The organism is uncultured Roseovarius sp. (assembly GCF_947259555.1).
In the GTDB taxonomy this organism is placed as follows: Bacteria; Pseudomonadota; Alphaproteobacteria; order Rhodobacterales; family Rhodobacteraceae; genus Roseovarius.
Window position 1 is genome coordinate 1 of the sequence record NZ_CAMYMD010000105.1, and the last position, 55,915, is coordinate 55,915.

The window sequence follows — 55,915 nt, forward strand, 5'->3', positions numbered from 1 at the left end:
GTGAGGACCGTGCCCCGCGTGACAAGGACGCCCCGCGCCCCGCGCCCAAACCCCGCGCGCGCCCTGCGCCCAAGCCCGACCGGATGGAACAGGCGGTCGAGAGCGGCGCGGTGACGCCCGCGCGCAAGCCCCGGTCTGACGCGCCAAAACCGGCGGACAAGAAACCATGGGCCGATAAAAAGCCGGGCAAACCCGCTTATGACAAGAAGCCCGGCAAGCCGGGGGCCAAGCCGTTTGACAAGCCCAAGGCCAAACCCGCGCCGCGCCCCGAGGCCCCTGCCGCGCCCGCCAAGCCCAAACCCAATCTGGCCGCTGACACCTCCAAACGCTTCACGCCGCCGGGCACGCCCGGAAAACCCGGCAAACCCGGCAAGCCGGGAAAACCCAAACCCAAGGGCGCACCGGCCAAATCCCGCGCCGGATTCGGCGGCAGCACACCACCGAAACGGCGCAAGCCATAGCGCATAGGGCAGGATGAACTTTGGCGTTGGGCGGATATCTGATTGAACCACCCTGCGCGAAACGCGGCCCTAAGGCCGCCGCGCCATCGTCATGCCAGAGTCATGCCTCCGGCATGACGCCACACCGCGGCACGACGATGCGCGGCCCAGAGCCCCTACCCCCGCAATTTCTCCACCAAGCGCCGCATGAAATCATGCCCGGCCTCGAACTGCGCCACGGTGATGAACTCGTCCGGCTGATGCGCCTGCGCGATATCGCCCGGCCCGCAGATCACCGCCGAATAGCCGCGCTCCTGAAACTGCCCCGCCTCGGTGCCGTAGCTGACCACGTGGCGGCCATTGTCGCCGGTAATCTGCCGCGCCAACCCTTCCGCCGCGCCGCCCTCTTCCGGCTGCAACCCCGGCACGCGAAACTTGCGCCGCAATTCGATCCGCGTATCCGGATGCACTGCCTGCATCTCGGCCTCGGCCTCCGCGACCCGCGCCTCAAAGAGCGCGCCCCACTCCTCGGGGTCTTCGCCCGGCACGACGCGGAAATCCATGCCGAAACGGCAGTCCTTGGCGGTGATGTTATGCGCCGTCCCGCCCGTGATCTGACCGACATGCAGCGTCGTCCAGGGCGGCTCGAACATTGACCCAAGCTCCGACGGCGTGCGCGCGCGGTTCTCGGCGTTTTGCTGATTGGCCCAGTCGATCAGCGGCGCGGCAGCCATGATCGCGTTGACCCCGCGATGCATGATCGAGCTGTGCACCTCAAAGCCCACCACATGCACGTCGTAGCCCAGCCCCCCCTTGTGGCCCGTCACCGCCTGCAGGGTCGACGGCTCTCCGATGATCGCCAGCTCCGCGCGCGGCAACACCTCCAGCATCCGCTCGATCATCGGCGGCGCGCCAACGCAGCCCACCTCCTCGTCATAGCTCAGCGCCAGTTGCAGGGGCCGCGCCACACCCAGCAGATGCGCCTCGACCAGCGCCCAGATCGCGAGCGCGTCAAAGCCCTTCATATCGACGCAACCGCGCCCGAAATACTTGCCGTCCCGCTCCTCCACGGTAAACGGATCGGTCGTCCAGGGCTGGCCATCCACCGGCACCACGTCGGTATGCCCCGAGAGCACCACACCACCTTCGACCTCCGGCCCGACATGGGCGAACAGCGCGGCCTTCTCCCCGGTCTCGTCATAAAGGCGATGCGCGGTGATGCCGTTCTCCCGCAGATAGTCCTCGACCCAATCCACCAGCGGCAGATTGCTGTCACGGCTCACGGTGGGAAAGCTCACGAGCTGCGTCATCAGCTCGACCGGCGTCAGTCTTTGGGTCATGATCAATAGCCGCTATCAGAGGTCAGCACGAAATGGCCCGGTTCCACCTCTTTGTATTCTGACGGTCCCGGCTCGTATCCGACTGGGTGGATCGGCGACGGGATCGGCTTGAAATTGAGGTCCTTCTCGGATTTGCGGCGGCGCGGATCGGCCACCGGCACCGCCTTCATCAGCGCCTGCGTATAGGGGTGCTGCGGGTTCTCGAAGACGGCGGCGCGCGGGCCGCGTTCGACGATCCGGCCAAGGTACATCACGCCGACATCATGGCTCACGCGCTCGACCACCGCCATGTCATGGCTGATGAAGAGATAACTCAGACCAAGTTCTGCCTGCAATTCCATCATCAGGTTCAGCACCTGCGCCTGCACGCTCACGTCAAGCGCGCTCACCGCCTCATCGGCCACGATCAGCTTGGGGTTCAGCGCAAGCGCGCGGGCGATCGCCACGCGCTGCCGCTGCCCGCCCGAGAGTTCATGCGGAAAGCGCCGCAGGAACGAGCGCGGCAATTCCACCCGGTCAAACAGCATCGCCACCCGGTCATCCATTTCCGAGCGGCTGACAAGGCCATAATTGCGCATCGGCTCGGCCACCTGATCGGCCAGCTTCATCTGCGGATTGAGGCTCGCGAACGGGTCCTGAAAGACCATCTGCATATCGACCCGAGCCTTGCGCAAATTACCGGGGGCGAGCGCGATGATATCGGTGCCATCCAGCACCACCTCGCCCGCCATCGGCTCCACCAGCCGCAGGATCGAGCGCCCGGCGGTGGATTTCCCGCACCCGCTCTCGCCCACAAGGCTCAGCGTGCGGCCCTTGGCGAGCGAAAAGGACAGATCCTCGACCGCATGCACATTGGCGACCGTCCGGCGAAAGAACCCGCCCTTGACGGCGAACCGCGTGGTCAGGCCCTTGACGTGCAACAGCTCCTCGTCTTGGCCCTTGATCGGCTTGATATCCTGCGCATCCGCGCCCACCAGCTTCATCGGTTCGGGATAGGCCTTGCCGCGCATCTCGCCCAGCTTGGGCACGGCAGCCAGCAGCGCACGGGTATAATCATGCTGAGGCGCCTCAAAGATCTGCTCGACCGGCCCCTCCTCGACCTTGTTGCCGCGGAACATCACGACCACCCGGTCGGCCATCTGCGCCACCACCGCCATGTCATGGGTGATAAAGATCACCGCCGTCCCGGTGTCGCGCTTCAGCCGGTCCATCAACGCCAGAATTTCGGCCTGAATCGTCACGTCGAGCGCCGTCGTCGGCTCATCCGCGATCAAGAGGCGCGGCTTGCAGGCCAGCGCCATGGCGATGACCACGCGCTGCCGCATGCCGCCCGACAGCTCATGCGGATACTGGTCAAGACGGCGCTCCGGCTCCGGGATACGCACCTCCTTCAAGAGGTCCAGCGCCCGCGCACGGGCCTGCCGCTTGTCCATCCCGCGATGCACGCGCAAGCCTTCGGACAGCTGCCGCCCCACGGTAAAGACCGGGTTGAGCGCGGTCATCGGCTCCTGAAAGATCATCCCGATCTCGTTGCCCCGGATCGTGCGCATCAGCCCCTGTTCGGTCGTGGCAAGGTCGACCTCGCCGCCCTCGCGGCGGTCAAACAGCATCCGCCCGCCCGCGATCGTGCCGCCGCCATACTCAATAAGCCGCATCAGCGACAGTGACGACACCGACTTGCCCGATCCCGATTCGCCCACGATGCAGACGGTCTCACCGGGATTGACCTCGAAAGAGACATCCTCGACCCCCACCACGGGGCCGTCCTTGGTCTCGAAGGTGACCCGAAGGTTCTCGATCCGGGCAATCGGAGTGTCCAGCATGACGCGCCTCGTTTTGCATATCGTCCAAGCCTGAACGCTACGCATAACCGCCGCAGCCTGTCAAACGTCGAACGAAAGCGAACCCTTCTCGCGTTCCATTGATGCTCGCACCCTTGCTTTTTGACGAAATCCAGTCTGTGATGGTCAGACCGGTTGGGGCCGGGGCGGGCACCACCCCCCCGGCTGCCCCGACAAAACGGAACCACAGATGGCCGCAGAGCCATCGCAACAGCGGAGGATATACACCGTTATGACCCTCAGACCGATTCTCTTGGGCGCCACCGCGCTCGCCGGTCTCGCCTCGATGGCGATGGCCGAGCGTGGCGCGGATGGCCATGTTAACGTGATCTACTGGCAGGCGCCGTCGATCATGAACCCATATCTGACCGGCGGCACCAAGGAGCGCGAGGCCGCCAGCCTCGTGATCGAGCCGCTCGCGCGCTATAACGAGAAGGGCGCGTTGGTGCCCTATCTCGCCGAGGACATTCCCACCGTCGAAAACGGCGGCGTATCCGAAGACCTCAAGTCGATCACCTGGAAGATCAAGCCGGGACTGACATGGTCGGACGGCACGCCCTTCACCGCGACGGACGTGAAATTCACCGCCGATTACTGCATGAACCCCGAAGGCGGCTGCGCCCAGCTCGCCAAGTTCGAAGGCGTGGCCGACGTCGAGGTGGTCGACGATCTGACCGTGACCGTGCATTTCGACGGGCCGCAGCCCAACCCGTACGGTCCGTTCACCGGCGGGACATCGCCGATCATCCAGGCCGCGCAATATGCCGACTGCACCGGCGCGCGGGCCTCGGAATGCGCCGATGAAAATTTCCACCCCATCGGCACCGGGCCCTTCGTGGTCGATGAGTTCCGCCCGAATGACGTGATCTCCCTGTCGGCCAACGAGAACTATCGCGATCCCGACAAGCCGCATTTCGCCACCATGACCTTCAAGGGCGGCGGCGATGCCACCTCGGCAGGCCGTGCGGTGCTGGAGACCGGCGAATTCGACTACGCCTGGAACCTGCAGCTTGCCCCCGACGTGATCGCCAACATGGAAGAGGCCGGCCAGGGCGAGGCGCTCGCCGCCTTCGGCACTCTGGTCGAGAGGCTGGAAATGAACCTCACCGATCCCTCGCCGGACCTGCCCGATGGCGAACGCGCGACCGCCGACCATCCGCACCCGTTCCTGACCGATCCGGCGGTGCGCAAGGCGCTGTCGATGGCCATCGACCGCGTGTTGCTGACCGAGATCGGCTATGGCAAGGCGGGCAAGCCGACCTGTGACTGGGTGCCCGCCCCCGAGATCTATGCCGCGAATAACACCCATTGCCTCGAACAGGACATCGACGGCGCCAAGGCGCTTCTGGATGAGGCCGGCTGGACCGACAGCGATGGAGACGGCGTGCGCGAAAAGGACGGCGTGAAACTCTCGATCCTCTACCAGACCTCGACCAACGCCGTGCGCCAGGACTTCCAGGCGCTGATCAAGCAGTGGTGGGCGGAAATCGGCGTCGAGACCGAGCTGCGCAATATCAATGCGAGCGTCTTTTTCGGCGGCGATCCGGGCAGTCCCGACACCTTCGTCAAGTTCTACGCCGATGTCGAGATGTATGCCAACAACTTCGACGGCACCGACCCGCAGAGCTATCTGGCGTCGCGCACCTGCGAGAAAATCCCGCGGCCCGCAACGCAGTGGCAGGGCGAGAACATCAACCGGTATTGCAACCCGGACTATGATGCGCTGATCAAGGAGCTGGGCGGCACCGCGGAACTGTCGAAGCGCGGTGAGATCGCCATCGAGCTCAACAACATGGTCACCAGAGACAGCAACGTGATCATCCCGCTGGTCCACCGTGGCCGGGTTTCGGCCAAATCCAACACGCTCGGCGGTGTGGTGATGAACACCTGGGATACCGAGCTGTGGAACGCGGCCGACTGGTACCGCATCAAGGAGTGATCCGGCCCGCGCCGGATAAGGGCCGGGCGCATGCCCGGCCCCTCTTTTCATTGAATACCCCGCAGAGGCGCCGCGCATGCTGACCTATACGATCCGACGGCTCGTGCTCTCGATTCCGACGCTGCTGTTCATCAGCCTCGTGATCTTCCTGCTGCTCGAACTCGCCCCCGGCGACCCGATGGCGCAAGTACCATTGACCGTGCCGCCCGAGGTCAAGGAACGCATGCGCGAGGCATTGGGCCTCGGCGAGCCGACGCATGTGCGGTTTTTCAAGTGGATGTACCAGTTTTTCGTGGTCGAGCCGATGCTGCTCTTCGACCACATCTTCGGCACCGCGCTGGCCGAGGGCCAGCAGCGCGTGCTCAGCTGGCAGTTCCGCTCGCCGGTCATGGACGTGATCGTGCAGCGCATGCCGCAGACCCTGTGGGTGGTGGCGATGTCCTACGTGGTGGGCATCCTGATTGCGCTCCCCATCGGCATCTATTCCGCCTACCGGCAATATTCGCTCTTCGATCAGGCGGGCACCTTCATCACCATGGTGGGCTATTCGGTGCCGCCGTTCTTCTCGGGCGTGCTGGTGATCGTGATCTTCTCGGTGCAACTGGGCTGGCTGCCCTCGATCTACGACACCACGCTCGAGGTGGTCGACTGGGCGACCTTCAAGAAACAGATCCTGCAAATGGTGATGCCGGTGATGGTGCTGGCGCTGCAGACCACCGCGCAGATCAGCCGCTTCATGCGCGCCTCGATGCTCGACAATCTCAACCAGGATTACGTGCGCACCGCCCGCGCCAAGGGCCTGTCGGAATGGGCGGTCGTCATGGTGCATGTGCTGCGCAACTCGATGATCCCGGTGGTCACCGTCATCGCGCTCGGGGTGCCTTACATCTTCGGCGGCGCGATCATCACCGAGCAGATCTTCAAGGTGAACGGCCTTGGCCAGCTTCTGATCACCGCCATTCAGGCCAATGACCTGCCGATGGTGCAGACCGTGACCTTCATGATCGCGGTGCTCATCGTCATGTTCAATATCGTCGCAGACGTGCTCTATGGCGTGCTCGACCCGAGGATCCGCTATGACTGAGTCCCCCGATCCCAAACCGATCACCGCGCTGGCCGACGAGGGCCCGACAGCCCCGCCGCGCAGCCATTGGCGCGATGTCTGGGACCAGTTCAAATCGCATCGCGGCGCGCTCGCGGGCGGTATCGTGCTCCTGTTCATCATCCTCGCGGTGTTCCTGGGGCCGTACATCTGGCCCTATGACGCCACCTATATCGACATCCGCTCGCGCAATCAGGGGCCCACTTTCGCGCATCCCTTCGGCACCGACCAGTTGGGCCGCGATACGCTGGCGCGGATGCTGGAAGGCGGGCGCACCTCGATTGCCGTGGGGCTGACGGCGATGCTGCTAGCGCTGGTGCTAGGCTCGCTGATCGGGGTTCTGGCCGGGTTCTTCCGCCGTCTCGACGGCCCGCTCATGCGCTTTACCGACCTTTTCCTGTCACTGCCGCTGCTGCCACTGCTCTTGGTGATGGTGCTTCTGTTCCGTGAGGCGCTGAACGGCATGTTCGGCCCGGAAATGGGCATCTTCATCCTGATCGTGGTGGCCATCGGCGTGACCAGCTGGATGCCCACGGCGCGGATCGTGCGCGGTGACGTGCTGGCCCTGAAAGAGCGCGAATTCATCCTTGCCGCCCGCTCCATCGGCACCACGAATTTCAACCTCATCACCCGGCATATCCTGCCCAACGTGATGTCGCCGATCATGGTCTCGGCGACGCTTGGCATCGCCAATGCGATCATCACCGAAAGCGCGCTGTCGTTCTTGGGCCTCGGCTTTCCACCCGATTTCCCCACTTGGGGCCGGCTCTTGAACGACGCGACGCAATACCTGCAGGACTACCCCGAGCGGGTGTTCTGGCCCGGCCTCGCGATCTCGCTGACGGTGCTCTCGATCAACTACATGGGCGACGGCCTGCGCGACGCGCTCGATCCGCGCATCCGGGGGCGTTAAAGCAATTTCAGAAAAAGTTGATAGACTTTTTCGGTTCGAAATTGCGCAAAAACAATGAACTACAGCGTTACGACTGTTTCAACGAAAAGTCGTAACGCTGTAAGACGAGCGGGACGGCCGGGCGCTGCGCGCTCAGTTATTGGCCCGCTCAGCCTCGATTTCACGCCAACGGGCCACGTTGCGGTTATGCTCGTCCAGGGTCTCGGCAAAGACGTGGCCGCCCGTGCCGTCGGCCACAAAGAACACGTAGTCGGTTGTCGCAGGATCGACCGCCGCCTCGATGCTCGCCCGGCCCGGGTTGGCGATCGGCGTGGGCGGCAGCCCCTCGATCACATAGGTGTTCCACGGTGTGACGCCGCGCAACTCGCTCTGTCGAAGGCCACGGCCCAGCGTGCCGCGCCCCTCGGTGACACCGTAGATCACCGTCGGATCGGTCTGGAGCCGCATGCCGCGATTGAGCCGGTTGACAAAGACGCTGGCCACCTGCCTGCGTTCCTCGGGTTCGCCGGTTTCCTTTTCGATGATCGAGGCAAGGATCAGCGCCTCCTGCGCGCTCTCCAGAGGCAGCCCCTCGGCACGCCCCTCCCACGCGGCGGCGAGAAAGACCGCTTGCGCCTCGGCCATCCGCGTCAGAACGCTCTCGCGGCTGTCACCCGCGCGCACCTCATAGCTGTCAGGCGCGAGCGTGCCTTCGTCGGGCACCTCTGCCACCTCACCCTCCAGCACATCGACGGCTTTCAGCCCCTCGACCACCTGCCAGCTGGTGATGCCCTCGGCAAAGGCGATGCGATAGCGCGTATCGGCCTGATCCCGCACGGTGTCGAAGATCTCGGGCGCGCTGACCTCCTCGGCCATCGGATCAAAGGCGGCGCGCTCCTCGTAGCGGCCCGTGCCGGTATCAAGCTCACGCACCACCACCTCGGCCGAGGTCACGCCGATGCGATACACCACCTCGGTGCCACAGCTGCTCGCGCCGCCCCGGGTGATGATGTCGGTGATCTCCGACATGCTTGCGCCCTGCGGAATGAGCCAGCTACCGGCCTTCAGATCATCGGCTTTCTCGGCATAATCCGCGCCGATGCGAAAGATCGCGCCGCTGGTGACAGCCCCCTCGCCTTCCAGCTTGCGCGACACGATGCGCATGTTGCTGCCCGGCTCCACCCGCAGGCAGATCGGGTCGCCATGCGGCCCCTGCGCGGTGTATTCGCTCTGCCCCCAGAGGATGACCCCCCCGAGCAAGAACACCACAACCACCAGAAGCGTCAGGAAATTAGACGCGATATGCCGCCACATCAGCGCGGTTTCCCCAGCACCAGCGCGGCATTGGTGCCGCCAAAGCCAAAGCTGTTCGACAGCGTCACGTCGATCTTGCGCGCGCGCTTGGCGTTGGGTGCCAGATCGAGCGGCGTCTCGACCGCCGGGTTGTCGAGGTTGATCGTCGGCGGCGCCACCTGATCGCGGATCGCCAGGATCGAGAAAATCGCCTCGACCGCGCCCGCCGCGCCCAGCAAATGCCCGACCGAGGATTTCGTCGAACTCATCGTGGCCTTGCCCGCCGCATCTCCCAGCAGGGTCTCCACCGCCTTCAGCTCGATCGTGTCTGCCATGGTCGAGGTGCCATGCGCGTTGATATAGTCGATATCCGACGGCTCCATCCCGGCATTGCGCAGCGCCGACCGCATCGCGCGCAGCCCGCCATCGCCATCCTCGGACGGCGCGGTGATGTGATAGGCATCCCCCGACAGACCGTAGCCCAGCACCTCGGCATAGATCTTGGCGCCGCGCGCCTTGGCGTGCTCGTATTCCTCAAGCACCACGACACCCGCGCCCTCGCCCATGACAAAGCCGTCGCGATCCACGTCATAGGGGCGGCTGGCACCCTGCGGGTCATCGGCGCGCTTGGTCGACAGCGCCTTGCAGGCGTTGAACCCGGCGATCCCGATCTCGCAGATCGAGGCCTCGGCCCCGCCCGCGACCATGACGTCGGCATCGCCGAACATGATCAGCCGGGCGGCGTCACCAATCGCATGCGCGCCCGTCGCACAGGCGGTCACCACCGAATGGTTCGGGCCCTTAAAGCCGTAGCGAATGCTCACCTGCCCGCTGATCAGGTTGATCAGCGCACCGGGAATAAAGAACGGTGATACCCGCCGCACGCCCTTGTCGCGGATGATATTCGTGGTCTCTTCGATCGAGCGCAGACCGCCGATGCCTGACCCCATCATCACGCCGGTGCGCTCGCGGCCCTCGTCATCCTCCGGCGTCCAGCCCGCATCCTCGACCGCCTGCTGCGCGGCGGCCAGACCGAACAGGATGAAGTGATCCACCTTGCGGCGTTCCTTGGGCTCCATGTAGTGGTCAGGATCAAAGGTCCCGTCACTGCCGTCGCCATAGGGCACTTCGCAGGCGTATTTCGTGATCACGTTCGCCGGATCGAACCGGGTGATCGGCCCGGCCCCGGACTGCCCGTCCAATAGACGGCTCCAGCTTTTCTCGACCCCATCGGCCAAAGGGGTCACCAGACCCAGACCCGTGACAACGACACGCCGCATGATGGTGCCCTTTCCTTTCTTGTTCTTCCGCTGCTCATACCGCGCCTTGACCCTCAGGGGCAAGGGCATCGCACCGTTACACACATGCCTGTGACGCTGAAAAGGCGACACTCTGCTCATAGTGTAGCATGCGCGAAAAGGATGTGCGCGATTTGCCTGCCCTCGGCCCCGAGGCGCAGGACAGAGGCCACATGCCGCCCGGGTTCCGCGCCAGATCAACCCGCGATCCGGTCTCCAGATCGCGACGGCCGGTCAGAAACGACGGGGCAAGGCACCGTCTCTCTTATCCTAGATAAACTCCGCCTTCGGCTCCGGGGCCGCGCGCGCCACGGCAAGCGCCTCGGCCAGATCGACATCCTTGGCCAAGAGCGCGCGGCCGATGAGTGTGCCCGAGATGTTGGGGATGTAACGCAGCCGCGCAACATCATCGACACTGCGCACGGTGCCCCGCGCGATCACCGGCAGGCGGGTCTGCGCCGCAAGCCCCGAGATCACCCCGAGGCTGCCATCGCTGTCTTCGATGTCGGCGTCGATATCGGTGACCAGAACTCCGGCCAGCGGCACGCCCTCGAAGGCGGCCAGAAAATCTTCGGGACCAAAGGCCGACGGGTTCCGCCACCCATCTGTCATCAGCTTGCCCTGAAAGATATCCAGCGCAACAACGATCTGGTCCGGGTGGTATTTTGCCAGTTCCTTGACGCCCTCGGGATCATGCACCGCCATCGTTCCCAGCACGATCCGCCCCGCGCCCTTGTCGATCCACTGCGTCACCGTCTCGCGCGAGCGAAATCCGCCACCCAGCTGCACCGGAATGCCGACCGCGCGGATGATCTCCGTGACCAGATCGACGTTGGCGCCGTCGCCACGAACTCCGTTCATGTCCGTGAGGTGCATCCAGCTTGCACCCGCCGCTGCAAAACCGCGCGCGGTCTCGACCGGATCGACATGCCAGATCATCGGCTCGTCAAGCCGCCCCCGCGTGAGGCTCACGCATTTGCCATCGAGAATTTCCAGAGTCGGATACAGGTTCATCGCCGCGCCCTTGTCAGGTGAATCACCCGGTGCCATTACCGGGACGGCGCGATTGTGCCCCGGCATCGTAGACCAGACTGTTCCGAAATCGGCATCATGGACCACTTTCGCGCCCCGGTTGGGCGGTTCAAGCCAAACTCTCGGGCGCACGGCGAACACGCACGCCGTTGATCAGCCAGCCACCCTCGCTCTCGATCATCTCGTAATCGACAATCCAGCCCTTGCCGGACACGTCCCGGATGCTCACGCTTTGCCAGAGCGATCCGCCGATTTCCTCGGCCTCGAGAAACACCACATCAGACGGCTGCCACACCATCGGATAGCCCTCGCGCACCATGTCGCCAAAGCGTTCCGGTGAGCCGAACTTGTCTTGAATGAACGGGCTCGCATAATTGTAGGCCCGGTCGACATCTTCCGCGAGAAACGCTTCGATCTGCGCCGAAATCACGGCGCGCGCGCCGTCATTGGCATGAAGCGGCCCGACCAGACCGAGCACGACTGCAAAGGACAGTATCAGATATCGCATGATGCACCTCCGTAGGTAGGAGGTAGCACAGCAACGGTCCAGGTCAATTTCACGGCTGTTGCAGGCTCTGCAAATAGGCCACGAGGTCGATCACGGGCTGGCTCGTCAACATGATTTCGCCCGTCTCGGTCTTGATCGCCACACCCCGCCCCTCGAAAAATCCACCATAGATCGGCATCGGGCTGCCATGGGCGACAAGCGGATCACGCCCGTCGATCCTGCGAATGACACGCTCCAGCGGGAAATAGCCGCCGGTGTTCAGCCGCAACGCCGTAAGGTCTGTGGGATGCAGGGTCAGCACGGCGCGCATCGGCCCGTGCCCGGTGCCGCCCGGCCCGTGACAGGCGGCGCAGTACCGCTCATACGTTTCCTCTCCAGCCCGCACATCCTGCGCAAAGGCCGGTTGAATCATGGTCAATGCAGCGAGTGTCAGCGTGGTGATCGTCTTGCGCATCGGGACCTCCTCACAACGGGCAATTCACCCGCTTTCGGATACTGTACCACGTTTCGGCAGCGTCACCTTGATCCCCGTCAATCCGTGGCCTCAATACGTCCCCGCCACGTATTTCGCGATCGCCCCGCCACGCGAATTCACGTCGAGTTTCTGATAAATCGCCTTGAGGTAATATTTCACCGTATTTTCCGACAGCCCCAGCCGCGCGGAAATCTGGAAATTCGTCAGACCATCGACCAGCAGCCCGAGGATCTCATGCTCGCGCCGGGTCAGGCTATCCCCCTGCTCGCCCATCAGCCGCTTGAGGATCTCCACCGGCAGCAGGCTGTGCCCCTCGACCAGATGCCCGAGGATGCGCGGCAGGCTGGTCAGCACCTGCCCCATCATGCAGACTGAGTGCGCCCCCGCCTTCACCGCCGTGCGGATGAAGGCAAACTCGGTCTCTTCGGCGACAACCACCACCATGACGCGGGGATGATCGCGGCGCAGGGTCTCCAGCACCCGGCCCAGATCGGCATCGGCCAGCCGCACGCCCAAGACAACGATGGCAGGCCCTTTGCGCGCGCCCAGCGCCTTGCGCAAGCTCGCCTGATCGGTCGCGAACGGCCCCAGCCGCACCTGCGCCATCTGCGCCACCAGTGACCCCAGACCCTGACAGACAATCAGTTGCCGGTCGGCCACGATCACCTCGGGCACACCCTGTTCCGCGTCCTGAGCGGTCGCTTCTGTCATGTCTCGCACGGTCTCCTCCTCCGTAGAGGCCAAATAGAACCAATGAACACCCTGAAATCAAACGATTTTTCGGCATGCAACCGCATGCCGTGGATACCTACCCGGGTAGGCCACCCCTACCCGGCAGGGCAAATGCCCGCCCGCATGGCCGCGCTTTTCCATGCACGCGGGCATTACCCGATGGCCTCATGCCGCCGATAAACGGGGCAACCTGAGAGGAGGATCCCATGAACGGCAACACCCATCTATTCATCCCCGGCCCCACCAATATCCCCGAGGAGGTGCGTCGCGCGATGAACGTCCCCATGGAGGACATGCGCGCACCTGACTTCGGCGATTTCATCTCGCCGCTGCTTGCGGATCTGAAAAAGGTGTTCCGCACCGAGACCGGCCGCGTCTTCATCTTCCCCGGCTCCGGCACCGGCGCATGGGAATCCGCGATCACCAACACGCTCCGCACCGGCGACCGCGTGCTGATGTCGCGTTTCGGCCAGTTTTCAATGCTTTGGGTCGATATGGCCGAGCGTCTCGGCCTCGAGGTCGACGTGATCGACGTCGAGTGGGGCAAGGGTGTGCCGGTCGAGGATTATGCCGCTCGCCTCGCCGCCGACACCGGCCACGAGATCAAGGCCGTCTTCGCCACCCATAACGAGACCGCCACCGGCGTCTCCTCCAACATCGCCGCCGTGCGCGCCGCGCTCGACGCCACCGGGCATCCAGCGCTGCTTTTCGTCGATGGCGTCAGCTCCATCGGCTCGATCGAATTCGAGATGGAGGATTGGGGCGTCGACCTCGCCGTTGCGGGCTCGCAAAAGGGGCTGATGCTGCCCGCCGGTCTCGGCCTGCTCGCGGTCAGCGAAAAGGCCCTCGCCGCCCATGAGCGCGCCAATATGCCGCGCTGCTACTTCAGCTTTTCGGACATGATCCGCCTCAACGACACCGGCTATTTCCCCTACACGCCCCCCACCCAACTGCTGCGGGGCCTGCGCGTCTCGCTCGACATGCTGCTCGATGCCGGGATGGAAAGCGTATGGGACCGGCATCACCGCCTCGCCTCCGGCGTGCGCGCCGCCGTGGCCGAATGGCAGGGCTGCCGCCTCGTGGCCGACGCGCCCGAATGGCATTCCGACACCGTGTCGGCGATCTACGCCCCCGACGGCATCGACGCCCGCACCGTGATCGAGACCGCCTATCACAAATACCAGACCTCGCTCGGCTCCGGCCTCGCCAAGCTCGCCGGCCGCGCCTTCCGCATCGGCCATCTCGGGTCCCTCAACCCGGTGATGCTCTGCGGTGCGCTCTCGGCGGCTGAAATGGCACTCTGCGATGCCGGCGCGGTTATCACCCCCGGTCAGGGCGTCGCCGCAGCGCAAGAGGCGTTTCGCATGTCCACCCCCCCGGTGCAGTCCCGCGCCGCCATTCGCGCCGCGTGAAAGGCCAAACCCGATGAGCTACACCCTGCACCCGCTGAAAAAGCAACGCCTGCAACGCTCGGAGCTGGCCGTGCCCGGCTCCAACCCGTCGATGATCGAAAAGGCGGCGGAGTCGGAGGTCGATGTCATCTTCTTCGATCTCGAAGACGCCGTCGCTCCGCCCGACAAGATCCAGGCCCGCGCCAATATCATTCAGGCGCTCAATGACATCGACTGGAAGGCCAAGGGCAAGACCACCTCGATCCGCATCAACGGGCTCGACACCCATTACATGTATCGCGACGTGGTCGAGATCGTCGAACAGGCGGGCCAGCACCTCGACACCATCCTCGTGCCCAAGGTGGGCGTGCCCGCCGATCTCTACACCGTCGAAACCATGGTCAGCCAGATCGAAGAGGCGATGGGTTTCACCCACCAGATCGGGCTTGAGGCGCTCATCGAGACCGCCCTCGGCATGGCCAATGTCGAGGCCATCGCCTCGGCCCCCGGCCGCCTTGAGGCGCTGCATTTCGGCGTCGCCGACTATGCCGCCTCGAACCGCGCGCGCACCGTGGTCATTGGCGGGCTCAACCCCGACTATCCGGGCGATCAGTGGCATTTCGCGCTCAGCCGCATGACCGTCGCCTGCCGTGCCTACGGGCTGCGCGCCATTGACGGCCCGTTCGGCGACTTCTCCGACCCCGAGGGCTACACGCTCAGCGCCAAACGCGCCGCCGCCTTGGGTATCGAGGGCAAATGGGCCATCCACCCCAGCCAGATCGCGCTTGCCAACGAGGTTTTCTCGCCCCCCGAAGCCGAAGTGACCCGCGCCCGCCGCATCATCGAGGAGATGCGCAAGGCCGAAGCCGAGGGCAAGGGCGCCGCCAGCCTCGACGGCAAGATGATCGACGCGGCGAGCGAGCGCATGGCCAACAACGTGCTCAGCGTGGCCGACGCCATCGACGCCAAGGGATAACGAGACACAAAGGGAGGAATATCACATGGATATCCATGAATTTCAGGCCAAGGACCTGCTCAAGCGCTTCGGCGTGCAGGTGCCGCGCGGCGGCATCGCCTACAGCCCCGAACAGGCGGTCTACCGCGCCTCCGAGTTGTCGGGCGACAAATGGGTGGTCAAGGCCCAGATCCATTCCGGCGCCCGCGGCAAGGCGGGCGGCGTCAAGATCTGCAAATCCGAAAAGGAAATCAGCGAGGCCGCATCCTGGATGCTGGGCCGCACGCTGGTCACCCACCAGACCGGCCCGCAGGGCAAGATGGTCAGCCGCCTCTATGTCGAAGAGGCCACCGACATCGCGCAGGAAATCTATCTCGGCTTCGTGATGGACCGCAAGGAAGAGCGCGTCGTCGTCGTGGCCTCCGGTCAGGGCGGCATGGAGATCGAGGAAATCTCCTCACAGGAGCCCGACTCGATCATTCGCTCGGTGGTCGACCCGGCGGTCGGCATGCAGAGCTTTCAGGCCCGCGAGATCGCCTTTTCGCTGGGGCTCGACGCGGCCCTCATCCCGCAGGCGGTCAAGACCATCATCGGCTGTTACAAGATGATGGAAGAGACCGACGCCAACATGGTCGAGATCAACCCCCTCGTCGTCACCGGCGCGGGCGAGATCATGGCGCTCGACGCCAAGGTCAGCTTTGACGACAACGCGCTCTTTCGCCGCCCAGAGCTGTCGGAACTGCGCGACAAGAGCCAGGAAGACCCGCGCGAGACCTTCGCCTCCGATCGTGGCCTCAACTATATCGGGCTTGAGGGCGAGATCGGCTGCATCGTCAACGGCGCAGGGCTCGCCATGGCCACGCTCGACATGATCAAGATGGCGGGCGGCGAGCCTGCCAACTTTCTCGACGTGGGCGGCGGCGCCAGCCCCGACCGCGTGCTGATGTCGTTTCAGGCGGTGCTCAACGACCCCAATGTCGAGGCGATCCTGGTCAATATCTTCGCCGGTATCAACCGCTGCGACTGGATCGCCGAGGGCGTGATCCGCGCGGTCAAGGAACTGGAGCTGACCATGCCCCTCGTCGTGCGCCTCTCGGGCACCAATGTCGAAGAGGGCAAGCGCCTCATCGCCGACAGCGGCCTGCCGATCCTGACCGCCGAAACCCTGGCCGACGCCGCCGATCAGGTGGTCCGCGCCTGGTCCGACTCCAACCCCACCTCCGCAAAAGGAGCCGCATGATGGCCATTCTCATAGATCAGAGCAGCCGCGTCCTCGTCACCGGCCTCACCGGCCGCATCGGCAGCTTTCACGCCGACGACATGATCAAGCACGGCACCAACGTCGTGGGCGGCGTCACCCCCGGCAAGGGCGGCACCAAGCACAATGGCCTGCCCGTCTTCAACACCGTCAAGGGCGCGGTAGCCGAGACCGGCGCCGATCTGGTGATCTGCTTCGTGCCGCCCCCCTTTGCCGCCGACAGCATCATGGAGGCGGCGGATGCCGGTATTCAGACCTGCGTCTGCATCGCCGACGGCATCCCGGCGCGCGACATGATCAAGGTCAAGCGCTACATGCGCCGCTACAAGGCCGAACGCCGCATGCGCCTGATCGGCCCCAACTGCGCGGGCATCATCACCCCCGGCCAGGCCTTCGCCGGTCTCATGCCGCCGCATATCTACGCCCCGGGCCGGGTCGGCATCATCGGACGCTCCGGCACTCTCGGCTACGAGGCCGCCAGCCAGATGAAAGAGCGCGGCATCGGCGTGTCGACCTCGGTGGGCATCGGCGGCGACCCGATCAACGGATCTAGCTTCCGCGACATTCTCGAGCTTTTCGAGAAGGACGAGAACACCGATGCCGTCGTGATGGTCGGCGAGATCGGCGGCCCGCAAGAGGCCGAGGCCGCCGCCTATATCCGCGACCACATGACCAAGCCGGTCGCGGCCTATATCGCCGGTCTCTCGGCGCCCAAGGGGCGGCGCATGGGCCATGCCGGGGCGATCGTCTCGGCCTTCGGCGAATCGGCGCAGGAAAAGGTCGAGATCCTGTCCGAGGCCGGTGTCACCATTGTGCCGACGCCGTCGTCCTTCGGCGAGGTAGTCGAGCGCATGGTCGCCTGATCTATTGAAGACCACCGGGGCTGCCTGCATCTCGTGGCAGCCCCGATCCGGCCTTGCCGCCACGCGCACCCCATCCTAGGCTCCGGCAAACTCCAGCCAAAGGTGCCCGATGCGCGCAGCCCTCCTTTCCCGCTACAACACCCCCACCGACATCACCGACGTGCCCGATCCGGCCTGCCCCCGCGACGGCGCGGTCGTCGCCGTGCACGCCTGCGGCGTCTGCCGCTCGGATCATCACGCGTGGAAAGGCACCGATCCGGACGTGGTTCTGCCGCACGTCATGGGCCACGAATTCGCCGGTGAAATCCTTGAAACCGGACCGGAATGCCACGCCTTCGCCGTGGGTGACCGGGTCACCGCCCCCTTCATCCTCGGCTGCGGCACCTGCCCCGATTGCCGGGGCGGAGAGCCCACAATCTGCGACCACCAGCAGGTAATCGGCTTCAGCCAATGGGGCGCCTTCGCCGAGCGCGTCGCCATCCCGCGCGCCGATTTCAACCTCGTCCGCCTGCCCGAGGCGATGGACTATGCCGCCGCCGCAGGCATGGGCTGCCGCGTCACCACCTCGTTCCGCGCCGTGGTGGACCGGGCGAAAACCCAACCGGGTGAATGGCTTAGCGTGCATGGCTGCGGCGGCGTCGGCCTCTCGGCGATCATGATCGGCGCCGCCATCGGCGCGCAGGTTCTGGCCGTCGATGTCAATCCCGAGGCGCTGACCCTCGCCCGCAGCCTCGGGGCCAACGCCACCCTCAACGCGAGCGACGTGCCGGACGTGGGCACCGCCGTGCGCGACATGACGCAGGGCGGCGCGCATGTCTCGCTCGACGCGCTCGGGATCACGGCGACCTTCCACAACTCCCTGAAAAGCCTGCGAAAGATGGGGCGTCACGTGCAGATCGGCATGCCACTCGGGCCACATGCCACGCCCGACCTGCCGCTGCTCGATCTGGTCTATTCACGGCAGATCACCCTGCACGGCACACGCGGCATCGGCGCCGACCGCTTCGCCGCCCTCTTCGACATGATCGCCGCCGGGCGGCTTGACCCCGCGCGTCTCGTGACCCACCGCATCGGGCTCTCGGGTCTCAACACGGCGCTTGCCGCGATGGATGGCTATACCGGCGCGGGTGTCACGGTGGTCGACGACATGACCGGCTAAAACGCCTTATCTAAGCCATGTCTCAGCCACGCTCATGCCCCTGAACCTTGCTTTTATGATCGGATCAACCAAGGCAGGGGCCGGTCCCGCCGGTGGCCCTGTCCCATAAAAGGAGCAGGCAAATGCCACAGGCAACACCCCCCAAGAGCGATCCGAAAGGCGGCGCCAAACCGCCCAGACCACCCCGCAAGGAACCCAAGCCGATCTTTCGCGACTTCGCCAGCATATGACCAAGAAAAAGGCCGCGCACCCAGAGGGTCGCGGCCTTTTCTTTTGACTTCGACAGGGCTTAGCCGACCAGTTCGAGCCCCGAGAAATAATAGGCGATCTCGGCTGCCGCCGTCTCGGGCGCGTCCGAGCCGTGGACCGAGTTCTCACCGACCGATTCCGCAAATTCCGCGCGGATCGTGCCCGCTGCCGCGTCGGCGGGGTTGGTCGCGCCCATCACTTCACGGTTCTTGGCAATCGCATTCTCGCCTTCGAGCACCTGCACCACGACCGGGCCCGACGCCATAAAGTCACACAGCTCGCCATAGAACGGGCGTTCCTTGTGCACTTCGTAAAAGACACCCGCCTGCGCCGGGGTCAGCTGGATGCGCTTTTGCGCGATGATCCGCAGACCCGCGTCCTCGAACTTGGCATTGATCTTGCCGGTCAGGTTGCGCTTGGTCGCGTCGGGTTTGATGATGCTCAGCGTGCGTTCAACAGCCATTTCAGCCTCTTTTCAGTTAAAATCACCGGCCCGGCCCTGTGCCTGACCCTGTTTGATCGCGGCTCCGATAGCATGGGGGACGCACCTTGAAAAGCCGCGATTGACGCCGACGCGCGGTTGCGGCATGCGGGGGCCATGTTGCGCATTGATGATATCACCTACGCGGTCGCGGGCCGCACCCTGATCGAGCACGCCTCGGCCACCATCCCCGAGGGCCACAAGGTGGGCATCGTGGGGCGTAATGGCACCGGCAAGACCACCCTCTTTCGCCTCATCCGGGGCGAGTTGGCGCTCGAGACCGGCAGCATCAGCCTGCCGCCCCGCGCCCGCATCGGCGGCGTCGCCCAAGAGGTGCCGGGCAACGAGGTATCCTTGCTGCAAACCGTGTTGAACTATGACACGGAACGCACCGAGCTCATGGCAGAATCCGACCGCTCCGATGACGGCGCGCGGATCGCCGAGATCCAGACCCGCCTTGCCGATATCGACGCGTGGTCAGCCGAGGCGCGCGCCGCCAGCATCCTCAAGGGGCTGGGCTTTGACGACGCCGAACAGCTGATGCCCTGCTCGGCCTTCTCGGGCGGCTGGCGGATGCGCGTGGCGCTGGCCGGCGTGCTCTTTTCACAGCCCGACCTGCTGCTGCTTGACGAGCCGACCAACTATCTCGACCTCGAAGGCGCGCTCTGGCTCGAATCCTATCTCGCGCGCTATCCGCATACCGTGCTGATCGTCAGCCATGATCGCGGGCTGCTCAACCGCGCGGTGGGTGCGATCCTGCATCTCGAAGACAAGAAGCTCACGCTCTATCAAGGCCCTTACGATCGGTTTGCCCAAACCCGCGCCGCCCGCCTGGCCGCGGCGGAATCCGAGGCCAAGAAGCAGGATCAGCGCCGCGCGCATCTGCAATCCTATGTCGACCGCTTCCGCTACAAGGCCGACAAGGCCAAGCAGGCGCAATCGCGGATCAAGGCCCTGTCCAAGATGCAGCCGATCACCCGCCCGCAAGAGGCGGCGCTGCGCCGGTTCAGCTTTCCCGCGCCCGAAGAGCTGTCCCCCCCGATTCTGCGGATCGAGAGCGGCTCGGTCGGTTACGATGGCGTGCCGGTGCTTCAGCGCCTCAACCTGCGGATAGATCAGGACGACCGGATCGCGCTCCTTGGGCGGAACGGTGAGGGAAAATCTACCCTGTCCAAGCTCTTGTCGGATAAACTTCAACTGATAGACGGGCAGATTCACAAGGCCTCCAAGCTGCGCGTCGGCTATTTCGCGCAGCATCAGGTGGACGAGTTGCATCTCGACGAAACCCCGATCGACCATATCCGCCGCCTGCGCCCCACCGAGACACCGGCCAAGCTGCGCGCGCGGCTTGGCGGCTTTGGCATCGGGGCCGAGCAGGCCGACACACGGGTCGGGCAGCTCTCGGGCGGGCAAAAGGCGCGGCTCAGCCTGATGCTCGCCACGATCGACGCGCCGCACATGCTGATTCTCGACGAGCCCACCAACCACCTCGACATCGAGAGCCGCGAGGGCCTTGTCGAGGCGCTCACCGCCTATTCCGGCGCGATCATCCTGGTCAGCCACGACATGCACCTGCTCAGCCTCGTGGCGGATCGGTTGTGGCTGGTGAACAAGGGCGAGGTGCGCCCTTATGAGGGCGATCTCGAAAGCTACCGGGCGATGCTGCTCTCGGGCACGGATGCGGACAAACCCGCGCCCAAGCCCAAGGAAAGCAAACCCAAACGCCCCTCGCGCGACGCCGTCCTGCGGCTCCGGCAAGAAGTGAAGAAATGTGAACAGCGTATTGAAAAACTGACGGAAATGGAGGGCAAGGTCGCCAAGAAACTGGCAGACCCGGACATTTATGACGACGTGCACGGCGTGACCCAATGGCAAAAGAAATACGCCGAGATCGAAGATGGTCTGGCCCTCGCCGAACGCCTCTGGGTTGAGGCGCAGGAAAAGCTAGACGCAGCGGAACGCTAGGATCAGCCCAGTCTCGGGCGCAGGTTGGATTTAAAACACCTGGCTCGGCTGCCGGACCTTTATCTCAGGCCGGGATCAATCTTCTTTGGGCGACGTCTGGATCCTGAAGATCACCCAGAAGAAAACACCGGCAATCAGGCCCAAAACGCCCCATGTGGCCCCGTTGGCAATGGCAAAGCGAACGGTGTCTCCGAATGTCACACCATCCGCGAAAAGGTTGATCAGGATATAGATCAATGGAGCGGCAAAAAGGCCAAAGCCCGCACCACCAGCGGCCCCGAAAAGCGCCCAAGTCACATAAGAATTCGTTTTCATGATCCTGTCCTGCCTTTTTGTTTCAAGTCTCTTGTCACCCGGCTTTGTGCGCCATCGCCAGCGTCAGTGCGGCACCCGACTGCCATCGCGCGCGCCGCCGATATATGCAGCGGGCGTCGGGCTGCTTGATCCGTCACTCGACCACATAGCGACCATCGAACCAAAGTCAGCCAAGCGCGGAAATTATTATCGCCTGTCTGACCGTATCGCACGCCATTGCAGCACGCCGAGCGTCCCGACCCCCGCCGCCACGACAAGCGCCGCGACCTGCCCCACCGCTGTCGTGACCCAAAGGCCGAGCGCCACAAGGACAAGCGTCGCCACCAACCAGAGAAAATCCCCCATGCAGAAGAACAGAACCTCATGCCGCCGTGGCACGCGGCCATTGTGCTGGCTGGCCCACAGCAGCGCAGCGTTGAGCAGCAGAGTGACACCAAGGAATGCAACCACCGTCACGGGCGGTGCCCCGAGAAACGCGGCGAGTCCCACAGGTTGCAGCAGAAATATCGCGCCAAAGACGAAACAGGACAGCGCATTGAGGCGCAAAGTGGTTGCGAGGGGCATAAGGGATCTCCATAATTGTCAACTTGGGTGACAAGATACCATCCGCTCAAATGTTGTCAACAAAGGTGACAATGCAATGCAGCACAGTCTCACGCTCGACCTCTTTCATGCCGCGCGCGGCTATCAGGATCGGGTGACGCGGCATCTCGCCCATGCCTTGCGCACCGGCCACGGCATCACGCTCAGCCCCGCGCAGCTGAGCTTTCTGTCGATACTGATCTGCGGCGAGAATACCGCTTCGGGCGTGGCGCGGCGCGCCGGTGTCAGCCGTCAGGCGGCGCAGCGGCAGGCGACGGCGCTGGCGCAAGAGGGATATCTCGCCTTGGCCCAGGATCCTGCAAAGCGCAATCAGAGCCTGATCACCTTCACCACTGCGGGCGAAACCCTGATGGCGCTCTGCCGCGAGATCCTCGCCGGCTGGGATGCCGATCTGATGCCCGAGGCAGAGACGCTGCGCCGCGCCGCACTGATCATGAACCATGCCCTGCCCGAATGAAATCACCCTTGGCATTGTCACCTGAACATGGCGCCCCGCGCAAAACCGCGATAGGCTGCCCCCCATGGACACCGCATTTCTGATCACCGCATTCGTCACGCTTTTCGTGATCATCGACCCGATAGGCATGACGCCGCTTTTCGTGGCGCTGACACAAGGCATGGGCCATGCGCGCCGCCGCGCCATCGCGATCCGCGCTTGTGTGACCTCGGCGCTGTTGCTGATCGTCTTTACCGCCTTCGGCGAGGCGGTGCTGGGCTTCATCGGCATTTCCATGCCCGCCTTTCGCATCGCCGGCGGGATGCTCTTGTTCCTGACCGCACTCGACATGCTGTTCGAGCGGCGCGGCCAACGGCGCAAAGGGCAGGCCGACGCCGCCGAAGAGGATGAGGGCGACGATCCGTCGATCTTTCCACTGGCCATCCCGCTCATCGCCGGGCCCGGCTCCATCGCCTCGGTGATCCTGCTGGCGGGGCAGAGGCCGGGGGCCGAGGGGCTGGCCATGGTGATCGGGGTGATGCTGTCGGTGGTGGCGCTGGTCTTCGCGATGTTCCTGATGGGCAGCCTGCTGGAGCGCGCGCTTGGAAAGGTCGGGATCAACGTGGTCACGCGCCTTCTGGGCATGCTTCTGGCGGCCCTCGCGGTGCAATTCGTGCTCGACGGGTTGCGCGGCTTTGGTTTCGCAGGCTGAGCGCCTATATCGGACCCATGCAACAGTTCGACTTCGCACATCTCACCTATCTGGTCATCCTCGGCTCGGCCATCCTGCTGTGGTTCGTGGTGCAAAACCGCGAGTCCATCGGCAAGCTGATGCAGCAGGCGCTTGTCTGGGTGCTGATCTTCGTGGGCGGCATCGCCGTGGTCGGCCTCTGGGACGATATCCGCCAGACCGTGCGCCCGATGCAGAGCGTCGTCTCGGAGAACCAGATCGAACTGCCCCGCGCCCCGGACGGGCATTATTACATGACCGCAGAGGTCAACGGCGTGCCGCTCCGCTTTGTCGTCGACACCGGAGCCAGCCAGGTCGTGCTCAGCCAGAGCGATGCGAGGAGCGTCGGCATCGACACCGAGGAGCTGGCCTATCTGGGCCGCGCCTTTACCGCCAATGGCGAGGTGCGCACCGCCACCATCGAGCTTGAAACCGTCGAGATCGGCCCGGTCCGTCACGAGGATGTGCGCGCGGTCGTGAACCGCGGCGAAATGAACGGCTCGCTTCTCGGGATGAGCTATCTGCAACGGTTCTCCAGCATCGAGATCACCGGCGGCAAACTGGTGCTGACGCGCTAGACACATATCCGGTACCGGCGCATATGCGTTGAGAACATTTAGCGAACACGCTATACAGAGGTCATGAACACACCGCTCCTGACCCGCCAGCCGCATCGCCCCCGCCCCGCCCTGCGCCTGTTCGACAGGCTTGATCTGACATTGGCGCGGCTGCACGAGGGGTGCGGTCCCGCGCGCCACAGCTTTGCCATGCTGCTGGCCGGGGCCATGCGCGGCCCGGTGCTCTGGATCGCGCCCGCATGGCTGCCCGACCGGCTCAACCCCGACGGCATGCGCGCCCTCACCGGCCCCGAAAACGGCCCCGAGCGGTTTCTCTTCGCCGCCCCCCGGCGCCGCGAGGATCTGCTCTGGTGCATGGAAGAGGCGCTGCGCAGCGGCGCCACCCCGCTCGTCGTCGCCGATCTGCCGGGCCCGCCGGGCCTCACCCCCGTGCGCCGCCTGCATCTCGCCGCCGAAGAAGGTGCGACGCGCGGCCACTATCGCCCCCTCGGCCTGATCCTGACACCGGGCGAGGGCGGCGCGCCGGGGGTCGAGAGCCGCTGGCACATGGCCCCCGCGCATGACCTCGACACCGACCGCTGGCATCTCGAACGCCGCCGCGCCCGCGATGCCCCGCCCGCCGCATGGCACCTGAGCGGACACCCCGGCGCATGGGCGCTCAAGCAAACGTGACATCCGCCCCCCGCCCCCACGCGTATACCAAGGGCATGTTCCGAACGCTCGCCCTCGCCCTTTGCCTGATCACCACGCAGACCGCCGCCGCGCCCGAGGCCTACCGGCTCGACACCACCCGCTCCTCGGTGGGCTTCACCTACCGGCTCGGGCAGGCCGAGACGGCCGGCACCATGCCGGTGCGCGCGGCCGAGATATCGGTCGACCTCGCCAACCTCCCCGCCAGCCGCGTCACCGTCACGCTCGACGCGCGCGCGGCCCGCGCGGGCGTGTTCTTCGCGACCGAGGCGATGCGCGGGCCCCAGGTGCTCGACACCGCGCGCCATCCATTGATCACCTTCCGCTCCACCCGCATCACCGGCACCCTGCAGGCGGCGACGGTCGAGGGCCAACTCACCCTGCGCGGCGTGACCCGCCCGGTGACGCTGACCGCCGGCCTCTACCGCCAACGCGGCACCGAGCCCCGCGACCTCGACCACCTCACCGTGCTGCTGACCGGGCAAATCAACCGCCACACCTTCGGCGCCTCCGGCTTTGCCGACCTCGTCGGGCCGCTGATCGACCTGCGGATCGTGGCGCGGATTGAGAGGTAGCGAGGACAAGAGCGTATGTTTTTTCGAAGAGTGACCGCTGTCAGCCCGAAGCGGACCTGGTCAATCGCTCGCTTTGTTTGCGCAGCGCCCGCAGATTGGCCGGAGAGCCGCCATTCGCTACATTCCGCGTGAATGTCTCGAATTCACAAAATCGCCCAGTCAAATGGATTTGTTTAGCTGGGCTTTACCGACAACTTGCTTACTGATATCAGCCATAGATAGCAGCGATCAAAATTGTGCGTAACGGCCTGGGCCATTTAGATCTGGCATTTTCCCGATAGCCATCGAAAGCTTTAATGCAGTTATTTGGATGGAATTGAAGATTTGTCGTTGGCTGATTGCGATTTTTAGCCTGTACACATGGGACTTTCAGTTTCTGGTTTTGGAGATCGAGCTTGGATATTGAATTTTCCCCTATTAGGCCCCTCAAAGATGTGCGGGAAACAAATGATTTTTTGAGACGCATATGGGCTCGCCTGCGCGCCGACCTCGGACTAGGGTTTCAGTACAGCCCCAAGCTAGATTCAATAAACCAAGTTCAGGGTATCGGGTTTATATCCTTAGGTAAGTTCTCCGAAACACTTACAGAGAATGGTATCCATGAGCCTATATCTTGTTCCTTCCAGTATAAACGTCGTGGCATTGTCGATAAGCTAATTTTCTCCATCCCCACCTCGTGGGCATCGTGTCTGAATATCGATGAAATTGGAGATAGCATACAATCGTCCCTCTCAAAGGCGGCGTACGACCCACCTAAGAATTCAAGAGCCAAAATTAGGGTCTTCACACCTATTGGCCTTGATCTGCCGACCGTCTCTGGAAAGACTTTTGATTTTACGGGCGGCAAGGGACATGGTGAGCTTGCTTTTGATGTAACACACTACGATGAGTTTGACCTTGAAGATCAAGCTGCAAACTTAGCATGGAGTTTTTGCGTGCTAGCGAGCGCTTGGACTGGCAACCTGTTTTTTTTGACGCGTGAACAAGATGGTATACCGGAGTATCGAGAAGTTTTGAGCTTGATATCAGACGGTGATCTGAATGAAAGTGTTAGTAAACTTGCTTGCCGTTCCTTCTCAAAACTAATTGACCTACTGCTTTACGAAGCGGCAGACATAAATCTTGTGCTGAAGGCTGGCCACCTTATACAGAGATCGATATTTTCTGCTTCATCTAGTCGTGACTATCTTGGCGATACCGCAAACGCCTTGATCATTTCTGCGCTAGAGGTCCTTTCCGATAAAGGCGACGACCCAGACACCTGTAAGTCGTGTAATCAACCTAAGTACAAAATATCACAAAGGGTTAGAGATTACGCAGCAGAGCATATGGGTGCAGATTACTGGAAAAAGCGGTTTAATGGCCATTATTCGGATCGCTCGAAATTTCTGCATACTGGCGCAATTCGCCATAAGCGTGTGTATGCTGGAAAGTCAATTCCAACAGTCCAGTTGAGCGCTCCGGAGCGTATGGCTATGCCAATGGGTTTCTCACATGATCACGTTTTAGCTAACGTCACACTTTTGATTTTTCGGAAGCATGTTCAGGCTATTTCGCCAATGGATAAGAAGTCCGCCTGACTTACTGCTTTTCCACCTCTGCGTCGATTTCTTTCTGGGGCGATCTTTTGCGCAAAGCTGCCGTTGGTGCAGGACGCCGCGAAGGTCGGCTCTGGACCGGGCACGTCGAGAACCGCGCCATGACCCGCGACTTTGCAAACTCCACCCCCTGCGCAGAGCCGCCACTCAGCCTTACTCACCCGCCGGACAGACCGGACTCGCAACGCCCCCCACCGCACGCCCCATTAACCCCGCCACCCCCCGAAATCCGCGCCGACGGAATACCGACGCGATACCGTCGCGATACAGCCCTGCGAAACTCAGGAATTTCCGGGCGTTAACCGTGATTCGCGGCCCCTGGCCCGAAACCGACACCGCCATGTCGAAAACAGGTGGTCCCGCCCCCCGCATCCTGCCATTCTGGCCCCACCATGCGCCTGATGATTTCCTTCGCGGCCCTCTTCCTGTCGGTCATTCTGCTCCAGCTTTCCACCGGCGGGGTGGGCCCGCTCGATGCCCTCTCGGGCCTTGCCCTGGACTTCTCAACAGCCCAAATCGGCCTGCTCGGATCGGCCCATTTCGTGGGGTTTTTCATCGGTTGCTGGGTCGCCCCGCGCCTCATGGGCTCGATCGGTCACAGCCGCGCATTTGCCGCCTTCACCGCCATGGGCGCGATCGGCCTTTTGGCCCATATGCTGGTGATCGACCCCTATGCCTGGTCGCTGATGCGGGTCGCCTCGGGCCTCTGCGTGGCGGGCTGTTACACGGTGATCGAGGCATGGTTGCAGGCCAAGGTCACCAACGCCACCCGGGGCCGCACCATGGGCGTCTACCGGGTGGTGGACATGGGGGCATCATTGGCCGCGCAAATGCTGATTTCCGTATTGGCACCAGCGTCTTATGTCTCCTACAACCTGCTGGCCCTCTTGTGCTGCGCGGCGCTTCTGCCGCTCACCCTTTCGCGCCTCAGAGAGCCCGAAACCCCCGCCGCCCCGCGCCTGCGCCCGATGCTCCTGATCGCCTGCTCACCCCTCGCCGCGGCGGGCGTTCTGGTGGCCGCTTTGTCCTCGGCCTCGTTCCGCATGGTGGGGCCGCTCTACGGCGGTCAGGTCGGCCTCGCCGTCGATCAGATCGCCGGGTTTCTGGCGGTTTTCGTGCTGGGCGGCGCGGTCGCGCAATACCCCGTCGGCTGGCTCGCCGACCGCTATGATCGCCGGTGGGTTCTGATTGGCCTCTCGCTCGCCGCGATCCTGTCGAGCCTCACCACCGCCATGACCCATAACCTCGAAACCTTCGGCATCCTGATGACCGCATTCTTCTTCGGCATGACCACCTTTCCGATCTACTCGGTCAGCGCCGCCCACGCCCATGATTTCGCCGAGGCGCATGAGCGGGTGGAGCTGTCGGCAGCGCTGATGTTCTTCTTCGCCGTCGGCGCCATCGCCGCCCCCCTCATGGCCTCCACCCTGATCGAGGTTTACGGCCCGGCCGCCATGTTCGTGATGATCGCAGTCGGCCATGCTGTGCTGGTGATCTTCGGCCTGATCCGCATGCGCGCCCGCCCCGGCGCCGAGACGCGCACCGCCTATATCTGGTCGCCGCGCACGTCCTTTTTGATCGGCCGCCTGACGGGCCGCAGCCGCGAGCGAGATTAAAAACGTCATGACGTCAGGGGCATACCGCGATGGCGCGCCAGTTTACGCCTCAAAGCTCTGGTCGTCGGCGCCCTCCGCCGTGTCGACATACCATTCCTGCGCCGCAGCCAACGCAACCGGCGAGGCCGTCGGCGTAATCCCGAGATAGGCGCCGGTCTCATCCACCGGCACAGAGGGCCGCCGCGTCATCCGCCACGCCGCATAGACCGCGATCAGCGTGAACAATCCGGCCAGCAACAGCCAGAACCCGTGCGCGCCCACCGCGTCCATCAACTGTCCCGTGACCATCGGCCCGACAATCGCCCCCATGCCGTAGACAAACACCAGCCCCCCCGAGGCGGCGGCCATATCCTCGACCTCCAGAAAATCGTTGGTATAAGCGATGAACAGCGAATAGAGCGGCGACGCCATGCCACCCATGACAAAGCCGAGCACCAGCAGCGTCTCGAAATCAACGCCCAAGGACGCCCCCGCTCCGGTGCTCACCGCGCCTACCGCCGAGACGCCCAGAATGAGCACACGCCGGTCCATCCGGTCCGACAGCCAGCCAATCGGCACCTGAAACACCATCGCCCCGGCAAAGATCGACGCGACAAAGCCGCTGATCTGCGCCACGTTCAGCCCAGCCTCGGCCCCATAGACCGAGGCCATGCCAAACTGGGCCGCGAAGATGCCGCCGAGGATCAGCATGCCGACACTGGCCAGCGGCGAGCTCTCGAACAGCCGGTGCAGCGTCATCCGCTTGTCAGTCTCGAAGGCGGGAGTCGGCGTGATCGACAACAGGATCGGGCCGAAACTCAGCGACACGAGGATCGACGGCACCACGAACAGGAAAAAGCCCGATGCATCGCCAAGGTTCATCAGCCCCTGTGCGGCGATGATGCCTGCGGTCTGCGCGATCATGTAGGCCGACAGGATCTTGCCCCGCGTGGTGTTGTCGGCGGCATTGTTGAGCCAGCTTTCGGCGGTGACGTAAACCCCCGACAGGCAAAATCCCAGGATCACCCTTATCGCCGTCCAGCTATAGGGGTCGGTCAGGATCGGGAACGCTATCAGCCCCGCCGAGATGAACGACCCGAGGGCGGCAAAGACCCGCACATGCCCCACCCGGCGAATAAGATCGGGCGTCACCCGGCTCCCCACAAGGAACCCGAGAAAATAGGCCGAGGTGATGACCGACAGCTGCAGCGTGCCAAACCCTTCGAGAGCGCCGCGCACCCCCATCAGCGTGGCCTGCATGCCGTTGCCGATCATGATCAGAGTCATGCCCAGCAAGAGCGCCCAGACCGATCCAAGGACCTTGAACATGGCGGGATTTCCTCTCGCATGATCCCCGGGCCCGCATGACCCGCATGCCCGCGCCGCTAGCACCGACCGGGCGCGCGCGTCAAACCGGTTTCGCCCGTCTTGTCCGGGAAAATCGCCCGCCTGCGTAAATATGCGGCACGCCCGGGCACGCCCTCTGGTCCTTTGGGCGCGGGACAGGTAAACGCGGAGCGAGAAAAGCGATCCGGCAAAGGCAGACAGGCACGATGGCACGTCATCTGATCACCTCGGCGATCCCCTATATCAACGGGATCAAACACCTCGGCAACCTGGTGGGCAGCCAGCTTCCCGCCGATCTTTTCGCCCGCTACTGCCGCGCGCAGGGCGACGAGGTGCTGTTTCTCTGCGCCACGGATGAGCACGGCACCCCCGCCGAACTGGCCGCCACCAAGGCGGGCCAGCCGGTGGCCGAGTATTGCGCCGAGATGTGGCAGGTGCAAAAGCGGCTCTCCGACGGCTTCCGCCTGAGCTTCGATCATTTCGGGCGCTCCTCCAGCCCACAGAACCACCGGCTGACCCAGCATTTCGCCAAGCGCCTGCATGAGCAGGGGCTGATCCGCGAGGTCTCGGAAACCCAGATGTATTCGCCCACCGACGGGCGCTACCTGCCCGACCGCTATATCGAGGGCACCTGCCCGAATTGCGGCTTCGAGTCTGCACGCGGCGATCAATGCGACAACTGCACCAAGCAGCTTGACCCCGTCGATCTGATCAACCCCCGCTCGGTGATATCGGGCGCGACCGACCTTGAGATGCGCGAGACCAAGCATCTCTATCTCTGCCAGTCGCAGATGAAAGACGAGTTGGAGGCGTGGATTGATAGCAAGACCGATTGGCCGGTGCTCACCACATCCATCGCCAAGAAATGGCTCAATGACGGCGACGGCTTGCAGGATCGCGGCATCACCCGCGATCTCGACTGGGGCATCCCGGTCAAGCGCGGCGACGAGGATTGGCCGGGCATGGAGGGCAAGGTCTTTTACGTCTGGTTCGACGCCCCCATCGAATACATCTCCTGCGCGCAGGAATGGGTCGATGCGGGCAAGGGCGACGACTGGCAACGCTGGTGGCGCACCGACAAGGGCGCGGATGACGTCACCTACACCCAGTTCATGGGCAAGGATAACGTGCCCTTCCACACGCTCGGTTTTCCCGCCACGATCCTGGGCTCGGGCGAGCCGTGGAAGCTGGTGGATTACATCAAGTCGTTCAATTACCTCAACTACGATGGCGGCCAGTTCAGCACCTCGCGCGGGCGCGGCGTGTTCATGGATCAGGCGCTCGAGATCCTGCCCGCCGATTACTGGCGCTGGTGGCTGTTGAGCCATGCGCCCGAAAGCTCGGACGCCGAATTCACCTGGGAGAATTTTCAGACCTCGGTGAACAAGGATCTGGCCGATGTCCTGGGCAATTTCGTCAGCCGCGTGACCAAATTCTGCCGCTCCAAATTCGGTGAAGAGGTGCCAGCGGACGGCGAGTATGGCGCGCAGGAAATGGCGCTGATCGACCGTCTGACAAACCGCATCCGCGACTATGAAGGCCATATGCAGGCCATGGAGGTGCGCAAATCCGCCACCGCCCTTCGCGCGATTTGGGTCGAGGGCAACGAGTACCTGCAAGAGGCGGCACCGTGGTCCACCTTCAAGCAAGACCCCGAGCGCGCCGCCATGCAGATCCGCCTGGCACTCAACCTCATTCGCCTCTACGCGGTGCTGTCAGCCCCCTTCATCCCCGACGCCGCCGCCGCGATGCTGGCGGCGATCAAGACCGAGGACGCGTCTTGGCCCGATGACGTGACCGGCGCGCTCGACGCGCTCGCCCCCGGCCACGCGTTCGAGGTGCCGGAGGTGCTCTTCTCAAAGATCACCGACGAACAGCGCGAAGACTGGCAGGCACGTTTCTCGGGAACGCGGGATTAAACGCGCAAGGTGGCACTTTGCTCCCTTGCGCACTTATCTATACAGCGTCGGCCGGAGACCACTGGCGGCGTGATGCCGAAGCTTGCTCCACGATAGCCTGAGTTTTCCGCCTCCGTGCCTGTCAGTCGGTCAGAATACGATAGATCTCGTCCTTCAGCGCCGCGCGCTTTTTGCGCAAATCGACCTCCGTCAGTTCCTCGACAGGCTCCACCAGCGTCTCGGCCCTGTGTACTGCGCGGTTGAGCTCGTGATATTCGTCGGCCAGCCGCGCAAAATGTGCGTCCGCCTGTTTCAGCTCGCTAATTTTTCCAGCCAGTTCGGGAAACTCTTCCGACAGCTCATGGGGGGTGTGGGACATCGCGCATCTCTCCTTTTCGATTGCTCGCGCCCGAGCCTAGAGAGACCGAGAGCATACCTCCTTGATACGGATCAAGAAAGAGCAGACCCGCTGTCATCTTGTGCGGAAAATTCCATGCCAAGGACTGCGTGTCTATTTCCGTCGCCGCTGCGGCTTGGGGCGCGTTGGCTTGGACGGGTTGGCCTCGCCTTCGGGTATCGCCTTCATCCCCAATTGATCGCGTAAAACGCGAGGACGGATCTCTTCGACCGCACCTGCCTTGAGCTGACCCAGCTGGAACGGGCCGTAGGAAAGGCGAATAAGGCGGTTCACGACGAGCCCCACCGCCTCCATCGCGCGGCGAACTTCGCGGTTCTTACCTTCGCGGATGGAAACGGTGATCCATGCGTTCGCCCCTTGCTGACGGTCCAGAACAACCGTCATAGGCTGAAACGCCTCGCCATCAATCACCAGCCCCTTGCGCAATGACTCGAACGTCGCATCGGTAGGTCGCCCGTTAACCCGCACCCGGTAGCGCCTCAACCAACCTGTTGAGGGCAACTCCAGCTTGCGCTTGAGGCCACCGTCATTGGTCAACAGCAAAAGCCCCTCGGAGTTGAGATCGAGCCGCCCCACGCTCATCACCCGCGGCATGTCTTCCGGCAGGTCGTCATAGATCGTGGAGCGCCCCTGTTCGTCGCGCGTCGTGGTCACGCGGCCGGTAGGCTTGTGATAGAGCCAGAGCCGGGCCGGTTCTGGCGCATCGAGGGCGCGACCATCGACAACGACCTTGTCATCAGGTGTCACATTGAGCGCAGCGCGCAGCACCTTCTGGCCGTTGACGCTCACACGTCCCGCCTCGATCAGGCGTTCCGCCTCACGGCGGCTGGCGATGCCTGCGCGGGCGATCACCTTGGCGATACGTTCGCCCTCGGGGGACTTCTTTTCTGGTGTTCTCGTGTTCATACGCCCGCGCATAGCGCAATTGCGGGGCTTGCGAAAGCGTCTTGCGAGCGGCACAAGCGGGGCATGACATTCCGCAGCCACATGGACACGGCCCTGCAAGAAGCCCGCGCCGCCGCCGCGCGTGGCGAGGTGCCAGTGGGTGCGGTCATCATCGCTCCCTCCGGCCAGATCGTGGCGCGTGCCGGCAACCGCACAAGAGAGTTGAGCGACCCGACCGCGCATGCGGAGATGCTCGCCATCCGTGGCGCCTGCGCGGCACTCGGCTCGGAGCGTCTGCCCGGACACGATCTTTATGTGACGCTGGAGCCTTGCGGCATGTGTGCCAGTGCCATCGCGGCTGCACGCATCGCACGGCTTTACTTTGGAGCCGCCGATCCAAAGTCAGGCGGAATCGCGCAGGGGCCACGGATTTTTGCACATTCGCAATGCCATCACGTGCCCGAACTCTACGACGGCATCGGCGCGACCGAGGCGGAGAGCCTTCTCAAGCAGTTTTTCGCGGCACGTAGGGACGTCTCAGAATAACGTCAGCCTGTCGGCAAGAAAGGGGTGCTGTGCGATCGCAGGATCGACGATAGATTTGCGCAGGATCGGCTTGAGCTTTTCTGCAAGCGTCGCGGGCATATCCTGAAGAATGCCCTTGCGCGCGGTCACGCTGATCGTGCGGGTCAGCGGGGCCATCGGTAATTCCAGCACATCGATCTGATCTGCAAACCGGCGCGCGCGCATCAAGGCGAGCGGCGTCAGGATCGACCACCCGGCCCCCTGCCCGACCAACGCCAGAATGGAATGATAGCTGTCCAATTCAAACCGATGCGGCAGGCTCAGATTCTGCCGCGCCAGATGCGACGAGATAAGCCGTCCCATGTAGTGCCGTTGCGTATATTGAATGAGCGGCAAACGTTTCAACTGCCGCAGGACGTCCCGGTCAGGCCGGATCACACCGCGTGGCGCAACTACCGCAAAGCCCTCGCGCAGAACTGGATGTACCTCGACCCAATCCGCCTCACCGCCCAATTCCGCGGCAACAATGATATCGAGCGCCCGCGCATCGAGCTGGTCATAAAGATGGTGGCTTGCCCCCGTCTCCAGCAGAAACTGACAGCCCTTCAACTCTCCCGCCATGTGGGTCAGAAGCTGCGGCGTCACATCCGCTTCGAGATCCTCGATCATGCCCAGACGAAACCTGGTGAGCGTCGACAGATGCGACATCGCCAGTTCGGCCCGCGCCTGCGCGGCTTCATTGAGAATGGCCTGCGCCCGGCGGTGCATGATCTCACCCGCTGGCGTCAGACGAATCGGACGCGCATTGCGCTGCAACAGCGTCGCGCCGACGGCGCCCTCGAGATTGGTCAATTGCTGGCTGACTGCGGAAGGGCTGGCGCCCAAACGACGTGCCGCTGCGGAAATCGAGCGCTCGTCAGCCGCGGCCATGAACACTTCTATCCCCCAGAGGGTTATCCGCCCGGGGCTCTCGACCATGTTCCCTTATTTATCCAGTTTCGACAGCTTGTCCTGCAATTCGGCGAGCTGTTTCTTGATATCGTCGAGGTCCTCTTCGCCTTCCTTGTTTTCCGATGGCTTTCCGCCCTGCGGCATGGTTCCACCAAGGCCCGGCATCCCGCCGGTCATAGCCTTCATGAAAGCCTCCTGTTGCGCGCGCATCGCTTCCATACCCGGCATCGCGCCCAACGGGTTGGCCTTGGTCATGTTATCCAGCATTTTGGATTGACCGTCGCGCAGCATCTCGAAACTAGCCGCAAGGAACTCGGGCACCACGCTTGTGGCCTGCGTTGTGTAACTGCGAACCAGATCGTTCAGCACATTGATCGGCAACACACTTTCGCCCCGGCTCTCGTGTTCTGCGATGATCTGGAGCAGATATTGACGCGTAAGATCATCGCCGGATTTAAGGTCAATGATCTGCACCTCGCGCCCGTCGCGGATGAACTCGGCGATGTCCTCCAGCGTCACGTAATCCGAGGTCTCGGTATTGTAGAGCCTGCGACTTGCGTAGCGTTTGATCAACAACGGTTTTTGGGTGTCGGCCAAGGGGTATCCTCCCGGATAATGCAGCGCTGCAGCACAGCTTAGACGCATGTGCAGCAAAAAGAAAGGGCGAGCCGCATGGCTCGCCCTTTCGCAGGTCATACCCTTCAAGGGAGGGGATCGGGGTATGTTTCTGCTAACCTTACTTGGCTGCTGCCGACGCTTTCTGCGTGGCTGCGGTCACGTCGTCGGTTGCTTTCTTGACAACCTTCGATGCGTCTTCCTGCATGGTCTTGCCTGCGGCCATCATCAGTTCGACTGTTTCCATCTGAACCTTCTTGGCAACTTCGGCAAAGGCGGCCATGTTCTCGGCAGCCACTTCGGCGTTGGCCGAAGCGAAATCTGTCATCGCTTTGGCGTAATCGGCGGGCTCAGCCTTGGCTTTCGCCATATCGCTCATCTTGGCGAGCGTTTCTTTGGTCCATTTGTTCGAGATCTCAGCCGACTTTTCGGCTGCGGTCAGAGCAACGCCCGACAGTTTCTCGTTAAGAGATGCCTGGTTCTTGAACGCATCTTCCATCGCTTTGGTGTCTACGGGGAAGGTGCCCATGACGTCTTTGAACATCGCGGAGAAATCTTGTGCTTTTGCCATTGGTTCGGTCCTTTCGGCTGTGGCGGGGTACTCCGCCGTTTCTGCAACTGCAAAAGATATACATGCTGCAGTGCAGCAATTCAAGATATTTCTGCACTGCAGCATAAAATTTTCCGACGACGGCAAAAAGCATGCCAGTTCAGGCGCTTGCTTTCCTTCGGACATATGTGCCCGGCGCAGGCGCAAGTGGCGGATGCTCCGAATCGCCGGGCTCGCGTGCTGCAACCATCTTGCCCGACCGCTTTGCCAGCCACGCCTCCCACCGCGGCCACCATGACCCTTCATGATACGTGGCCTGGTCCAGCCACGTCTCAGCAGGGCCAGTCAAATCGTCGTTGGTGTAGTGGCCGTATTTCTTCTTGGCAGGCGGATTGACGATCCCCGCTATGTGACCTGACTCGGACACGATGAACGTCCGGTCCTTGGCACCGGTCTGCTGAAAACCGCGGTAACAATCCTTCCACGGCGCGATATGGTCACTCTGACAGGTAACCGACATCAGCGGCACCTTGACGTCAGCGATATGCAACCGTTCGCCGCAGAGTTCATACCCATCGGTCACGAAATGATTGGCCTGACACAAACCACGCAGATACTGCACAGTCATACGTCCGGGCAGATTGGCTCCGTCGCCGTTCCAGTAGAGCAGGTCAAACGCGGGCGGCGCCTCGCCCATCATATAGTGCCGCACGGCGGGCTGATAGATCAGGTCACGTGACCGAAGGTACGACATCGTGCGAGACATTATGAAGGAGCGAAGCATGCCCTGCTCCTCGACTTCGTGCTCGATGCCGTCAATGAAATCGTCCTGAAGAAACGGCGTAAACTCACCCTGCTCAGAGAAATCCGTGAGCGCGGTGAAAAACGTCGCCGACTTTACTGACTTGTCGCCGCGCTTGGCCATCAGTGCCAACGCCATATGAAGGGTCGTACCGGCAATGCAATAGCCAACGGCGTTGACCTGTCGTTGCCCGGTTATAGCCTTCGCCTCTCGGATGGCCGTCAGAAACCCCTCTTCGATGTAGTCGTCCATACCAACGTCGGCATGGCTCGCATCCGGATTGACCCAACTCACTACAAAGAGCGTGTAGCCTTGATCGGTGATCCATTTTATCAGACTGTTTTGCGCCTTGAGATCCAGAATGTAGAATTTGTTGATCCACGGCGGGAAGATCACCAGCGGAACAGCGTGAACCTGCTCGGTGGTAGCGGTGTATTGGATGAGCTCCATCATGCGATTGCGATAGACCACCTCGCCGGGCGTAGTGGCGATATTGCCACCCAGTTCGAAGGCCTTTTCATCGGCGAGGCGTACCACGAGCTCGCCGTTGTTCGCCTCCAGATCGGCGATCAGGTTTTCCATGCCTTTCACAAGGCTTTCGCCTTCGGTCTCGACCGCACGCTCGAGCGCATCCGGATTTGTACTGAGGAAATTGGTGGGCGACATCATGTCGATGATCTGATGCGCGAAATAATCCAGTCGGCGACGGTCTTTTTCCGGAAGGTCTTCGTCAATATCATCCAGCGCCTGCTCGATGGCCTGCGCATTGAGGGCGTATTGCCGTTTGACATACTTGAAATAGGGGTGCGACTCCCACAGCGGATTGGCAAAACGCTTATCCCCGGCCAAAGGATCGGGCTCGCCCTCTTCTTCGGGGCTCGTGTCACCGCGCAACATCATCTGTTGCGCCTCCATGAAGTGACGCACGGACTTGCCCCAGTATTCAAGCTGCTGTTCGTAGATCTTGCCTGGGTTTTCTATCGCTTCGGCCCAATAGGACTGCGCGGCCTTGGCGAACAAGTCCTGAGAGGGGCCATTCAATGTCGAGTTTGGGGGGTTGCGCACCGCGAGCGCCTGAATGAGCCGTTGCGACAACTGCTCTACCTTGGCGAGGTTTTCGTTCAATTTTTCGATGTTACGCCCTGCGACATCGTCTTGCGTTGCCATTTCAGTTATTTCCCCTTAACATTTTCTGCTATGCAGCATAACGTTGCTTTGACCGGAGGGGACAAAGCGACGCGAACACGGGCTACCCGCCCGAACAGGAGACAAACATGCGCTACATGGCCACATACGACTTGATGGAATCCCTCCGAAATACCAACCAATGGCTAGGTGCCTCCGCTCTCTCTCTCGCATCTTACCCGCTTTTCAGCATGGTGCCAAACCCTGCATTGCAGTGGATGGCCGCTTGGGGAGAAGTGACCGAGCGCAGTTTTCAGCGCATGGTGGCCAAACCCGATTGGGGCATCCGCACCTTCACCTGCGAAGACGGGCGCGATCATCTCGTGAATATCGAGACCGTCGTCTCCCGCCCTTTCGGGGATCTCATTCATTTCAACGTTTCGGGCCGCGAGGAACAACCTCGCAAGATCCTGCTCGTGGCCCCCATGTCGGGCCACTACGCGACGCTTTTGCGCTCGACCGTGAAGTCGTTGATCGTGAATTGCGAAGTTTATGTCACCGATTGGCATAATGCGCGCGATATTCCCGTGTCGGAAGGTAAATTCGATATCGAGGATTATACGCTATACCTTGTCGATTTCATGAAAGAGTTGGGCTCTGACGTCAACGTGATCGCGGTCTGCCAACCTGCACCGCTGACCCTTGCCGCGACGGCGTATCTGGCCGAACTCGACCCGGACGCACAACCAAGAACGCTCACTCTGATCGGTGGACCGATCGACCCGGACGCGACACCGACCGACGTGACAGATTTCGGTCGGCGCGTCACCATGGGGCAGCTCGAAGAGACGATGATCCAGCGCGTCGGCTTCAAGCACAAGGGCGTCGGTCGTCAAGTTTATCCCGGCCTTCTGCAACTGGCCTCGTTCATGTCAATGAACGGTGAGCGCCACTCGTCCGCTTTCTCCGACCAGATCCTGCGTGTGGCGCGCGGAGAGGCCAGTGACAACGACGCACACAACCGATTTTATGATGAGTACTTGGCCGTGATGGACATGACCGCAGAGTTTTATCTCTCAACGGTCGAGCGCATCTTCAAGGGGCTGGAGATCGCACAGAACCGGTTTGTCGTAGACGGGCACAAGGTGGATCTCGGCAAGATAACCAAGGTGGCTGTCAAAACGGTCGAGGGCGGCAAAGACGATATATCAGCGCCCGGTCAGTGCGTCGCAGCGCTCGATCTCTGCACCGGTTTGCCCGACAGCCTCAAGGCCAGCTATCTGGAGCCCGAAGCGGGCCATTACGGCATCTTCGCAGGGCGATCCTGGCGCAACAAGATTCGCCCTCTTGTACTCGATTTCATCGACTCCAATGCGCGCGACAGTCATAAACCCGCGAACAAAAACGTACGGGCAAGCGCCTGAACATCAGCGGCGGCGGGCTCTCCCGTCGCCGCGGATCCATCTCCAGAGCGGCACAAGATCAAGAGCGGCAACCGCGATGCCCAGAGGGATCATCCAGAATCCCAGTACTGGCAAAAAACCCAGCACTCCGCCGACCGTGAGCAACAGCCCCACCACAAGACGCAAACCGGGCGGCAATCTGCGCCCGCTCCATACCTGAAACCGACGACGCAAACGGCGGAGACGACCGCGCATCGGTTCCCCGTCGCTGGACTTCGGTTCAGGCATCAACGCGCTTTTGTAAAACCAATGGCTGCTTGAGCCAGCCGCGCAATGCCGCGGTGGTTGCATCGGGCTGTTCCAGCACGGGCAGGTGTCCCGCACCCTCGATCACAACAAGGTTGGCGTAGGGTATGAGATTGGCCATGAACCTGTGATGTTTGACCGGCGTCAGACCATCCTCGGCCCCGCACAGGACCAGAACCGGCACTTTGCAGCGCCGCAGCACGGCTTGGTAGTCCCGCCGCCGCTGCAGGGCTCGTGTCTGCCTGATGATAGCTTCGCCCCCCAAAGCGTCGGCCATGCGCACAACTTCGGCCATGACCTCCGACCGGGCCGGCCCGGACGCCATCACAGCAGAATCGAGCATCATGTGTACGGCCTCAGCCACTGCGCCGGTTTTCAACTTTATGATGAACGGTTCGTAGGCGCTTGCCGATTGCGGGGTCTCGGCCAGAGCATTGGTATCCATGAGAGCCACCCGCGTGACCCGGTCCGGTGCACGGCGCAGAAGCTCCATCGCCACGATCCCGCCCATCGACAAACCCGCCAGCGCGAACCGGTGCGGCAGCACATCCAGTAGACCGGAGGCGATCTCTTCGATCCTGTCACCGCCGGTGATCGGCGCGATCGTCACTGCCATCTCGCGACTCAAAGCGTTGATCTGAGGCGCAAAAAGCCGCGCATCACACATCATGCCGGGCAGAAAGACCACTGGTTCACTGCTCATGGAAAACTCCTGACTCTTATAGAAACTGCCTCGCTCTGAGCATGACACCACATGACGTTTCGGGGCAAGTCCCCACACTCAAAGAACGCTCTCGATCCAGTTCAACATCGCCTCAGTCGCCGACGCAGTCGCGCCCGGAGACATGATATCTCCGGCAACGACATGGGCGAACGGATCGTCACCTGGCCCCAACTCGGGTACCAGCCGGGTCACTGGCCCACCCCATCCCTCGGCCACTTTCGCCGACATCTCAGGCCGTACTACCTGATCACCGTCGGAATAATAAAAGAGCGCGGGCAAACCAACTTCAGAATAATCCAGCACCCTTGCATGTGCCACCACCGCGGCCATGGGGAAAACTGCCGTGCTGGGATATTCTGTTGTCCATTCGGCCGCTTGCGCGGTGCTACGCGGCTCGAAACTCCGGCGCTTGCCCGCCAGCAAGGGCAGCCAATGTCTCGCGGCGGGCCAAGTGAGCAACGGCGCCAACGGATTGTTGATGCCGAAGTTCGGCGAAACCATGATAATACCCGCCACCCGCTCGCGCTGTGCGGGGTGATGCAAAGCCGCGGCAGCGATGCTCGCGCCGGTCGAGGTGGCCAGCACGACCACCCGTTCACCGGTTGCGCGCCCGAGAGCCAGGGCTTCTGAAGCATCGCGCATCCAATCCTCAGCCGTCGCCTCGCCCATCGCATCAGGCGTGCGCCCATGACCGCGAAACCGAGTATACACAAGATTGGCCCCGAGTGCCTCGGCCAAACGATCCGGCACCGGCCTGATCTCTTGGCTGGAGGCGGAAAACCCGTGAAGGTAGACGATTGAGAGCGGCGTGCGTGTCTCTCGCTGCCCGGCCCATATCACCCGTTTATGGCTGTCGGGGCGGATGTCGTCATACGCCGATTCAACGGCCTCAAGATAGACATCCACGCCCTCGCCAAACTTGCGCATCTCGAACGGCTCTGCGTTTGGGACACCCTCTCGCGGTAGCAGAAAAAACGCCGTACCGAGGATTGCAGCGCCAAGAGCGCCCCCCTGCAAGAGCCACCGCGTCACCTCGCGTGCGCCCGGTCTATCACCTCGTCCACTGCTGACCCGATCAGCGTCAGGCAATCCGCATTAGAGAACCGGTGGTCGGCCCCATCTACCAGTACAAGCCTCATATCAGGTCCGGTCGCATGCTCCAAAAGCTGCAACGCGACCGATTTATCCACATCTTCATCCGCTGTTCCTTGTAGAAACCGAACAGGAAAGGGCAAATTCAGCGGCTGGCGCAGCACAAGGTTTTCGCGTCCGTCCTCGATCAGTCGGCGCGTGATGACGTAGGGTTCTCCATAGTCCGACGGCAGCGCAACCTGCCCCTCGCGCATTAGTATCTCACGCTGATCAGCATCGAAACCTGCCCACATCGAGTTCTCGGTGAAATCCGGGGCTGCGGCGATCGTGACCAACCCTGCCACGCGCTCGGGCTTCACGCGTGCCAGCAAGAGAGCGATCCAGCCCCCCATGGACGACCCAACGAGAATCTGAGGCCCTTCGGTCAGGCCCTCAATGGCGGCGCGCGCGTCGGCCGCCCAATCGCCAATCGAGCCTTGTGTGAATTCGCCAGAGGATTGCCCGTGGCCCGAATAGTCAAACCGCAGAAATGCCCGCCCCGCCGCATGTGCCCAATCGTCGAGCCAAAGCGCCTTTGTGCCGTCCTTATCCGACTTGAAGCCACCCAGAAAAACGACCCCCGGCCCCTCCCCTGTGCGCCGGTGGTAGGCAAGCGACCGGCCGTGCTCGGTGGTCAGAAAATCAGGATCCGCCATGCTGCCCTCCTTGGTTGTGTCGTCGCGATCATGCACTGGCCACCCCCTCTGGGCAAACCGGTTTTGCCGCGTGCCGGGACGCGTCAGACCGCTTCGACAAAGCGAAGCATCTCTGTCGCCAACTGTCGCGGATGTGTCAGCGGGCCCATGTGACCCGCGCCGGCAATCACCGCTCGGCGTGTGCGGGGTATACGCGCGGCAAGTCCGGAATTGATTGTCGCGATAACCGCCGGCGACTCGCTCCCCTCGATCAAAAGCACGGGTGCGGTGATCTTGCAAAGAGCATCACGGGCCAACAGCCCGCCCGCATCCTCGTAAAGCGCTGGCGCTGCGGCCTCGATCAGCGGCATCTGCGCCGCCAATGCATGACGCGTGTCTTCGGGTAGGTCCTCCCAATCCCGGCCATCGCCCCACACCCTCGTAAAGCATTCTGCCGCACGCATCATGTCGCCACCGGCCATTCCATCACAGTAACCCCGCATTTCGGCAGCATGGGTGGCACGCATGCCAGGGTGATCCAGCAACGCCACGGCAAAAAAAACCGGCTCGTATAATACAAGTGAGCGCACCAAGTCCGGATGTTCGACCGCCAATCGCAACGCCACGGTCGCACCAAAGGAATGGCCAAGGATATCGGTGGGCCCATCCAGGAAATCGGCTGCGATCGCGGTGCATACGGCCTGGATTTCGCCGCGCCCGTCCCAAGCCCCGCTGCGTCCATGTCCGGGCAGGTCCATAGCCGTGAGCGTCACCCTGCCCGACACCGCGCGTGCGAGACCGACCCAACTGCCAGAATGTGCCAGAGAGCAGTGCAGAGCCAGCACCTTGCGCGGGCCCTCTCCCATGTGTGTCCAATGGGTGTCGAACCCCGCGCGCAGATCGCGTGGCATGAGACTCAGAGCTTGCCGGCCAGATGCATGTCAAGATCCTCAAGCCGGTCCTGTCCCCAGAACGACTGACCGCTATCCACCACATAGAATGGCGCACCAAAGACGCCGGCATTGACCGCGTCTTCGAGATTGGTGGAATAGGTTTCTGCCCCGCTCAAGAGGCCCCTGTTGGCCAGCACCGGATCAAAGCCCGCTTTCTCCAAACAGTCGCGCACAACCTCGTCTTCGGCGATGTCACGCTCCTCGGCCCAACAGGCACGCAGGTAGGATTGAACCAGCGCCCCCACATCGCCTCCGCCTGCGTCCTGCGCCGCGATGATCGCATAAGACGACGGCGCCGGGTTGGTCGGCCAATGCGCCGGCTTGAGATTAAGCGGCATGCCGCGCTTTTTTGCCTGACGCGGGACATCCTGCGCGCGATACGCATTGCGAGACGGGTGACGCTCTGCTGGTGGCGTGCCGCCGGTGCGCGCAAACAGCGCCATGATATCGAGCGGTTTGTAGGTCACGCTCGCGCCGTGGCGCGCTGCAATTTCCTCAAGCCCGGATCCCGCCAGATAGGCAAAAGGCGACAATGTCGAGAAATAATAATCGATATGGGCCATTTCAGTGCGCTTCCCCCTCGCATTGCTTTGCCTGACCCTAGGCGCATGCTAAGCGGTGTGCAACATCACGAATCTGTCACATGACACCACCTCAGGGACCCTCATCATGTCGTTCACACCGCAACCCAAGCTGATTTCCGGCAATGCCAACATGCCGCTCGCCAAAGCCATCGCGCGGCGCATGTCAATGCATCGGGGGGTCGATGTCGGGCTCTGCGACGCGCGCATCGAGCGGTTCAACGATCAGGAGATCTTTGTCGAGGTCTATGAGAACGTCCGCGGCGAGGACATGTTCATCATCCAGCCCACCTCGAACCCGGCCAATGACAACCTGATGGAGCTGCTGATCATGTCCGACGCGCTGCGCCGCTCCTCGGCCAAGCGCATCACCGCCGTGATCCCCTATTTCGGCTACGCGCGGCAGGATCGTCGCTCAAAGGCGCGCACGCCGATCTCGGCCAAGCTGGTGGCCAACATGATCGTTGAGGCAGGGATCGAGCGGGTCCTGACCATGGACCTGCATGCGGCGCAGATTCAAGGGTTCTTCGATATCCCGGTGGACAACCTCTATGCTTCGCCAATATTTGCGCTCGACATCAAGACCCAGTTCAAAGGCGCATTGGATGACGTGATGATCGTCTCGCCCGACGTGGGTGGCGTGGCGCGTGCCCGCGAGTTGGCCAAGCGTATCAATGCGCCCCTCTCGATCGTCGACAAACGCCGCGAAAAGGCGGGCGAAGTCGCCGAAATGACCGTGATCGGCGATGTGACCGACAAGATCTGCATCATCGTCGATGACATGTGTGATACCGCCGGAACGATGTGCAAGGCCGCGCAACTGCTCATGGAAAACGGCGCCCGCGAGGTCCACGCCTACACGACCCACGGCGTCATGTCCGGCCCGGCGGTGGAGCGGATCACCAACTCGGTTTTGAAATCCATGGTGATCACCGACACGATCCAAGCGACCGAGGCTGTCAAGAACACGCCCAATATCCGCATTATCCCGACCGCCCCTGTCTTTGCACAAGCCATCTTGAATATCTGGAATGGCACCAGCGTGTCGTCGCTCTTCGAAACCCCGACACTCGAACCGGTCTACGAGGGACAATTCGGCGGCTGATCACGCCACGATGGCTCAATCCATCCCCGGTTTTGGCGGGGCTTTCGGTGTGAACTCGCAACGATCCGGCTTGATATCTATCAGGGGTGTTCCATCCAGACAATCAAGTCCCCGCACGATGAGCACATCTTGACCGACGTCGACCAAACGTACCTTTGACGTGCCAATCGGATTGGGCCGTTGTGGCGAGCGCAGTGCGAACGTGCCGAAATAGCGCTGTCCGTCGCCTTTTGGATTCTGACGCACGAGATCGCGCCGCGACCGATCCAACCAGTAGAGGACCTCGAGATGCGTGTAATGCTCGATGCCCTCCAATGCCGCCGCCCAAGTTGCAAAAATCTCTATGCGGCATTCGGACCCGTCAAACTGGCCTTGGCGAGGGCAGCTCTCACGCTCTGTCCAAGGCGTTCGTATCCGCCCGATAAAGTAGAGCTCCGCGTCTTTCTGTTGCGGAAGGCTCGTCAGTTCTTCACCCGAGCGCAACCTGCTCTGCATCCGCGATCTCCTGACTCCAAAACATACGGAGGAGGTTAGCCCGCCGCCGCCCTGAACCACAAGACGGTACTGATTGCACGGAAGGAGCAAGGGCATTCCCGTGCACGGTCAGTCTCTTCTTGCCGCATGCCTTAACATGCTATTGTCTCTCACAGGACAACTTTCCGATAGAAGGGCCCTATCATGCTGGACAAGCTCGAAATGTTCATTGCCGTTGCGAAGGAGGGTCATTTCGGGCGCGCGGCGGCGAATATCGGGATAACACAGCCATCGCTTTCCGCCGGCATAAAACAGCTTGAAGAGCAATTAGGCGTCCAGCTGATCTTTCGCGGCTCGCGCTATGGCGGTTTGACGCCAGAGGGGCAAAGCGCGCTGGTCTGGGCCCGGCGCATCGTGAGCGACGCACGGCAGTTGCGCGAGGAAATGCGCGCCAAGCGGCATGGACTTACCGGGCAGCTGCGGATCGCGGCCATTCCCACCGCGCTCACATGGGCCGCCCGGTTGTGCCACAGGTTCAACCAGAAACATCCTAATGTGCGGTTCACGATCCTGTCCGGGACCTCGGTTGAGATCTTGTCCCTGCTCGACAATCTGGATGTCGATGCGGGTATCTCGTATCTCGATAACGAGCCGATGGGGCGCGTGAGCACAGAGCCGCTCTATGAAGAGCGCTATATGCTGATCTGCGCCGAAGACAGCCCTTTTGCAGCCCGTCAGACCGTCGGATGGGAAGAACTGGCAGGTGAGCGGCTGTGCCTTCTCACCCCCGATATGCAGAACCGGCGAATCATCAATCGCAACTTTGCGGCAGTCGATGTGACGCCCGAAGCCTGGATCGAGTCGAATTCAACGGTCGTTCTGATGGCCACGGTCGAGACAGGGGGCTGGATGACCGTTTTACCCGAGGATTCCGCACGCTTTCATGCGCGCGGCAAGGCATTGAAAATAATTCCTCTTTCCGGCCCGGCACCGGCGCACTCGGTCGGCCTCGTGGCGCCTTGGCGCGAGCCTCACACCCCCGTGTTGGAAAGCCTGCTGCGCGAGGCAAGACGGCTATCAGCAGCAAGGCGATAGCTATTTCCTATCAACTGACAGAACAACGATATTGATTACACATGGCCTTCGCTGATTGACTGGTGTCAGCAAACTTAAGAGGCCAGCCATGCAAGAAACCGCGCCCAATACGGACGAGATTGACGCCGTCATCGCCCAGCATCAGCATCTGGAGGGGCCGCTTTTGCCCATTCTCCACGCGATGCAGGAAACCTTCGATCACATTCCCGACGCGGCCCACCGCCCGATTGCCGAGGCGCTCAATATCAGCCGGGCGGAACTGCATGGCGTGATCAGCTTCTACCATGACTTCCGTGCAAAACCTGCCGGGCGGCACGTGCTCAAGATTTGCCGGGCAGAGGCCTGTCAGGCCATGGGCGGCACCGCGTTGGCGGAGGCGACATTGGCCAAACTTGGGCTCGACTGGCACGGCACCTCGGTAAATGGCGCAGTCACGGTCGAACCGGTCTATTGCCTCGGGCTCTGTGCCTGCGCGCCCGCTGCGATGTTGGGCGATCGGGTCGTGGGCCGGGTCGATGAGGCCCGCATGGACGCACTCTTGCAGGAGGCCGGCGCATGAAGATCTACGTTCCCATGGATAGCGCCGCCAAGGCGCTTGGTGCGGATGCGGTGGCAGGGGCCCTGATCGCCGAGGCCAAGTCACGCGGCATAGAGATCGAACTGATCCGCAACGGCACGCGCGGCATGATCTGGCTGGAGCCACTGGTTGAGGTCGAGATCGACGGCGTGCGCCACGGCTTTGGTCCGGCATCCCACGACGACGCCGCTGCCATCCTTTCAGGCGATGCCGCCTGCGCGCTCGGCCCGGTCGAAGACCTCGACTGGATGAAGAAGCAGACACGGCTGACATTTGCCCGCGTCGGTGTCATCGACCCGCTCGACCTCGCGGATTATGAAGCACATGGCGGGCTTGCGGGCCTTCGTCGCGCCATCGGCATGGATGGCGCCGGGATCGTTGAGGAAGTCACCAACTCTGGCCTGCGCGGCCGGGGTGGCGCTGGCTTTCCGACGGGCATCAAGTGGAAAACCGTGCATGACGCGGAGGCCCCCCAGAAATATATCGTCTGCAACGCAGACGAAGGTGACAGCGGCACATTCGCCGACAGGATGATCATGGAGGGCGACCCCTTCACCCTGATCGAGGGCATGGCGATTGCCGGGCTGGCTGTGGGTGCGACGCGGGGCTATGTTTATCTGCGCTCGGAATACCCTGATGCGATCCGGGTGATGCGCCGCGCGGTGGAGATCGCGCGCGCTTCGGGCGTGCTCGGCGCGGATGTGCTGGGCTCAGGCCGCAGCTATGATATGGAAATCCGCGTCGGTGCCGGGGCCTATGTCTGCGGCGAGGAAACCTCGCTGCTGAACTCGCTCGAAGGCAAGCGCGGCGTGGTCCGTGCCAAGCCTCCTCTGCCCGCGCTGGAAGGGTTTCTCGGGCGGCCCACGGTTGTCAACAACGTCATCTCTCTGGCCACAGTGCCGGTCATCTTTGAAAAGGGCGCACAGCACTATGCAGATTTCGGACTAGGGCGGTCACGCGGCACCGTCACTTTGCAAATCGCGGGCAACGTGGCGCGCGGCGGGCTGTTCGAAACCGCCTTCGGCATCAGCCTTGGCGAGGTGGTGAACGATCTTGCCGGGGGCACGGCAACAGGCAACCCGGTCAAGGCGGTACAGGTTGGCGGTCCGCTCGGGGCTTATATCCCGGTCTCGAATTTCGATGCGCCCCTTGGTTATGAAGAACTGGACGCCAAGGGCGGACTTTTGGGCCATGCCGGGCTCGTGATCTTTGATGATCGCGCCGATATGCTGCGAATGGCGCGGTTCGCGATGGAATTTTGCGCGGTCGAGAGTTGTGGCAAATGCACGCCTTGCCGGATCGGTGCGGTGCGCGGTGTCGAGACCATCGACCGGATCGCCGAGGGCGACGCGGCGGCAATCCCGCTGCTGACAGACCTGTGCGAGACGATGACAGATGGCTCACTCTGCGCGCTTGGCGGGTTCACACCCCTCCCGGTCATGTCCGCACTCACACATTTCCCCAATGACTTCGCCACCCAAAAGGAGGCTGCCGAATGAAAGATTTCATTATTCCCCCGATGGATTCGAAAAGTGACCGAGACATGGGCACGCCCGCGAAAACGGGTGCGCCGGTCACACTTGAGATCGACGGCGTGGCCGTCACCGTAGCGGAAGGTACATCCGTCATGCGCGCGGCAGCCGAGGCCGGTATTCCGGTCCCCAAGCTCTGTGCGACGGACAGCCTAGACGCGTTTGGCTCCTGTCGGCTCTGCGTGGTCGAAATCGAGGGACGGCGCGGTACGCCCGCCTCCTGCACGACGCCCGTCGCGCCCGGTATGGTGGTACATACCGGCTCGTCCAAGGTGCGCAAGATCCGCCGTGGCGTGATGGAGCTCTATATTTCCGACCACCCACTCGATTGCCTGACCTGCGCGGCCAACGGCGATTGCGAGTTGCAGGATATGGCGGGGGCGGTGGGCCTGCGCGATGTGCGTTATGAGGCCCCTGAAAATGGCAGTCTGGTTAACCATTTCGAGGCCCGCAACACCAGCGGAGAGTCCAATCCCGAGTGGCTGCCCAAAGATGACAGCAACCCTTATTTCTCTTATGATCCCAGTAAATGCATCGTCTGCAATCGCTGCGTTCGCGCCTGCGAAGAGGTTCAGGGGACATTTGCATTGACGATCCAGGGTCGTGGGTTTGACAGCCGGGTATCAGCTGGCAACGCAGACGACGACTTTCTTGGCTCCGATTGCGTAAGCTGCGGTGCCTGTGTTCAGGCCTGCCCGACCGCGACCTTGCAGGAGAAATCCATTATCGAGATGGGAACGCCCGACCGGTCGGTCGTGACGACTTGCGCCTATTGCGGCGTCGGCTGTTCGTTCAAAGCCGAAATGAACGGTGACGAGTTGGTGCGCATGGTGCCCTACAAGCATGGCAAGGCCAATCGCGGGCATAGCTGCGTCAAGGGCCGTTTTGCCTATGGCTACGCCCACCACAAGGACCGCATTCTCAAGCCGATGATCCGCGACCGGATCGACGAGCCATGGCGCGAGGTCGAGTGGGATGAGGCGCTCAGCTTTGCCGCCAAGCGGATGCGCGGGCTTCAGGAGCAATATGGCAAAAAATCCATTGGCGTAATCACGTCCTCGCGCTGCACCAACGAAGAAACCTACCTCGTGCAAAAACTGGCCCGGGCGGTGTTTGGCAACAACAACACCGACACCTGTGCACGGGTCTGTCATTCGCCCACCGGCTACGGGCTGGGGCAGACATTCGGCACCTCTGCGGGCACGCAGGATTTCGATAGCGTCGAGCAGACCGACGTGGTGGTGGTAATCGGCGCGAACCCGACCGATGGCCACCCGGTCTTTGCCTCACGGTTGAAAAAGCGGCTACGGGCGGGCGCAAAACTGATCGTCGTAGACCCGCGCCGCATCGATCTGGTGAAATCGCCGCATGTTTCAGCGGCCCATCACCTGCCGCTGCGTCCGGGCACCAATGTTGCCGTGGTCAGTGCGCTCGCACATGTGATCGTGACCGAGGGTTTGATGGACGAGGCGTTCATCCGCGAGCGCTGCGATTGGGACGAATTCCAGCATTACGCCGAGTTCATCAGCAACCCCCGCCATTCCCCCGAGGCCACGGAACTTCTGACCGGGGTTCCCTCGGCCGAACTACGCGCCGCAGCCCGCCTTTATGCCCAAGGTGGCAACGGCGCCATCTACTATGGCCTCGGCGTGACCGAGCATTCCCAAGGCTCGACCACGGTGATGGGAATCGCAAATCTCGCCATGCTCACCGGCAACATGGGGCGGCCCGGCGTCGGCGTGAACCCGTTGCGCGGTCAGAACAACGTGCAGGGTGCCTGCGACATGGGCTCTTTCCCGCATGAACTGCCCGGCTACCGGCACGTCAAGGGTCCGGAGGTGCGCAAGGTATTCGAGGAAACCTGGGGCGTGGAAATCGACGCAGAGCCCGGCCTGCGCATTCCCAACATGCTCGATGCCGCGGTCGATGGCACCTTCAAAGGGCTATACTGCCAAGGCGAGGACATCCTGCAATCAGACCCTGACACCAAGCATGTGGCAGCGGGTCTGGCAGCGATGGAATGTGTCATCGTGCATGACCTCTTTCTCAACGAGACCGCGAATTACGCGCATGTGTTCCTGCCCGGCTCGACCTTTCTTGAAAAAGACGGGACCTTCACCAATGCCGAGCGCCGCATCAACCGCGTGCGCAAGGTGATGGAGCCGCTCAACGGCTATGCCGACTGGGAGATCACCCAGATGCTCGCGCAGGCCATGGGGGCGGATTGGAGCTACAGCCACCCCGCCCGGATCATGGAGGAGATCGCGGCAACGACGCCCTCGTTCGCCGGGGTGGATTACGCGCTGCTGGAAGAGAAAGGCAGCGTTCAATGGCCTTGCAACGAGGCCCATCCCGAGGGCATGCCGCTGATGCATGTCGACGGCTTCATGCGCGGCAAGGGGCGGTTCATCGTCACGGAATACGTGGCCACCGACGAGAAAACCGGCCCACGCTTCCCGCTGTTGCTGACCACCGGGCGTATTCTCAGTCAGTATAACGTCGGCGCCCAGACAAGGCGTACCGACAACGTGGTCTGGCACGAGGAGGACCTGCTGGAGATCCATCCCCATGATGCCGAGGTGCGTGGGCTGAAAGATGGCGATTGGGTGCGACTGGCCAGCCGCGCGGGCGAGACCACACTGCGCGCAAAGCTGACCGACCGCGTAAGCCCAGGTGTCGTCTACACCACCTTCCACCACCCGGATACGCAGGCCAATGTGATCACCACCGACTATTCCGACTGGGCCACCAACTGCCCCGAATACAAGGTCACGGCGGTGCAGATCAGCCTGTCCAATGGACCGACGGACTGGCAGGAAGATTATGCCGCGCAGGCGGCACAGGCGCGGCGTATCTTGCCCGCGGCAGAGTGATGGCAATGGGCTTTTCTCCCACCCAGAGCCGACCGGGCCTCTCGGTGCAGGCAGAGGGGGCGCGCCGCGTCACCCGAAGCCTGCCCGACGAGGTTCCGGTGGCCCTCGTCTTTGACGGCACGACACACGCCGTGATGATGGCGACACCTGATGATATTGCCGATTTCGCCCATGGGTTCGCATTAACAGAGGGCATTGTAACCGACTCCGAGCAAGTCGAGGACTTCGAGATCGTTGAGCATGAACGAGGGATCGAGGCGCGGTTTTGGTTGCGCGAGGACAGGCAGGACGCTCTCACAGCCCGCCGCAGGTTCATGGCCGGGCCGGTGGGGTGTGGCCTGTGTGGCATCGACAGCCTCGAACAGGCAATTCGCCCCCTGCCCCGAGTCGCACCGCATGGTCCCACCTTCTCGCCGCTCCAGATTGCGCGCGCAACCGATGCACTCCGCGACAGTCAACCGCTTCATGACCTGACCCACGCCACCCACGCCGCCGGTTTCATCCTGCCAGGCGAAGCCATGCCGCGTGTCGTCAGAGAAGATGTCGGTCGGCACAATGCCCTCGACAAGCTCATCGGCGCGCTGCTCAAATCCGGCATCGATCCGTCAACAGGAGCCGTCGTCATGACCAGCCGCCTGTCTGTCGAACTCGTGCAAAAATGCGCCATGGCCGGCTGCGCCGTTCTGATCGCCGTCTCGGCCCCCACGGCGCATGCGCTGCGTCTCGCCGAAACCTCGGGCATCACCCTCGCCGCCTTTGCACGCCAAGGCGGCTTCGACCTATATTCCCATCCCCATCGCATCACAGACGAGGTTCACGATGTCGCCTGAAAAAATGGTCCATATGGCCAACCAGATCGCAACGTTTTTCAAGACTCAGCCCGGAGACGATCAGGCGGACAGGATCGCGGCCCACCTCAGTGACTTCTGGGAGCCGCGCATGCTCGATCAGTTGCACGCCCATGTTGTAGCGGGAGGCGCAGGGTTGGATGATTTGGTGATCTCCGCAGAAGCCAGAATCGCAGGCGAACGCGAAAGCGCCTGAACGGGATCAGTAAACGTCCTGCCAGTCATCCTCGTGGAAGACGTCGCCGATGGCCATCCACCGGACCCGCACCCGCGCAATTCGGGTGTCACCCCATGTCCTGAACACGACATCAAAGCCCTCGCGCGTTATCAGTTCTGCGGAAACATCCGCGCGGGCATTCGTGGCGCTATCCATATCCCATAGCGAAAGGGCAACATGCACAGCGGGTTCTGATTTGAATGGCGTGCCAAATTCAACCGTTTTGCGCCGCTCGCGCGAGCCGGATCCGGTCCACATATCTCCGCCATCGGCATAATCCGAAAACAGGATATCGTCGCCCTGTTCAATTCCGATCGCCTGGTTAATCAGAAACTTCATTCTATGCCTTCCGACCCTCGGCCTTTCTTACTATGCGCATCCGGCAAAATTGAGAACCAAAAATTAAAAAAGGGCCGTGCTACGGCCCCTTTTCATTACCATTGATCCATGGGCGACGCGTATCAGTTCGCCGAAAGACCGATATGATCGCCAATCGCGACCATGTCTGACAAGAGCTTGGCCGCCTCATCGACCGGGCCCGGCTCGTTGACAAATGTCTCCTGCGCATGTGCCAGCTTGTCGGTCGCCGCATTCACCATCGCCTTATAGGCATCCTGCGTCATGTCCTCACGCGCGACGGCCTGCTCTGCGAGAACCGAAATGCTCGACCCACTGATCTCTGCAAAACCACCGGTCACGACATACTCCTTGTCGCCTTCAGGTCCTGAAACTCGCACGATACCTGGGCGAAGCGTGGTGATGAGCGGGGCGTGATCGGCCATCGCCGTCAGGTTGCCCTCGGCGCCCGGAATGCTCACTTCACGCGCGGCAACCGATGCCAAGAGCCGCTCGGGGCTCACGAGATCGAATTGAACTGTGTCAGCCATCTTGGCCTCCTTCTGGGGCAGAGAAGGTGGGGCTCAAGCCCCACCCCATCATTATGCCGCGTCAGCCGCCATTTTTTCGGCCTTGGCGACCACATCATCAATACCACCGACCATGTAGAAGGCACCTTCGGGCAGGTGATCGTATTCACCGGCGACCACGGCCTTGAACGACTTGATCGTCTCTTCCAGCGGCACCTGAATGCCGTCCGAGCCGGTGAACACCTTGGCCACGTCGAAGGGCTGGCTGAGGAAACGCTGGATTTTCCGGGCGCGCGCCACGGTCAGCTTGTCCTCTTCCGAGAGTTCATCCATGCCGAGAATGGCGATGATGTCCTGCAAGCTCTTGTAGCGCTGCAGGATACCCTGCACGTCACGCGCAACCTGATAATGCTCTTCGCCCACGATCTGCGGGTCCATCAGACGCGAGTTCGAATCGAGCGGGTCCACGGCGGGGTAGATGCCAAGCTCGGAAATCGCACGGCTGAGAACGGTCGTGGCGTCAAGGTGGGCGAAGGTCGTGGCCGGGGCCGGGTCGGTCAGGTCGTCCGCAGGCACGTAGACGGCCTGAATCGAGGTGATCGAGCCCTGCTTGGTGGAGGTGATGCGTTCCTGCATCGCGCCCATGTCGGTGGCCAGCGTCGGCTGATAGCCCACAGCCGAGGGAATACGGCCCAGAAGCGCCGACACCTCAGAGCCCGCCTGCGTGAAGCGGAAGATGTTGTCGACGAAGAACAGCACGTCCGAGCCCGACTGATCGCGGAACTGCTCGGCCAGCGTGAGACCGGTCAGGGCCACACGCGCACGCGCCCCCGGAGGCTCGTTCATCTGGCCATAGACCAGCGCAACCTGGCTCTCTTCCAGATTGTCGGGCTTGATCACGTTCGACTCGATCATCTCGTGATAGAGGTCGTTGCCCTCACGGGTCCGCTCGCCCACGCCGGCGAACACGGAATAGCCCGAGTGCACCTTGGCGATGTTGTTGATCAGTTCCATGATCAGAACTGTCTTGCCGACACCGGCACCGCCGAAGAGGCCGATCTTGCCGCCTTTGGCATAAGGCGCCAGCAGGTCCACCACCTTGATGCCCGTCTCGAGGATCTCGGAGGCGGTCGACTGCTCGGAAAATTCCGGCGCAGGCTGGTGGATGGCGCGGGTCTCGGTCGCCTTAATCGGCGCGCCTTCGTCCACCGGCTCACCGATGACGTTGAGAATGCGGCCCAGGGTCGCATTGCCCACCGGCACCGAGATCGGCGAGCCGCTGTCTTTCACCTCTTGGCCGCGCACGAGGCCTTCGGTCGCGTCCATCGCGATGGTGCGCACGGTGTTCTCACCCAAGTGCTGCGCCACTTCGAGCACCAGCTTCTTGCCGTGGTTGTCGGTTTCCAGCGCGTTCAGAATGGCTGGCAGATCGCCGTCAAAGTGAACGTCAACAACGGCGCCAATGACCTGCGTCACCTTGCCTTTTGCATTTGCCATGTTTGGTCTCCGGTTTTTCTTACAGCGCTTCCGCGCCGGAAATGATTTCAATCAGCTCGTTGGTGATCACGGCCTGACGCGAGCGGTTGTATTCGATGGTCAGCTTGTCGATCATATCGCCCGCGTTGCGGGTGGCGTTGTCCATCGCGGACATCCGCGCGCCCTGTTCCGAGGCTCCGTTCTCCAGCAAGGCGCTGAAGATCTGCGTCGCCACACCGCGTGGCAGAAGATCGGCGAGGATCGCCTCTTCATCGGGCTCATACTCGTAAAAGGTCTCTGTATCGACCTCTTCGGTGTCACCGACATCGGCCGGGATGATCTGTTGCTTGGTCGGGATCTGGCTAACCACGTTCTCGAACTTCGAGTAAAAGATCTTGGCAACGTCGAACTCACCAGCATCGAAGCGCTTGAGCACGCCTTCGGCGACTGCCTGTGCGTCGGCGTAGCCCACGCGTTTGACATCGCTCAGATCCACGTGGTCGATGAAATACGAGCCGTAGTCGCGGCGCATTGCGTCGCGGCCCTTCTTGCCCACAGTGATGATCTTGACCGTCTTGCCCTGAGCCAACAGATCGGCCGCCTCGGCCTTGGCCAGCTTGGCGATATTGGCGTTGAATCCGCCGCACAATCCGCGCTCGGCGGTCATCACCACCAGAAGATGCACCTTGTCGTCGCCGGTCCCGGCCAGAAGCCGCGGCGCGTTCTCGGCGTCACCCACCGAGGCCGCAAGCTTTTTCATCACCGCGTTGAAGCGTTCGGTGTAAGGCCGCGACATTTCCGCAGCCTCCTGCGCGCGGCGAAGTTTCGCCGCGGCAACCATCTGCATGGCCTTCGTGATCTTGCGGGTCGATTTGACCGACGAGATCCGGTTTTTCAGGTCCTTGAGATTCGGCATTGCCTTATCTCCCCCTTACGCGAAATCAGCGGCGAATTCGTCCAGCGCGGCCTTGATCTTGTCCTCGGCCTCACCCTTGATCTTGGGATCTTCCGTCGTGATGTGATCCAGCAGATCCTGATGCTTGCCACGCAGGTGCTTGAGCAGACCCTGCTCGTAGCGGCCCACATCGCCAACCTTGATCTTGTCCAGATAGCCCTTGGTGCCGGCATAGATGACGCAGACGATCTCGGCATTGGTGAGCGGCGAATACTGCGGCTGCTTCATCAACTCGGTCAGACGCGCACCCCGGTTCAGCAACTGCTGCGTCGCCGCGTCGAGGTCAGAGCCAAACTGCGCAAAGGCCGCCATCTCGCGGTACTGCGCAAGCTCCAGCTTCACCGGACCGGCAACCGACTTCATCGCGTTGGTCTGGGCCGAAGAGCCCACACGCGACACCGACAGACCGGTATTCACGGCGGGGCGGATACCCTGATAGAACAGTTCCGTCTCAAGGAAGATCTGACCGTCGGTGATCGAGATCACGTTGGTCGGAATAAAGGCCGACACGTCGCCACCCTGGGTTTCAATGATCGGCAGAGCCGTCAGCGAGCCTGCACCATTGTCCTCGTTGAGCTTCGCGGAGCGCTCCAACAGGCGGGAGTGGAGGTAGAACACGTCACCCGGATAGGCTTCACGGCCGGGCGGGCGACGCAGCAGAAGCGACATCTGGCGATAGGCCACGGCCTGTTTCGACAGGTCATCATAGACGATC

The 55,915-nt window shown here is 62.4% G+C and carries 55 protein-coding genes and 1 pseudogene (1 of these 56 cut by a window edge); 27 read left to right on the plus strand and 29 right to left on the minus strand.

Features of this window, described 5'->3' with window-relative positions:
- Positions 1-461: pseudogene (locus Q0X85_RS18055) on the plus strand (ATP-dependent RNA helicase); the annotation flags it as partial.
- Positions 462-616: 155 nt separating this feature from the next.
- Here Q0X85_RS18055 and argE read toward each other — a convergent pair.
- Together argE and Q0X85_RS18065 are read right to left on the minus strand one after the other, a co-directional pair.
- Positions 617-1,780, minus strand: coding sequence for an acetylornithine deacetylase (gene argE / locus Q0X85_RS18060; RefSeq protein ID WP_297774335.1), 1,164 nt, complete (start codon positions 1,778-1,780; stop codon positions 617-619).
- A 2-nt stretch (positions 1,781-1,782) separates the two neighbouring features.
- Positions 1,783-3,603, minus strand: a complete 1,821-nt coding sequence (locus tag Q0X85_RS18065) for an ABC transporter ATP-binding protein (protein ID WP_297774337.1) — start codon at positions 3,601-3,603, stop codon at positions 1,783-1,785.
- A gap of 250 nt (positions 3,604-3,853) precedes the next feature.
- Between Q0X85_RS18065 and Q0X85_RS18070 the strand changes: the two genes are divergently transcribed.
- The 3 genes from Q0X85_RS18070 (at position 3,854) to Q0X85_RS18080 (ending at position 7,575) form a co-directional block, all read left to right on the plus strand.
- Positions 3,854-5,560: a peptide ABC transporter substrate-binding protein gene (locus Q0X85_RS18070; protein ID WP_297774339.1), complete on the plus strand. Its 1,707-nt coding sequence runs from the start codon at positions 3,854-3,856 to the stop codon at positions 5,558-5,560.
- 76 nt (positions 5,561-5,636) lie between these two features.
- Complete coding sequence (locus tag Q0X85_RS18075; protein ID WP_297774342.1) at positions 5,637-6,644, plus strand: ABC transporter permease; 1,008 nt, start codon at positions 5,637-5,639, stop codon at positions 6,642-6,644.
- Positions 6,637-7,575 (plus strand): ABC transporter permease, encoded by a 939-nt coding sequence (locus Q0X85_RS18080; protein ID WP_297774344.1) that lies wholly within the window; start codon positions 6,637-6,639, stop codon positions 7,573-7,575. Before Q0X85_RS18075 ends, Q0X85_RS18080 begins: the two co-directional genes overlap by 8 nt.
- A gap of 132 nt (positions 7,576-7,707) precedes the next feature.
- On the opposite strand, the gene mltG is transcribed toward Q0X85_RS18080, so the two are convergent.
- The 6 genes from mltG to Q0X85_RS18110 all read right to left on the minus strand — a co-directional run bounded on the left by mltG (position 7,708) and on the right by Q0X85_RS18110 (position 12,871).
- Positions 7,708-8,868 carry an endolytic transglycosylase MltG gene (gene mltG / locus Q0X85_RS18085; RefSeq protein ID WP_297774347.1) on the minus strand — a complete coding sequence of 387 codons (1,161 nt, stop codon included), beginning with the start codon at positions 8,866-8,868 and terminating at the stop codon, positions 7,708-7,710.
- Complete coding sequence (gene fabF / locus Q0X85_RS18090) at positions 8,868-10,127, minus strand: beta-ketoacyl-ACP synthase II (protein WP_297774350.1); 1,260 nt, start codon at positions 10,125-10,127, stop codon at positions 8,868-8,870. The genes mltG and fabF overlap by 1 nt, the downstream gene beginning before the upstream one ends.
- 288 nt (positions 10,128-10,415) lie before the next feature.
- The gene (locus Q0X85_RS18095) at positions 10,416-11,159 is read right to left on the minus strand and encodes a 1-(5-phosphoribosyl)-5-[(5-phosphoribosylamino)methylideneamino] imidazole-4-carboxamide isomerase (RefSeq protein WP_297774353.1); all 744 of its coding nucleotides are present in this window, start codon (positions 11,157-11,159) and stop codon (positions 10,416-10,418) included.
- A gap of 127 nt (positions 11,160-11,286) precedes the next feature.
- Positions 11,287-11,685 (minus strand): DUF4864 domain-containing protein, encoded by a 399-nt coding sequence (locus Q0X85_RS18100; RefSeq protein ID WP_297774355.1) that lies wholly within the window; start codon positions 11,683-11,685, stop codon positions 11,287-11,289.
- Between the two features lie 49 nt (positions 11,686-11,734).
- Positions 11,735-12,139 (minus strand): c-type cytochrome, encoded by a 405-nt coding sequence (locus tag Q0X85_RS18105; protein ID WP_297774358.1) that lies wholly within the window; start codon positions 12,137-12,139, stop codon positions 11,735-11,737.
- Between the two features lie 90 nt (positions 12,140-12,229).
- Entirely contained in the window at positions 12,230-12,871 is a 642-nt protein-coding gene (locus tag Q0X85_RS18110; RefSeq protein WP_297774361.1) for a response regulator transcription factor, read from the minus strand.
- A gap of 227 nt (positions 12,872-13,098) precedes the next feature.
- Between Q0X85_RS18110 and Q0X85_RS18115 the strand changes: the two genes are divergently transcribed.
- From Q0X85_RS18115 to Q0X85_RS18135, 5 genes are all read left to right on the plus strand, one after another.
- Entirely contained in the window at positions 13,099-14,304 is a 1,206-nt protein-coding gene (locus Q0X85_RS18115; protein WP_297774364.1) for an aminotransferase class V-fold PLP-dependent enzyme, read from the plus strand.
- Positions 14,305-14,317: 13 nt separating this feature from the next.
- Positions 14,318-15,259: a CoA ester lyase gene (locus Q0X85_RS18120; RefSeq protein ID WP_297774367.1), complete on the plus strand. Its 942-nt coding sequence runs from the start codon at positions 14,318-14,320 to the stop codon at positions 15,257-15,259.
- Positions 15,260-15,284: 25 nt separating this feature from the next.
- Positions 15,285-16,478: a malate--CoA ligase subunit beta gene (locus Q0X85_RS18125; RefSeq protein ID WP_297774369.1), complete on the plus strand. Its 1,194-nt coding sequence runs from the start codon at positions 15,285-15,287 to the stop codon at positions 16,476-16,478.
- Entirely contained in the window at positions 16,478-17,359 is an 882-nt protein-coding gene (gene sucD, locus Q0X85_RS18130) for a succinate--CoA ligase subunit alpha (RefSeq protein ID WP_297774371.1), read from the plus strand. The genes Q0X85_RS18125 and sucD overlap by 1 nt, the downstream gene beginning before the upstream one ends.
- 109 nt (positions 17,360-17,468) lie before the next feature.
- Complete coding sequence (locus tag Q0X85_RS18135) at positions 17,469-18,518, plus strand: zinc-dependent alcohol dehydrogenase family protein (protein WP_297774373.1); 1,050 nt, start codon at positions 17,469-17,471, stop codon at positions 18,516-18,518.
- A gap of 289 nt (positions 18,519-18,807) precedes the next feature.
- Here the strand turns inward: Q0X85_RS18135 and ndk are convergent, their stop codons facing one another.
- Complete coding sequence (gene ndk / locus Q0X85_RS18140) at positions 18,808-19,230, minus strand: nucleoside-diphosphate kinase (protein ID WP_297774375.1); 423 nt, start codon at positions 19,228-19,230, stop codon at positions 18,808-18,810.
- Positions 19,231-19,365: 135 nt separating this feature from the next.
- Here ndk and Q0X85_RS18145 point away from each other — a divergent pair, with 135 nt between their 5' ends.
- Positions 19,366-21,213, plus strand: coding sequence for an ABC-F family ATP-binding cassette domain-containing protein (locus Q0X85_RS18145; RefSeq protein WP_297774378.1), 1,848 nt, complete (start codon positions 19,366-19,368; stop codon positions 21,211-21,213).
- A gap of 75 nt (positions 21,214-21,288) precedes the next feature.
- On the opposite strand, the gene Q0X85_RS18150 is transcribed toward Q0X85_RS18145, so the two are convergent.
- Together Q0X85_RS18150 and Q0X85_RS18155 are read right to left on the minus strand one after the other, a co-directional pair.
- Entirely contained in the window at positions 21,289-21,528 is a 240-nt protein-coding gene (locus Q0X85_RS18150; protein ID WP_297774380.1) for a hypothetical protein, read from the minus strand.
- A gap of 186 nt (positions 21,529-21,714) precedes the next feature.
- Entirely contained in the window at positions 21,715-22,092 is a 378-nt protein-coding gene (locus tag Q0X85_RS18155) for a hypothetical protein (protein WP_297774382.1), read from the minus strand.
- A 76-nt stretch (positions 22,093-22,168) separates the two neighbouring features.
- Between Q0X85_RS18155 and Q0X85_RS18160 the strand changes: the two genes are divergently transcribed.
- From Q0X85_RS18160 to Q0X85_RS18190, 7 genes are all read left to right on the plus strand, one after another.
- A complete protein-coding gene (locus Q0X85_RS18160) occupies positions 22,169-22,588 on the plus strand; it encodes a MarR family transcriptional regulator (protein WP_297774383.1) in 420 nt (139 codons plus the stop codon).
- A gap of 64 nt (positions 22,589-22,652) precedes the next feature.
- On the plus strand, positions 22,653-23,279 hold the full coding sequence (locus Q0X85_RS18165) for a MarC family protein (RefSeq protein ID WP_297774385.1): 627 nt from the start codon (positions 22,653-22,655) through the stop codon (positions 23,277-23,279).
- A 17-nt stretch (positions 23,280-23,296) separates the two neighbouring features.
- Entirely contained in the window at positions 23,297-23,875 is a 579-nt protein-coding gene (locus Q0X85_RS18170; RefSeq protein ID WP_297774387.1) for a TIGR02281 family clan AA aspartic protease, read from the plus strand.
- Positions 23,876-23,938: 63 nt separating this feature from the next.
- The gene (locus tag Q0X85_RS18175; protein WP_297774389.1) at positions 23,939-24,547 is read left to right on the plus strand and encodes a hypothetical protein; all 609 of its coding nucleotides are present in this window, start codon (positions 23,939-23,941) and stop codon (positions 24,545-24,547) included.
- 35 nt (positions 24,548-24,582) lie between these two features.
- Positions 24,583-25,140: a YceI family protein gene (locus tag Q0X85_RS18180; protein WP_297774391.1), complete on the plus strand. Its 558-nt coding sequence runs from the start codon at positions 24,583-24,585 to the stop codon at positions 25,138-25,140.
- A gap of 395 nt (positions 25,141-25,535) precedes the next feature.
- Positions 25,536-26,720: a hypothetical protein gene (locus Q0X85_RS18185; RefSeq protein WP_297774392.1), complete on the plus strand. Its 1,185-nt coding sequence runs from the start codon at positions 25,536-25,538 to the stop codon at positions 26,718-26,720.
- 410 nt (positions 26,721-27,130) lie between these two features.
- A complete protein-coding gene (locus Q0X85_RS18190; protein ID WP_297774394.1) occupies positions 27,131-28,354 on the plus strand; it encodes an MFS transporter in 1,224 nt (407 codons plus the stop codon).
- Positions 28,355-28,396: 42 nt separating this feature from the next.
- Here Q0X85_RS18190 and Q0X85_RS18195 read toward each other — a convergent pair whose 3' ends face one another.
- Complete coding sequence (locus Q0X85_RS18195) at positions 28,397-29,662, minus strand: MFS transporter (protein ID WP_297774396.1); 1,266 nt, start codon at positions 29,660-29,662, stop codon at positions 28,397-28,399.
- A 224-nt stretch (positions 29,663-29,886) separates the two neighbouring features.
- Between Q0X85_RS18195 and metG the strand changes: the two genes are divergently transcribed.
- Positions 29,887-31,599, plus strand: coding sequence for a methionine--tRNA ligase (gene metG / locus Q0X85_RS18200; RefSeq protein WP_297774398.1), 1,713 nt, complete (start codon positions 29,887-29,889; stop codon positions 31,597-31,599).
- A gap of 121 nt (positions 31,600-31,720) precedes the next feature.
- Here metG and Q0X85_RS18205 read toward each other — a convergent pair whose 3' ends face one another.
- The gene (locus Q0X85_RS18205; RefSeq protein WP_297774399.1) at positions 31,721-31,957 is read right to left on the minus strand and encodes a DUF465 domain-containing protein; all 237 of its coding nucleotides are present in this window, start codon (positions 31,955-31,957) and stop codon (positions 31,721-31,723) included.
- Between the two features lie 132 nt (positions 31,958-32,089).
- Complete coding sequence (locus Q0X85_RS18210) at positions 32,090-32,902, minus strand: pseudouridine synthase (protein ID WP_297774401.1); 813 nt, start codon at positions 32,900-32,902, stop codon at positions 32,090-32,092.
- Positions 32,903-32,965: 63 nt separating this feature from the next.
- On the opposite strand from Q0X85_RS18210, the gene Q0X85_RS18215 reads away from it, so the two are divergent.
- On the plus strand, positions 32,966-33,427 hold the full coding sequence (locus Q0X85_RS18215; RefSeq protein WP_297774402.1) for a nucleoside deaminase: 462 nt from the start codon (positions 32,966-32,968) through the stop codon (positions 33,425-33,427).
- Here the strand turns inward: Q0X85_RS18215 and Q0X85_RS18220 are convergent.
- From Q0X85_RS18220 to phaC, 4 genes are all read right to left on the minus strand, one after another.
- Positions 33,419-34,384, minus strand: a complete 966-nt coding sequence (locus tag Q0X85_RS18220) for a LysR family transcriptional regulator (protein ID WP_297774404.1) — start codon at positions 34,382-34,384, stop codon at positions 33,419-33,421. The two genes, Q0X85_RS18215 and Q0X85_RS18220, sit on opposite strands and share 9 nt — an antisense overlap.
- 6 nt (positions 34,385-34,390) lie before the next feature.
- Complete coding sequence (gene phaR, locus Q0X85_RS18225; protein WP_297774405.1) at positions 34,391-34,954, minus strand: polyhydroxyalkanoate synthesis repressor PhaR; 564 nt, start codon at positions 34,952-34,954, stop codon at positions 34,391-34,393.
- Between the two features lie 139 nt (positions 34,955-35,093).
- Positions 35,094-35,543 (minus strand): phasin, PhaP, encoded by a 450-nt coding sequence (locus Q0X85_RS18230; RefSeq protein WP_297774406.1) that lies wholly within the window; start codon positions 35,541-35,543, stop codon positions 35,094-35,096.
- 139 nt (positions 35,544-35,682) lie between these two features.
- Positions 35,683-37,491, minus strand: coding sequence for a class I poly(R)-hydroxyalkanoic acid synthase (phaC, locus tag Q0X85_RS18235; protein WP_297774408.1), 1,809 nt, complete (start codon positions 37,489-37,491; stop codon positions 35,683-35,685).
- A 107-nt stretch (positions 37,492-37,598) separates the two neighbouring features.
- Between phaC and phaZ the strand changes: the two genes are divergently transcribed.
- The gene (gene phaZ / locus Q0X85_RS18240; protein WP_297774410.1) at positions 37,599-38,873 is read left to right on the plus strand and encodes a polyhydroxyalkanoate depolymerase; all 1,275 of its coding nucleotides are present in this window, start codon (positions 37,599-37,601) and stop codon (positions 38,871-38,873) included.
- A 259-nt stretch (positions 38,874-39,132) separates the two neighbouring features.
- On the opposite strand, the gene Q0X85_RS18245 is transcribed toward phaZ, so the two are convergent.
- The 5 genes from Q0X85_RS18245 to Q0X85_RS18265 all read right to left on the minus strand — a co-directional run bounded on the left by Q0X85_RS18245 (position 39,133) and on the right by Q0X85_RS18265 (position 43,164).
- Positions 39,133-39,861, minus strand: coding sequence for an alpha/beta fold hydrolase (locus Q0X85_RS18245; RefSeq protein WP_297774412.1), 729 nt, complete (start codon positions 39,859-39,861; stop codon positions 39,133-39,135).
- A gap of 78 nt (positions 39,862-39,939) precedes the next feature.
- Positions 39,940-40,809 carry an alpha/beta fold hydrolase gene (locus Q0X85_RS18250; RefSeq protein ID WP_297774414.1) on the minus strand — a complete coding sequence of 290 codons (870 nt, stop codon included), beginning with the start codon at positions 40,807-40,809 and terminating at the stop codon, positions 39,940-39,942.
- A gap of 101 nt (positions 40,810-40,910) precedes the next feature.
- Positions 40,911-41,669: an alpha/beta hydrolase gene (locus Q0X85_RS18255; protein WP_297774416.1), complete on the minus strand. Its 759-nt coding sequence runs from the start codon at positions 41,667-41,669 to the stop codon at positions 40,911-40,913.
- An 83-nt stretch (positions 41,670-41,752) separates the two neighbouring features.
- The gene (locus Q0X85_RS18260; RefSeq protein ID WP_297774417.1) at positions 41,753-42,559 is read right to left on the minus strand and encodes an alpha/beta hydrolase; all 807 of its coding nucleotides are present in this window, start codon (positions 42,557-42,559) and stop codon (positions 41,753-41,755) included.
- A gap of 5 nt (positions 42,560-42,564) precedes the next feature.
- The gene (locus Q0X85_RS18265) at positions 42,565-43,164 is read right to left on the minus strand and encodes a 2-hydroxychromene-2-carboxylate isomerase (protein ID WP_297774419.1); all 600 of its coding nucleotides are present in this window, start codon (positions 43,162-43,164) and stop codon (positions 42,565-42,567) included.
- A gap of 106 nt (positions 43,165-43,270) precedes the next feature.
- Here Q0X85_RS18265 and Q0X85_RS18270 point away from each other — a divergent pair, with 106 nt between their 5' ends.
- The gene (locus tag Q0X85_RS18270) at positions 43,271-44,287 is read left to right on the plus strand and encodes a ribose-phosphate pyrophosphokinase (protein ID WP_297774420.1); all 1,017 of its coding nucleotides are present in this window, start codon (positions 43,271-43,273) and stop codon (positions 44,285-44,287) included.
- A gap of 15 nt (positions 44,288-44,302) precedes the next feature.
- Here Q0X85_RS18270 and tsaA read toward each other — a convergent pair whose 3' ends face one another.
- A complete protein-coding gene (gene tsaA, locus Q0X85_RS18275) occupies positions 44,303-44,782 on the minus strand; it encodes a tRNA (N6-threonylcarbamoyladenosine(37)-N6)-methyltransferase TrmO (RefSeq protein WP_297774422.1) in 480 nt (159 codons plus the stop codon).
- Between the two features lie 183 nt (positions 44,783-44,965).
- On the opposite strand from tsaA, the gene Q0X85_RS18280 reads away from it, so the two are divergent.
- The 6 genes from Q0X85_RS18280 (at position 44,966) to Q0X85_RS18305 (ending at position 51,882) form a co-directional block, all read left to right on the plus strand.
- Positions 44,966-45,856, plus strand: a complete 891-nt coding sequence (locus Q0X85_RS18280; protein ID WP_297774423.1) for a LysR family transcriptional regulator — start codon at positions 44,966-44,968, stop codon at positions 45,854-45,856.
- Between the two features lie 88 nt (positions 45,857-45,944).
- The gene (locus Q0X85_RS18285) at positions 45,945-46,415 is read left to right on the plus strand and encodes a formate dehydrogenase subunit gamma (protein WP_297774425.1); all 471 of its coding nucleotides are present in this window, start codon (positions 45,945-45,947) and stop codon (positions 46,413-46,415) included.
- Positions 46,412-47,932 (plus strand): formate dehydrogenase beta subunit, encoded by a 1,521-nt coding sequence (locus Q0X85_RS18290; RefSeq protein ID WP_297774427.1) that lies wholly within the window; start codon positions 46,412-46,414, stop codon positions 47,930-47,932. The genes Q0X85_RS18285 and Q0X85_RS18290 overlap by 4 nt, the downstream gene beginning before the upstream one ends.
- A complete protein-coding gene (fdhF, locus tag Q0X85_RS18295) occupies positions 47,929-50,838 on the plus strand; it encodes a formate dehydrogenase subunit alpha (RefSeq protein WP_297774429.1) in 2,910 nt (969 codons plus the stop codon). Before Q0X85_RS18290 ends, fdhF begins: the two co-directional genes overlap by 4 nt.
- The gene (gene fdhD, locus Q0X85_RS18300) at positions 50,838-51,668 is read left to right on the plus strand and encodes a formate dehydrogenase accessory sulfurtransferase FdhD (protein ID WP_297774431.1); all 831 of its coding nucleotides are present in this window, start codon (positions 50,838-50,840) and stop codon (positions 51,666-51,668) included. Before fdhF ends, fdhD begins: the two co-directional genes overlap by 1 nt.
- On the plus strand, positions 51,658-51,882 hold the full coding sequence (locus Q0X85_RS18305; RefSeq protein WP_297774433.1) for a formate dehydrogenase subunit delta: 225 nt from the start codon (positions 51,658-51,660) through the stop codon (positions 51,880-51,882). Before fdhD ends, Q0X85_RS18305 begins: the two co-directional genes overlap by 11 nt.
- A gap of 6 nt (positions 51,883-51,888) precedes the next feature.
- Here Q0X85_RS18305 and Q0X85_RS18310 read toward each other — a convergent pair whose 3' ends face one another.
- The 5 genes from Q0X85_RS18310 to atpA form a co-directional block, all read right to left on the minus strand.
- Complete coding sequence (locus Q0X85_RS18310) at positions 51,889-52,242, minus strand: H-type lectin domain-containing protein (protein ID WP_297774435.1); 354 nt, start codon at positions 52,240-52,242, stop codon at positions 51,889-51,891.
- Between the two features lie 122 nt (positions 52,243-52,364).
- Complete coding sequence (locus tag Q0X85_RS18315; protein ID WP_297774436.1) at positions 52,365-52,790, minus strand: F0F1 ATP synthase subunit epsilon; 426 nt, start codon at positions 52,788-52,790, stop codon at positions 52,365-52,367.
- 51 nt (positions 52,791-52,841) lie between these two features.
- Complete coding sequence (gene atpD / locus Q0X85_RS18320) at positions 52,842-54,266, minus strand: F0F1 ATP synthase subunit beta (RefSeq protein ID WP_297774438.1); 1,425 nt, start codon at positions 54,264-54,266, stop codon at positions 52,842-52,844.
- A gap of 19 nt (positions 54,267-54,285) precedes the next feature.
- Positions 54,286-55,161 carry a F0F1 ATP synthase subunit gamma gene (locus Q0X85_RS18325; RefSeq protein ID WP_297774439.1) on the minus strand — a complete coding sequence of 292 codons (876 nt, stop codon included), beginning with the start codon at positions 55,159-55,161 and terminating at the stop codon, positions 54,286-54,288.
- A gap of 15 nt (positions 55,162-55,176) precedes the next feature.
- A protein-coding gene (gene atpA, locus Q0X85_RS18330; RefSeq protein ID WP_297774441.1) for a F0F1 ATP synthase subunit alpha crosses the window boundary here: on the minus strand, positions 55,177-55,915 show its 3' end. 800 nt of this gene lie beyond the right edge of the window; only the last 739 of its 1,539 coding nucleotides appear in the window; its start codon lies off the right edge, out of view; the stop codon is at positions 55,177-55,179.

Excerpts from the sequence above, each read along its gene's own strand:
- argE (WP_297774335.1), bottom strand. The coding sequence starts at position 1,780 with ATGACCCAAAGACTGACGCCGGTCGAGCTGATGACGCAGCTCGTGAGC.
- Q0X85_RS18065 (WP_297774337.1), bottom strand. The coding sequence starts at position 3,603 with ATGCTGGACACTCCGATTGCCCGGATCGAGAACCTTCGGGTCACCTTC.
- Q0X85_RS18070 (WP_297774339.1), top strand. The coding sequence starts at position 3,854 with ATGACCCTCAGACCGATTCTCTTGGGCGCCACCGCGCTCGCCGGTCTC.
- Q0X85_RS18075 (WP_297774342.1), top strand. The coding sequence starts at position 5,637 with ATGCTGACCTATACGATCCGACGGCTCGTGCTCTCGATTCCGACGCTG.
- Q0X85_RS18080 (WP_297774344.1), top strand. The coding sequence starts at position 6,637 with ATGACTGAGTCCCCCGATCCCAAACCGATCACCGCGCTGGCCGACGAG.
- mltG (WP_297774347.1), bottom strand. The coding sequence starts at position 8,868 with ATGTGGCGGCATATCGCGTCTAATTTCCTGACGCTTCTGGTGGTTGTG.
- fabF (WP_297774350.1), bottom strand. The coding sequence starts at position 10,127 with ATGCGGCGTGTCGTTGTCACGGGTCTGGGTCTGGTGACCCCTTTGGCC.
- Q0X85_RS18095 (WP_297774353.1), bottom strand. The coding sequence starts at position 11,159 with ATGAACCTGTATCCGACTCTGGAAATTCTCGATGGCAAATGCGTGAGC.
- Q0X85_RS18100 (WP_297774355.1), bottom strand. The coding sequence starts at position 11,685 with ATGCGATATCTGATACTGTCCTTTGCAGTCGTGCTCGGTCTGGTCGGG.
- Q0X85_RS18105 (WP_297774358.1), bottom strand. The coding sequence starts at position 12,139 with ATGCGCAAGACGATCACCACGCTGACACTCGCTGCATTGACCATGATT.
- Q0X85_RS18110 (WP_297774361.1), bottom strand. The coding sequence starts at position 12,871 with ATGACAGAAGCGACCGCTCAGGACGCGGAACAGGGTGTGCCCGAGGTG.
- Q0X85_RS18115 (WP_297774364.1), top strand. The coding sequence starts at position 13,099 with ATGAACGGCAACACCCATCTATTCATCCCCGGCCCCACCAATATCCCC.
- Q0X85_RS18120 (WP_297774367.1), top strand. The coding sequence starts at position 14,318 with ATGAGCTACACCCTGCACCCGCTGAAAAAGCAACGCCTGCAACGCTCG.
- Q0X85_RS18125 (WP_297774369.1), top strand. The coding sequence starts at position 15,285 with ATGGATATCCATGAATTTCAGGCCAAGGACCTGCTCAAGCGCTTCGGC.
- sucD (WP_297774371.1), top strand. The coding sequence starts at position 16,478 with ATGGCCATTCTCATAGATCAGAGCAGCCGCGTCCTCGTCACCGGCCTC.
- Q0X85_RS18135 (WP_297774373.1), top strand. The coding sequence starts at position 17,469 with ATGCGCGCAGCCCTCCTTTCCCGCTACAACACCCCCACCGACATCACC.
- ndk (WP_297774375.1), bottom strand. The coding sequence starts at position 19,230 with ATGGCTGTTGAACGCACGCTGAGCATCATCAAACCCGACGCGACCAAG.
- Q0X85_RS18145 (WP_297774378.1), top strand. The coding sequence starts at position 19,366 with ATGTTGCGCATTGATGATATCACCTACGCGGTCGCGGGCCGCACCCTG.
- Q0X85_RS18150 (WP_297774380.1), bottom strand. The coding sequence starts at position 21,528 with ATGAAAACGAATTCTTATGTGACTTGGGCGCTTTTCGGGGCCGCTGGT.
- Q0X85_RS18155 (WP_297774382.1), bottom strand. The coding sequence starts at position 22,092 with ATGCCCCTCGCAACCACTTTGCGCCTCAATGCGCTGTCCTGTTTCGTC.
- Q0X85_RS18160 (WP_297774383.1), top strand. The coding sequence starts at position 22,169 with ATGCAGCACAGTCTCACGCTCGACCTCTTTCATGCCGCGCGCGGCTAT.
- Q0X85_RS18165 (WP_297774385.1), top strand. The coding sequence starts at position 22,653 with ATGGACACCGCATTTCTGATCACCGCATTCGTCACGCTTTTCGTGATC.
- Q0X85_RS18170 (WP_297774387.1), top strand. The coding sequence starts at position 23,297 with ATGCAACAGTTCGACTTCGCACATCTCACCTATCTGGTCATCCTCGGC.
- Q0X85_RS18175 (WP_297774389.1), top strand. The coding sequence starts at position 23,939 with ATGAACACACCGCTCCTGACCCGCCAGCCGCATCGCCCCCGCCCCGCC.
- Q0X85_RS18180 (WP_297774391.1), top strand. The coding sequence starts at position 24,583 with ATGTTCCGAACGCTCGCCCTCGCCCTTTGCCTGATCACCACGCAGACC.
- Q0X85_RS18190 (WP_297774394.1), top strand. The coding sequence starts at position 27,131 with ATGCGCCTGATGATTTCCTTCGCGGCCCTCTTCCTGTCGGTCATTCTG.
- Q0X85_RS18195 (WP_297774396.1), bottom strand. The coding sequence starts at position 29,662 with ATGTTCAAGGTCCTTGGATCGGTCTGGGCGCTCTTGCTGGGCATGACT.
- metG (WP_297774398.1), top strand. The coding sequence starts at position 29,887 with ATGGCACGTCATCTGATCACCTCGGCGATCCCCTATATCAACGGGATC.
- Q0X85_RS18205 (WP_297774399.1), bottom strand. The coding sequence starts at position 31,957 with ATGTCCCACACCCCCCATGAGCTGTCGGAAGAGTTTCCCGAACTGGCT.
- Q0X85_RS18210 (WP_297774401.1), bottom strand. The coding sequence starts at position 32,902 with ATGAACACGAGAACACCAGAAAAGAAGTCCCCCGAGGGCGAACGTATC.
- Q0X85_RS18215 (WP_297774402.1), top strand. The coding sequence starts at position 32,966 with ATGACATTCCGCAGCCACATGGACACGGCCCTGCAAGAAGCCCGCGCC.
- Q0X85_RS18220 (WP_297774404.1), bottom strand. The coding sequence starts at position 34,384 with ATGGTCGAGAGCCCCGGGCGGATAACCCTCTGGGGGATAGAAGTGTTC.
- Q0X85_RS18230 (WP_297774406.1), bottom strand. The coding sequence starts at position 35,543 with ATGGCAAAAGCACAAGATTTCTCCGCGATGTTCAAAGACGTCATGGGC.
- phaC (WP_297774408.1), bottom strand. The coding sequence starts at position 37,491 with ATGGCAACGCAAGACGATGTCGCAGGGCGTAACATCGAAAAATTGAAC.
- phaZ (WP_297774410.1), top strand. The coding sequence starts at position 37,599 with ATGCGCTACATGGCCACATACGACTTGATGGAATCCCTCCGAAATACC.
- Q0X85_RS18245 (WP_297774412.1), bottom strand. The coding sequence starts at position 39,861 with ATGAGCAGTGAACCAGTGGTCTTTCTGCCCGGCATGATGTGTGATGCG.
- Q0X85_RS18250 (WP_297774414.1), bottom strand. The coding sequence starts at position 40,809 with ATGCGCAAGTTTGGCGAGGGCGTGGATGTCTATCTTGAGGCCGTTGAA.
- Q0X85_RS18255 (WP_297774416.1), bottom strand. The coding sequence starts at position 41,669 with ATGGCGGATCCTGATTTTCTGACCACCGAGCACGGCCGGTCGCTTGCC.
- Q0X85_RS18260 (WP_297774417.1), bottom strand. The coding sequence starts at position 42,559 with ATGCCACGCGATCTGCGCGCGGGGTTCGACACCCATTGGACACACATG.
- Q0X85_RS18265 (WP_297774419.1), bottom strand. The coding sequence starts at position 43,164 with ATGGCCCATATCGATTATTATTTCTCGACATTGTCGCCTTTTGCCTAT.
- Q0X85_RS18270 (WP_297774420.1), top strand. The coding sequence starts at position 43,271 with ATGTCGTTCACACCGCAACCCAAGCTGATTTCCGGCAATGCCAACATG.
- tsaA (WP_297774422.1), bottom strand. The coding sequence starts at position 44,782 with ATGCAGAGCAGGTTGCGCTCGGGTGAAGAACTGACGAGCCTTCCGCAA.
- Q0X85_RS18280 (WP_297774423.1), top strand. The coding sequence starts at position 44,966 with ATGCTGGACAAGCTCGAAATGTTCATTGCCGTTGCGAAGGAGGGTCAT.
- Q0X85_RS18285 (WP_297774425.1), top strand. The coding sequence starts at position 45,945 with ATGCAAGAAACCGCGCCCAATACGGACGAGATTGACGCCGTCATCGCC.
- Q0X85_RS18290 (WP_297774427.1), top strand. The coding sequence starts at position 46,412 with ATGAAGATCTACGTTCCCATGGATAGCGCCGCCAAGGCGCTTGGTGCG.
- fdhF (WP_297774429.1), top strand. The coding sequence starts at position 47,929 with ATGAAAGATTTCATTATTCCCCCGATGGATTCGAAAAGTGACCGAGAC.
- fdhD (WP_297774431.1), top strand. The coding sequence starts at position 50,838 with ATGGCAATGGGCTTTTCTCCCACCCAGAGCCGACCGGGCCTCTCGGTG.
- Q0X85_RS18305 (WP_297774433.1), top strand. The coding sequence starts at position 51,658 with ATGTCGCCTGAAAAAATGGTCCATATGGCCAACCAGATCGCAACGTTT.
- Q0X85_RS18310 (WP_297774435.1), bottom strand. The coding sequence starts at position 52,242 with ATGAAGTTTCTGATTAACCAGGCGATCGGAATTGAACAGGGCGACGAT.
- Q0X85_RS18315 (WP_297774436.1), bottom strand. The coding sequence starts at position 52,790 with ATGGCTGACACAGTTCAATTCGATCTCGTGAGCCCCGAGCGGCTCTTG.
- atpD (WP_297774438.1), bottom strand. The coding sequence starts at position 54,266 with ATGGCAAATGCAAAAGGCAAGGTGACGCAGGTCATTGGCGCCGTTGTT.
- Q0X85_RS18325 (WP_297774439.1), bottom strand. The coding sequence starts at position 55,161 with ATGCCGAATCTCAAGGACCTGAAAAACCGGATCTCGTCGGTCAAATCG.